Below are 56,711 nucleotides of genomic sequence, written 5' to 3' on the forward strand. Positions count from 1 at the left end.
ACGGGATTTCCGGCAACCAGGTCGTCCACGCGTCGATGTCCGTGAGGATCCGCCACACGGTCTCCGCGGACGCGGTCACCGCGACGCTGTGGCGGCTGACCACCGGCGCCGACAGGTCAATGCCGACCTCGTCGGCGTCCGTCATGTTCTCCATCGTGAAGCCCCTCCGCGGTCACTGACGATCGGAACGCCGGGCGTGCGCGAGCCGCTAGATCCACACCCGGCACAAGCGATCGTGCCAAGACGGCAGCCGCCGCACATCGGCAAGATTTGCCTAGTTCGCGCTGCGTGGGGACCCGAACGCGTAACCAGGGGAGCGGATCAGCGCCGACGTGCTGCGGCGTCGCCCCCGCGTCTCGACGGTGCCTGCGTGAGAACTGCGCAGCCCTCCATCCGGCTCACGGCCGGCGTGGCGGTCGGATCCCCTTCGACCATGCCCATCTGACGGACCGGTGCCCCATGGCCTTGATTGTCCCTGGCCGCCAGCTCGGCAGGGACGAGCTCCCACCTCCTGGCCAACGGACCGCCACACGACGAGGTCGCGCACGGCCGGGTCCGTCGTGGTACGACTACGCGTCATGAACGCGAACACTCCTTCGGATCTCGCCGACCTTCGAGCCGCCTTCCTGGTGGACGACGCCGGTGAGTCCGCACTGGGCTGGCCAGGCGTGTACGCCTTCGAAGCTGAGCATGGGATCGTGCTGCCGGAGCCGTACCGGACCTTCGTCGCGGAGATCACCGACGGGTCGTTGTCCGGGCCACCGGACTTCGGCCTTCTCGGGGTGGCCGAGATGCCCGACGACTGGGGTGACGACCGTCCGGTGCGCGACGTGGCGGCTCCGTTCCCGTTGACGGAGGCGTGGCTGTGGGAGGAGGACTCCCGGCCGTCGGAGGAGATCGAGCCGTTGCTCGATGCCGTCTTCGACCATGGTTCGATCGTGCTCGGAACGGACGGCTGCGGGATGTACTGGCATCTCGTCGTGACCGGCCCGCATCGCGGGCACATCTGGAACATCAGCGGTGAGGGGGCGATGCCCTTCGGGGCGGAGTTCGGCCACACCACCGCAGCGTCGGGTTTCGTCGGGTGGGTTCGGCACTGGGCGGCCGGCAAGCCCTGGTTCGACGTTGCCTGATCTCTGGCCGAGCGTCACGGCCGCCGGGTGACCCGATGACGCCCGACCACACCCGGACGTCCACGTTCTCCCTGGTGGGTCGCTGCCAGTCGCGGTAGGTCCGGGTGGGCGGGCGTCGTGTGCAGCGGCGTCCAGGCCGGATCACCGGCTGAGGCCAAGTAGGTTTTCAGGCGCTGGGACGTACCCGCGACACCGCACTGCCCCGCGCGCGGGCCGTGACGGCACTCGTCGATCGCTGCCTGCGGGAGGTCAACAGGCACGACTGTCCGAGCCAGCTCATCGAGCGGACGTGCGCCCACTCACCGACCGACGCGTCACGGAACTCGCGATCCGTCGACAGAGTCGGCCGGTCGAGCCGAGCCGTCGACGCCGCCTCGACAACACTGTGGGCGGGCGAGATGGATCTCGCCCGCCCACTACTGTGTCGCGTCTCCTCGGGTGGCTACGGCGCCCTGCGTACCGTCACCTTCTGGTGGTCGGCGGCGTGCGGCCGGTAGGTCGGGTTGCCGGAGTAGGCGACGTGGACCCGGTAGGCTCCCGGCCGCAGATCGGCCGTCTCCAACTCGACGACGGCCTTGCCGTGCGCCAGTGGCACGACGTGCGCGGTGCCGCCGAAGGTGACGGTGACCTCGCCGGTCGGGATCGGAGCGTGCTGCTTCGGCCCGCCGGCCGGCCCGACGGTCACGGTCAGTCTGGACGTCTGCCCGCGGACAACCGACGGCGGCGTGGCCTTCGCCTTGACCTTGACGGCGGCCGTTCCGGAGGGCACCTCGAACGACGCCGTACCCTCCGACGCCTTCAGGTAGTCGAAGCCGAGGTACTCGGCCGTGACCGTCCGGGCACCCGCGGGCAGACCCGTCGGCAGCGTGACGCTGGCCGCACCGTCGCTCAGGTGGGCGAGCTTCGACCACGAGCCGATGCTGACCCGTACCTGACCGCCGGTCTCGAACCCGTCGGCTGCCGTGACCGTCACGGTGGCCCTGGTCGTCTGAGCCACGCCCGCGTACGGCTCGACAGCCACCGTGGTGGTGGTCGTGACGTCGCTGTTCGGGATTCCGCGGATGTCGTTCCACTCGCGGACGGTCAGCGGGATCACGGTCCCGTGACGCGGACGGACGACACCCGCGTTGGTCATCGTGATCGCCTTGGCGTTCCACGTCGGCGCCTCGATGTTCTCGTGACACGCGGCCTGGTACCCGCCACCGTTCGTGTACCGGTCACCCCAGAGGTAGAACTGGCCGGGGCAGGCCGTGTCACCGGGGTTGGCCTTGAAGACGACCGGCCCCTCGTACCCCTGGTTGGCGACCCACGTCGTGCGCCCCAGGGCCGGCGCGACCAACGTCCAGTTGTCGATGTCGCTGTCCAGGAAGTCGGTGTGCTTCTCCGAGAAGATGTCCGACCCCTGGTTGCCGGCCTCGTTCTTGGTCACCCGGTAGTAGTGGTCACCGACCCGGATCGCTGTCGTGTCGATGCGCGACAACGGGGCCGGATCCTGCCAGACCTGGGGAGCGGAGAACGTCGTGAAGTCTCGCGTCGTGGCGTACCACATCTGGGCGTTCCCCTGACCGGTGCGGTTCACCGGGTCGTTCCACAGCGACTGGGCCCAGAACACCACGTACGCGCCGAGCTCCTCGACCCACAGCGACTCCGGTGCGAAGGCGTTGCCCGCGTTGTCGGGCGCGACCTTCACGTGCCGCTGCGGGGTCCAGTTCACCAGGTCGTGCGACTCGAACACCTCGATGTACTGGGTGTCGTTGATGGCGTACCCGCCCTGGTCGTACCAGTTCAGATCGGTGGCGATCATGTAGAACGTGTCGCCGTCGGGGGAGCGGACGATGTGCGGGTCACGAAGCCCCTGGTCGCCCAGTTGGGAGATGAGTGACGGTCGCCCTCCGGTCAGACCGGTCCAGTCCAGAGCGGTGTTGCCGTTGGACGTGGCGAACATGATCTGCTCGCCGTCGGCGATTCCCTCCCCCTTGAAGTACCCCATGAAGTACCGCTCGTACTCCTCCGAGCGCGGCATGGCGGTGATGGTCACCGGGAACGACTTCTTCTGCGACGCCTTACCCCTGGTGATGGTCGCCGTGAGGGTGGCGGTGACATCCGCGCGGCCGAAGGCCGGGCGGCTGACCTCTCCCGTCGGGGTGACGAGGCCGGTGCTCGACGTCCAGGTGATCGTGGATCCGAACTCGCCCCTGTCGGCGAGGTCGAGGTTGCCGCGTACGCCGCCGGTAGCGTCCAGGGCCAGGTCGAAGGCGTCCCGGTCGACAGCCTGCGCATCGTCGAACTCGGCCTTCACCACCACGGGGATCTCCCGGGTGACGACCTGCTGGGCGCCCTTGCGGACTGTCGCCGTGAGCGTGGCTGTCGCGTCGGGCTGTCCCTGGGCGGGCCGGGTGATCCTGCCGGTCACCGCGACCTTGCGTGCGCTGGGGACGGCCGGCGGGGTGTCGACCTCGACGACCGACGGGTCCGAACTCGTCCAGGTGACGGTCGAGCCGGCCACGGAGCCCACCTTGGGCAGGACGAGGTCGCGTACGACAGCGCTGGTCCGGCCGAGGTCGAGGGCCGCGGCGTCGGCGCGTACGCCGTCGGAGACCGTCTGCTCCGCCAGGGCGAGCGTCTCGTCGAGGCTCACCGCCCGGTCGTACACGCGGAAGTCCCGGATCGTGCCGCGGAACGAGTAGTGGCCCGATGTCTGCGAGCGACCGAGGAAGTTGCAGTTGGTCCCCGCGGCGTTCACCGACGGTGCTGTGGTCAGGTTCGTCGACGTCGCGTGCAGCACACCGTCGAGGTAGACCCGGCCGGTCCAGCTCGTTCCGTCCGAGTTCAACGACTGGGTGTAGGTGACATGGGTCCACGCTCCCTCGAGCATGCGGACCCGGTTCTGCTGGATGTTCGTCGGGCCCACCGCGACGCGGAACCGCTGGGTGTTCGACGCGAAGATGGCGCCCTCGGCGCCGGTGTCGACGTCACACGAGCCGGACTTACGGCCGAAACCCCACATCTGGTGCTCGCCGACGTTCGCCGGGTCGACCCACACGTCGTAGTCCACGGTCAGGTTGGACATGCCGGCGGTGATGTCCTTCGGCAGCGCCACGTATGCGCCGTCGAGGGCGCTCTCGTAGGAGCCGGGGTTGAACCTGACCCCCTTGCCGGTCAAGGTCGCCTTCCCGGGGTTCACGAGCGTGGCGTTCGCCGCCGCGCCCGCGCTACCCGAGTTGACCAACGTCGTCCCACTGGTCTCGTCGAGGGCGAAATGGTGCACCAGGCCGTCGGTGAGCTGGTCATCGGCGGCGTACGAGGGCATCGGCGCGATCGAGACCGAGAGAAGCGCACCCAGTGCCAGGACCGCGACACCTCTACCCTTCCGACGTGGTCTGGGACGTGGTCTTGGCTGTCGCAGTCGCAATTGATCCTCCTTGACCGGGACGGACGTCACTCCAAACTGGACGGGCGTGTTAACGCTAACTACGGGGTGCGGCGAGGTCAACGCGGTGTGTCGCGGCCCAGTGGTGTGGTGTCACGATGACGTGTGACGTGGTGTCACTGTTCGTTCGCCGATGAGCGCCGAATAGCCGACCGGCGAGCCGAGGGCGCGACCGATGACCAGGAAGGGCCCTCTCATGACCGCGCCGGCGATCGAGAAGCCCGATTTCACTGGTTTGCGCGCTATGTACATCAACTGCACCCTGAACCGGTCCCGGGCCTAGCCACACCCAGGGGGTCATCGATCGCAGTGTGGCGATCATGGAGGCGAACGGGGCCCGCAGGCGGACGCGGGTTGGCTCGGCGAGGTCGGCCCCGGGCCGTCCTACCTCGACGAGGGCTCCGGCGGGCCGGAGAACGACATCACCATGCCGCACCGGACCCCGACCGCGCGGTCGCCGAGTTCCTCCGCACCACCTACGAGGCCGCCGCCGGCCTCGGGAACTGGGACCGCTCCGCGCTGGAGGACGACCCCCTCCGGTGGCACCGTGCCAATACTCCGGGAGGCCGGCACTCGTGAAACAGGCGCGCTGAGTGGACGCCCGTCGAGGCGCTCACGGCATGGTGAAGTCGGCGAAATCGAAGCCCGGACTCACCGCGCCGAGGCGTGACCGCTCACGCCTCGGCTCGACGTCAGGTCGTCACGCGTCGGGTCCGGTCTCCGGTCCAGGCCGCGTCGAGGATCGCGGTCAGGCTGGCGGTGTCGGTCGGGCCCGGATGGTTCTGGATCAGGCGGGTGACGCCACTGGCCATCTCCGCGAAGCGCGGAAGGTCGGCGCGTGCCACGCCGATGTCCGCCAGGGTGGGAGGGATGCCGATGTCGGCGAGGAGCCCGTCGAGCCAGGTGAGGAACGTGTCCGCGGCCTCGGCATCCGAGGCGCCGGCCACGTCGAGCCCGCACGCCCCGGCAAGGACGGCCAACCGGTCGCCGATGGCGTCTCTGGCCGCGTCCAGCGCGTAGGGCAGGAGCAACCCGACGCCCAGGCCGTGCGGCGTGTGGGTGGCCGCGCCGATGGGGTACTGGAGAGCGTGCGGGGCCGCGTTGCCCGCATGGGAGAAGGCGAGCCCGGCGAGCATGGAGCCGTAGGACATGTCCGCCCGGGCGTCCGTGTCGCCTCCGTTCCGGACCGCACGACGCAGGCTGCGGGCGATCCGCTCCGCGGCCAGGAGCGCGTAGTGGTCGGTGATCGGGTTGCGGCCGAGGAACACCTGCTCCACCGGGTCGCGCGGGCCGTGCGGCCGGGCTCGCGCGGTGTAGCTCTCCACCGCGTGGCAGAACGCGTCGATGCCGGAGTGGGCGGTGACCGTCGCCGGGCAGGTGTACGTGAGTTCGGGGTCGACGATCGCGAAGTCCGGCACGATGTGGACGCTGGACACCCCCACCTTCAGCTCGCGGTCCGGGTCGGTCAACACCGACACAGGTGTGAGCTCGGAGCCGGTGCCGGACGTCGTCGGGACCGCGACCAGCGGAATCGTGGGCCCCGGCACCTTCGACTCGCCGTAGTAGTCGCGCGGTGTTCCGCCGTGCCGCCGGATGACACCGACGATCTTGGCGAGGTCGATCACCGTGCCACCCCCGACGGCGAGGATGACGTCGGCGTCCACCTCGGCGGCGGCCGAGACGGCCAGGCTGACATCGGTGAGCGGCACGTCCGAGGTCGCGTCGGAGAACACCTCGACGGCCTCGACCCTCTCCCGCACGGCGGCCACGATCTCGGCCACGCCCGGTTGCCCCAGGAGGACCCGGTCGGTCACGACGAGGACCCGCGAACCACTCTCGGCCACCACTCGCGGGATGTTCTGCGCGACCCCTTCGCCCACAATCAGCTGGCGTGGTCCGCGGACGGTCTCAAGCATGTCGGTGCCTCTTTCGGAACGTCGGCGGTGATGTGCTGGGCGGACGCCCGGAGCAGCAGGCCGGTCACGGCAGGTCGATCGCCGCGTAGGTGAGGTTGAGGTATTCGAGGATGCCCTCGTGCGAGCCCTCCTTACCGATGCCGGACTGCTTCACGCCTCCGAACGGGGCGGACGGGTCCGAGATGAGACCACGGTTGATGCCGACCATCCCCGTCTCGAGCCCTTCGGCGAACCGGAGCGCCCGCTGGAGGTCACGGGTGAAGACGTACCCGACCAGGCCGTGCTCGGTGTCGTTGGCCTTCGCGATCACCTCGTCGTCGGACGTGAACGAGATGATCGGCGCCACCGGCCCGAAGATCTCCGTCTCCAGCATCCGCGCGTCCTCGGGTACGTCGACGAGGACGGTCGGCGGGTAGAAGTGGCCCGGCCCCTCCGGACGCTCGCCCCCCACCAGGACCCGGGCGCCGCGATCGACAGCGTCGGCGACCAGCTCGGCGATCGCGGTGACCGAGGCGTCGTCGATCAACGCCCCGACCTCCACGCCGTCGTCGAGACCATGGCCCACCGACAGGGCGGCCATCCGCTCGGCGAACCGCGCCGTGAACTCCTCCCGCACCGGCTCCTCGACGTAGATCCGGTTGGCCGCGATGCAGGACTCCCCGATGTTGCGCATCTTGGCCACCATGGCGCCGTCGACAGCGACGTCCAGGTCGGCGTCCGCACACACGATCAGGGCCGCGTTGCCGCCCAGCTCCATCGAGGTACGCAGCACGTTGTCCGCGGCCTGTCGGAGCAGTACGCGCCCGACCTCGGTCGACCCGGTGAACGAGAGCTTGCGGGTCCGACTGTCGGCGAGCAGTGCGGAGACCACAGTGCCGGAACGCCTGGTGGTCACCACGTTGACGACGCCCGGGGGAACGCCGACCTCCTCCATGATGCGGGCCAGCAACAGCATGGTGAGTGGCGTCTGGCTCGCCGGCTTGGTGATCGTCGTGCAGCCGGCCGCCAGCGCGGGGGCGATCTTGCGGGCGCCCATGGCCAACGGAAAGTTCCAGGGCGTCACGAAGACGCACGGTCCGACCGGCTTCGGCACGGTGAGGATGCGGTATCCACCTGCGGGAGCGGCGCTGTAGCGTCCCTCGACGCGTACCGCCTCCTCGGCGAACCAGCGGAAGAACTCCGCGCCGTAGGCCACCTCCGCCCGCGCCTCGGCGAGCGGCTTGCCCATTTCGAGCGTGATCAGCCGGGCGATCTCCTCGGAGCGCTCGGTCAGGGCCCGGTACGTCGCGGTCAACAACTCCGACCGTTTCCGCGGCGGGGTGGCAGCCCACTCCGCCATTGCCGTGCTCGCCACGTCCAGAGCCGCGAGCCCGTCGACGACGTCGGCGTCCGCCACCTCGGCGATGGTCTTGCCGGTGGCCGGGTCCTCGACGGCGAAGGTGGCTCCGCTTGCGGCGTCGCGCCAGGCGTCGCCGATCCGGAGCCGCCGGTGCTCGGGGGCCAGGACGTCCATCGGGTCACTCATTGCGCCGCCTCCTGGTGATCTTCTTGATGGTGGGCAGGGCGACGTCCCGCCCACCGGCGCCCTTCTCGGGCCGCCGGCGGGCGCGCATCGTGCCGTCGCCGCCCGGCGCCGGTCAACGCCCGGTCGCCGACAGCGACAGCCCGGTGTCCGCGTCGAACAGGTGCGCGCGGTCCAGGTCGACGGTGACCTGCAGCCGCTCGCCGGGCGTACCGGTGACGGTGGGTCGTGCCTTCACCTTGAGGATCTCCGTCCCCACTCGGACGTCGACCACTGTGCGGTCACCGAGCGGCTCGAGCCCGTAGAGCTCGCCCGACAACGACGCGTCCCCACGCTGCTCGACGGACAGGTCCTCCGACCGCAGGCCCAGCAGCAGCGCACGACCGTCCTCCGCCGTGGTCCAGTGGGGCCGCGGCAGTGTCCAGCCACCCGCACCGACCAGACGATCTCCCTCGGCGTGGCAGGCCAGCAGACTGATCGGGGGACTCCCGACGAATCCGGCGACCCACTGGTTGGCGGGACGTTCGTACACCTCGGTCGGCGTACCGACCTGTTGCACGGTCCCGTCCTTGAGGACCGCGACCTGATCGGCCATGGACAGGGCCTCGACCTGGTCGTTGGTCACGTAGACGAAGGTCGCTCCGAGGCTGCGGTGGATGCGGGTGAGCTCGGTGCGCATCTCGACGCGGAGCTTGAGGTCGAGGTTCGTCAGCGGCTCGTCCATGAGAAACGCGCGCGGGCTACGGACCAGTGCCCGGGCCAGGGCGACCCGCTGCATCTCACCGCCCGACAGTTGCGCGGGACGACGTTGCAGCAGCCGCTCGATGTGCAGCAGGTTCGACATCCGCTCGACGGCGGTGGCGATCTCACCCGAGGAACAGCGGCGTGCCCGCAGCGGCGAGGCGATGTTCTCGTACACCGTGTGCCGCGGGTAGAGGGCGTAGTTCTGGAAGACCATGGCCAGGTCGCGTGCGGCCGGAGCGTCACCGGTCGCGTCCCTGCCGTCCAACCGCACCGACCCGGCGTCGAGCTTCTCCAGGCCGGCGATCGCGCGCAGGGTCGTCGTCTTACCTGCCCCGGAGGGCCCGAGCACCACGAAGAACGCACCGTCCGGCACGTCCAGCGTCACCCCGTCCAGGGCCTGGACCTTGCCGAAGGACTTGCGCAGCCCGTTCGCTGCCACGGTTCCCATCAGGCCACCAGTTCTTCCGTGCGCAGGTCGTAGACGGCCGGGGTTCCGCCGGTGTGTCGCAGCCCGACCGTCGCGTCAGCGTCGAAACGGACGGTCGGTGGCATCCGAACCCGTACGTCGCGCTGGCCGTTGTGGTCGACCACGTAGATGATCTCGTCGCCCAGCCATTCCGCCGAGACCACGCGGGCCGGGACCGACTGTTCCGCCCCCGGTGCGGTGACCTCAAGGGCCTCCGGTCGGACGCCGGCGACCAGGTCACGGTCGCGCGGCAGATCCGCCGGCGGCGTGAGGACCAGCCCGCCCTGACCGCGAAGCTTCCCGTCGGCCACTTCGACCTCGATCAGGTTCATCGGCGGGGAGCCGATGAAGGCGGCGCAGAACAGACTCGCCGGACGGTCGTACACCTCCAGCGGCGTGCCGATCTGCTCGACGCGGCCCTTGTTGAGGATGGCGATCCGGTGACCGAGCGACATCGCCTCGACCTGGTCGTGGGTGACGTAGACCATCGTCGCCCCCATCTCTCCCTGCAGGTGCTTGATCTCCGTGCGCATGTCCGCCCTCAGCTCCGCGTCCAGGTTGGTGAGGGGTTCGTCCATGAGGAACGCGCGCGGACGTCGCACCAGGGCGCGAGCGAGCGCTACGCGCTGCTGCTCCCCGCCGGACAGCTGGCGCGGTCGCCGGTCCAGGAGCGGACCGAGCCGCATCAACCGCGCGGCCTCGGCGACCCGCTCCTGCACCTCCGACTTGGGCAGTCCCTCGGCCCGCAGTGGGAACGCCAGGTTGTCGCGGGTCTTCAGGTGCGGGTAGAGCGCGTAGAACTGGAACACCATGGCGATGTCGCGCTCGGCCGGCGGCAGGTCGTTGACCAGCGTGTCGCCGATGCGGATGTCGCCGCTCGTCTGCCTCTCCAGGCCGGCGATGGCCCGCAACGTGGTCGTCTTGCCGCAGCCCGAGGGGCCGAGCATCACGAACAGCTCGCCGTCCTTGATGGACAGGTCGACGTGTTCCACCGCGACCGTGCCGTCCGGGTAGCGCTTGTGCAGGCTGGTCACCTCGATGCCCGCCATCAGCGTCGCACCGCCCCGAGCGTCACACCGGCGATGAGGTGCTTGCGCACCAGGTACGCGAAGACGAGCACCGGTAGGGCGAACACCACCGAGGCGGCGGCCACGAGACCCCAGTCGGTGGTGGTGCCGCCGATGAGGCCGGCGATGGCGGGTGGGGCTGTCTGCACACTTTCGCTGGAGGTGAGGAAGATGGCGAACACGAACTCGTTCCACGAGAAGATGAGTGCGAAGACCGCCGTCGCGGCGATGCCGGGCACGAGCAGGGGAAGGGTGAACTTTCGGAACGCCTGGAATCGGGTCCAGCCGTCGAGCATGGCGGCATCCTCGTACTCGGCGGGCACCTCGTCGACGAACCCCTTCATCATCCAGATCGTGAACGGGACGTTGAACGCGGTGTAGATGAGAATCAGGCCGATCTTGGTGTCGGTGAGGTCGACCTCCCGGTACATGAGGAAGATCGGAATCACGACCACGACGGGCGGCATGAAGCGGGTGGACAGGATGAAGAACAGTTGGTCCTTCTTGGCCTTCAGGGTGAGGCGTGAGTAGGCCCAGGCCGCCGGAACCCCCAGCACGGTGGCCAGCAGCGTGGAGACCCCGGCGACCACCACGGAGTTGAGGAACGAGACGGACACGGGCTGGCGGCCACTCTCGGAGGCGACGAACACGTCCCGGTAGTGGTCCAGGGTGACCTTGAAGTCGAAGAACTTCGCCGGGATCGCGTACACGTCCCGGTTGTCCTTGATGGACGTCTCGATCATCCACAGCACCGGGAAGAGCATCACGACGGCCAGCGCGGTCAGCAGCGCGACCTCCAGCACGGAGCGGCCCCGGCCCCGGCTGCCGCGGCGGCGGGTGGAGGGCGTGTGATCCGGGGCAGGACCTGTGGACACGGCCTCGTCGACGGAGACGGCCATCAGCCCTCCTTGAGCTTGTTCAGGTAGCGCAGGTACAACTGCGAGAGGACGATGACGACGAGGACCATGAGGATTCCGTACGCCGAGGCGGTTCCGGTGTTGAAGCCCAGGAACGCGACCTTGTAGACGTGGAACGACAACGTCTCGGTGGAGACGCCCGGCCCACCGTTGGTGAGGATGTAGACGAGGTCGAACAGCCGGAACGCTTCGATGCCCCGGAACATCACGGCAATGAGCAGCAGCGGCCACACCAGCGGAAGAGTGATGGTGCGGAACCGGAACCACTCGGACGCCCGGTCGATCGAGGCAGCCTCGTACAGGTACTTCGGCACCGCGCTGAGGCCGGCGAGCGCGATGAGCATGATGAACGGCGTCCACTGCCAGGTGTCGACCACGATCAGGGAGACCAGGGCCGTCCGCTGCCGGGTGAGCCACTCCACCTGACCCAGCCCGAGCGAGCCGAGCATGCTGTTCACCACGCCGAACTGCGCGTCGAGCATGAATCGCCAGAACAGCCCGACCACGACCGGTGACAGCATCATCGGAATGAGGAACACAGTGGTGAGCAGGCCCCGCCCGCGGGTACGCCGTGAGATCAGATAGGCGATGGTGAAGCCGAGCACGGTCTGCAGGCCGACGGCGCCGATCACGTAGATCAACGTCGTCAGGGCCCGCTGGTGGACCTGCGCCGACGTCAGGATGGCGGTGTAGTTCCCGAACCCGACGAAGTCGGCGGGCCCTCCGCGGGTGGCGGAGTAGTCGGTGAACGACAGGTACAACGCCCACAGCAGCGGGAACACCGACATGGCGAGCAACAGCAGGAGCGCGGGGGAGACGAAGGTGACGGCGAGCCAGCGGTCACTCAGCCGGCGGGACCGACCCGGTGCGGGTGACGTCGCAGACGCCACCCGCCCGAGGTCGTCGGTCTTCAGAGGTGCGGGGCCACTCACAGTCCGCCGCCGCCCTTACGGCTGCTCGAGTCGAGCACGCGCTGCTGCTCCTTGGCGATGTCGTCGAGCGCGTCCTTCGGCTTCTTCGCGCCGTTGAGAGCCGCGTTGACGTTCGTGTTCTCGATGTCGACGAGGCGTGCGTACTCGGGCACGTTCCACATGTCCCGCATCCGCGGCACCGAGTCGGCGTACACCTTGTTGAACGGCCCGGCGTTCAGGAACTCGGGTGACTGGATCGCGTCGGTACGCGATGGCACCCCACCGGCCGCCGCCCACTTCTTCTGGATGTCGGCCCGCTCGAACCACTTCATGAAGTTCAGGGCCTCCGCCTGGTTCGCCGCCGCGGAGTAGGCCGACACGTGCATCCCCATACCGCCGAGCGGGACGAGGTTCGTCTTCTGGCTCGGCAGGGTGGCAAAGCCCAGCTTGTCGAGGATCTGCTCCCGGGTGGTGCCGAGCGTCGACTGCTTCGGGTCGAGCAGGCCGCCGCTCGCGGCGATCCAGTTGAACGCGATGCACGCCTTGCCCTGCGCGACGGCGGCGTTCACCTCGTCGATGAACCAGTTGCCGGAGCCCTTGGCGGTCAGCGGCTTCATCTTGTTGACCAGGACGTCCATCGCCTCCTGGCCCGCGGCGTCGTTGAGGACGCCATCGATCTTCCGGGACTTGGCGTCCCAGAGGTTGCCGCCGTAGACGCCGTTGACCGTGTTGTAGGTGACGGCCGCGGCGTCGGAGCCGTTGGCCTGGTGGAACGCCAGCCCGCTGACGCCGGGGTTGTCCGCCTGGCACTTCTCGGCGACGGAGATCATCTCGTCCCAGGTCTGCGGCGGCTTGTCGCCGATCAGGTCCTTGCGGTAGATCATCGTCCAGGTGTCGCCGAGCAGCGGCAGTCCGTACAGGCTGGCGTTCTCGTCGCGCTTGCCGGTCTCCGCCTGGGGGAACTGGCCGTAGGCCGCCAGGAGGTACGGGTCGTAGGCGTTGACTTCGATGTTGTTCTTGACGAAGTCGGTGAGGTCGAGGATGTTGCCGTTCGTCACGGCCTCGCCGATGTGCTGCGAGTCCAGGATCGCGATGTCGAAGTCGGTCTTGCGCGCGGCGAACTGGGTGAACATCGCGTCGTGCCAGTTCGCGTTCGGCACGGTGTTGACCTTGACGGTCGCGTTCGGCCGCTCCTTCTTGTACTCCGCGTTGGCGAAGGCCTCCAGTGCCTGCGCGGGGGGCCATTCGAACCAGATGAAGCTGAGGGTCAGCGGATCCTTGGTGAGCTCCGGGATGGCCGCCGGCGCCTTGGGGGCGCTCGCCTTCGGGTCGCCGTCGTCCTTGCCATCGCCACAAGCCGCCACGGTCGTGGCCATCAGCAGCATGGCCGCCGCCGCCAGCTGCACCTTCCGGCCGGGGCCGGATGTCCGTCCTGTTCGCTTCAAACGCCGCATATTCCTGCCTGCTTTCTGGGTTCGGACTTCTAGGGCCTCGCTAGGTGCTTCGCCGAGCAGGTGCTGAGGTGTTGCAGCGTGTCACCGGGCTGTCGCGGGGTGATCCACGACCGGCGTCACGGGTGCCGTGATGTAACGGGTCTTCATGGCACCGAGAAGATCTTCGGCCCAGGTTTCCTATACGATCGAGTGGGGGCGTCAGCATGTCGCAGCGTTGTGACTGATGTCAACAGGTTCCCGAAGACGCAAGAAAGGGCCTCACGTCACGATGGACGACGAAGCGATCACCGCGCGGAGACGTAGGGCCGTGACGGGCGGGACGCCGCCGGGAAGAGCGGGCGGCCGGCTCGCCGACGAGGTGTACGACACGCTGCTCGGACAGCTGATGTCGCTCCGGATCGAGCCCGGCTCCCGGGTGACGATCGACGTCCTGGCCCGAGAGCTGGGGGTCTCGCAGACGCCCATCCGGGACGCCCTGAACCGCATGGAAGCCGAGGGCCTGGTCGTGCGTGTGCCCCATGCCGGCTACCGCATTCCCCCTCAGATCACCCGGCACCGCTTCGAGGACATGCTCGAGGTCCGCCTGCTCCTCGAACCGGCGGCGGCCCGCAGATCCGCCGAACGCGCATCCTCCGAGCAGGTGGCCGGTCTGCGACGGATGCTGGAGGAGATGGCGGAGCTGGAGGGGGGCGAGGGGTCCACGGCCTACGGTGCCTTCGGGCTGCGCGACGCCGCCTTCCACGACCTCGTCGCCCTGAGCGCGGAGAACCAGGTCATCCGTGAGGCGCTCGCTCGCCTGCACAGCCACGTACACCTCTTCCGGCTCCACCACGACACCCAGGTCACCCACCTGGCCATGGCCGAGCACGAGGATGTCGTGGCCGCGATCGCCGCACGTGACCCCGACGCCGCCGCCTACGCGATGCGTCGGCACATCCTGCGATCGGGTGATCGTTTCCGACGATTGTTCGCGGAAGTCACCGATGCGAATGGATTGACTGTGGAGGCTTGACGGGCGGGCAGGGTCAGGCGATGCTAACGCGATCGGATCAGATCGGATCGGATCCCTTCCACCCGTCCCAGACGCGAGGAGAAGCAGGTGCCCAGAGCGCTGCTCCTGACCGGCGACGCCGCCGAAGAACTCGACACCATGTATCCCTACTACCGCGTGCAGGAGGGCGGCTGGGACGTCGACGTCTCGTCACGGACGATGCGTGACGTGCAACTGGTCATCCACGAGTTCGACCCCAACTCCGACGCCTACGTGGAGAAGGACGGCCGGAAGCTGCCGGTCGACGTGCCCTGGGCCGACGTCGACGTCGAGCGCTACGACGCGCTCATCATCCCCGGGGGGCGCGCTCCCGAGTGGATCCGGGTCGACGCCGACGTCAGGCGCATCACCGAGCACTTCTTCGCGCGCAACCTCCCCATCGCACTGGTGTGCCACGGCGCGCAGGTGCCGGCGGTGTACGGGCTGCTGAAGGGGCGCAAGACGGCGTGCTTCCCGCCCATCACCGGTGACATGGAGAACGCGGGCGCGACGGTCATCGACGCCCCCGACGTCATCGACGGCAACCTCGTCTCCTGCCGGGGATGGCCCGACATGCCGCAGTTCGGCCGGGCGATGATGGAGGTCTTCTCGAAGTCCGTCAGCCCCGCAGCATGACCGCGACTGGCCTGCCCCGGTGACGACACATCGGACCGTCACGGTCGACGGTTCCCCCGTCCACGTCCTCGAGGGCGGCGCCGGGCCCGCGGTGCTGATGCTGCACGGCTCCGGACCCGGCACGACCGGGTCCGGAGCCTGGGCAACGACAGCGCAGGCACTCGGAGCGACCTGGCACCTGGTGGCTCCGGACCAGGCGGGGTTCGGCCGCACACCTGTCCCGGCGGGCTCCCGAGGCGGGCTCCGGCTGTGGACGGAGCAGGCCGCCGGCCTGATGGACGCTCTCGGTATCGAGCGCTACGCGGTGGTGGGCCACTCGATGGGCGGTGCCGTGGCACTGGCGTTGGCGGCCGCACGCCCCGAGCAGGTCACCCGTGTCGTGGCGGTCTCGACGATGGGCACCCCCGGGGCCCCGCTGTCGGCCGACCTCGATGCGATCTGGGGCGCCCCCGCAGGCCCGCTCGGCGCACGGGACATGCTGAGTCGCCTCGTCCTCGACCAGGCGCTCGTGACCGATGCCGCCGTCGACGCCCGGGCAGCCGCGATGCGGGAGGGAGCCGCAGCGTATGCGTCGCTGTTCCCTCCACCCAGAGCGCGATGGAATGACGACCTCACCCTCTCGGCGCAGACGCTGGCCTCGATCGGCGTCCCGGTGCTGCTCGTGCACGGCGCCGAGGATCGGGTCACCCCGCTCGAAACGACGGCCCGGCCCTTGCTCGACCACCTGGCCGACGTCCGTCTGCACGTGCTCGACCGATGCGGGCATGTGCCGGCGACCGAGCACCCGCAGGAGTTCCGGCAACTGCTGTCGGGCTTCCTCGGTCAGGACCGAGGTCACTAGACAGCTCTACCTGGAGGAGCCCACTCTGTCCTGCCGACGGCCGGTGACGCTGCGCAGAGCCAGATAGGCGGCTCCCGCGGCCAACGCCCAGGGCGCGGCGACGATGATCGGGTCGAGCAGATGATGGACGCGGTCCACGCGCCTGGCGTGGAGGCGCGACGCGATCCCGTTGTGGGTGAACTCGCTCAGGACACCGGTCTCGCTGATCGGGTTGTCGGGGTGGCGGGTCAGGAACGACCCGACGGTGCTCTCGACCGCGTCCACCCGGTCGGCGGCGAGCAGGAGCAGCCAGTGGGCGGCCCGCCCCTCGCTGTAGGTGCGGTAGGAGTACCGACGGATCACGCCGGAGAGACCCTTGGGCGGGCACGAGGTGCCGAAGACCGGGGTGAGGAACTTGTGCTCGATCGACCTCTCTCTCGGCGACTTTTCGGGCTGCCGCTCGGGAAACTCCCAGTGCGCGCCGTTGAGGGTCGGGTCGAATCGCTCCTGCGGCACCGATGGCCGGTCCTTCGGGTCGAGGTCGACGCCCCAGCCGGGGATTCGCGCACGTAGCTCGTCACTGGATTCGGCACGTTTCGGCTTGTCGGCGGTGTAGGCCATGTCGGCTCCCGGTCGGGTCAGGCGGCATTCGGGATGATCAGCGGCTTGATGCAGCCGTCGAGCTTGGCCGAGAAGAGGTGGTACGCCTCGGCGATGTGTTCCAGCGGAATCCGGTGGGTCACGATGTCACTGGGCTTCAGGTAGCCGTTGCGGATGTGCTCGAACAGACGCGGCCACTGCCGCTTCACCGGGCACTGGTTCATCCGCAGGGTCAGGCCCTTGTTCAGCGCGTCACCGAACTTCACCGCGCTGAACATCGGCCCGTACGCGCCCATCACCGAGACGTTGCCGCCCTTGCGCACCGAGTCGATCGCCCAGTTCAGGGCGACCGGGGAGCCACCCTGCAGCTTCAGCTTCGCGGCGGTGACGTGCTGGAGGAGATTACCGTCGGCCTCCGCGCCGACCGCGTCGATCGCCACGTCGGCGCCCAGGTGGTCGGTGATCTTCTTCAGGTGGACGACGATGTCGTCGTACTCGGCGAAGTTGTAGGCCTCGGCGTGGGCGAACGACGCCGCCTTCTCCAACCGGTAGTCGAGGTGGTCGATGACGACGACCCGACCAGCGCCCATCAACCAGGCCGACTTCGCGGCGAACAGGCCCACCGGCCCGGCACCGAAGACGACGACCACGTCACCCTCGACGATGTCGCCGAGCTGTGCCCCGAAGTAACCGGTCGCCAACGCGTCGGTGAGCAGGACGGCGTCGTCGTCGTCCATCCACTCCGGAATCGGACTCGGACCGACGTCGGCGAACGGCACCCGCACGTACTCGGCCTGGCCTCCGTCGTAACCGCCGCAGGTGTGCGAGTAGCCGTAGATGCCGCCCACGGCGGTGGCGTTCGGGTTGACGTTGTGGCAGTTGCTGAACAGCCCTCGGGCGCAGAAGTAGCACGACCCGCAGTAGACGTTGAAGGGCACCATCACCCGGTCACCGGGCTGGAGGTTCCGCACCGACGGGCCCACCTCGTCGACCACGCCGACGAACTCGTGACCGAAGGTCATCCCGACCCGGGTGTCGGGCATCATGCCGTGGTAGAGGTGCAGATCGGACCCACAGATCGCCGCGCGCGTCACCTTGACGATCGCGTCGTTGGGATGCTCGATCGCGGGCCGGTCCTTCTCCTGCACCCGCAGGCGGTACGGACCGCGGTAGACCATCGCTCGCATCGGCTGCCTCCTGGAGCACAAGGGCTGGTGGATGTGTCGCCCCGGGGCCGGTCCGAAGCACCGTGAAGCTCGTACCCCTGGCTTTCTCTGACAAACCGGCGCGGGATGAGCCGCGACTCAGCCGGCCGCGCCGGTCCAATGCCGGCCTGTGCGGGGTGGCGGGGTCCGGGGCTGGGCCGAATTGAGTTCGATCCGGTGTGTCGGCTCGGGCAGGATGGCGGGGTGATCTGGGGGATACGGGGCGGCGGGGTTCAGCGGTCGGCGCACGCGGAGGCGGGGCCGCTCGCGATGTCGGCACGAGCGGCGGCGGCACTCGGCGAGGTCACCAGCCGGATGCTCACCACCTGGCTGGCGGATGCCCGCCCCGGCGCATGAGCGCACGCCGACGGTCACCGGCGCAGGACCTCCGGATCCGACCAGGTGGTCGTACCCGAACGGTCTAGGTGGTTCGCGGGTCAGCTGCCGGAGGTGCTTCGTCGGGTGGTGACGCACGGCGGATGACCAGCAGGGCGATGTCGTCGTCGGGGTGTTCCGGAGCGGTGCTGGTCATGATGTGGTCGCACAGCGCCTCGGCCGGCTCGGACCGCACAACGGTGGCGAGGCGGTCGATGCCGGTGTCGATCAGTTCGGTGCGGCGTTCGATGAGCCCGTCGGTGTAGAAGACGAGCGCCGCGCCGGGCGTGAGGTCGAAGACCGTGGTGCGGCGGCCGGTCACCGGGCCGCCCACACCGAGTGGCCGGTCCACACTCACGTCGACGAGCTGGGCGGGTTGGCCGGGGGCAACCAGGAGCGGCGGCAGGTGACCCGCGCAGGAGAGGTGGACCGTCGTACGGTCGGGTGCGATGAGGGCGTAGACGGCGGTGGTCAGGGTGCCGGCCTCGAAGTGGTGAATCTTGCGGTCGAGGGACGTCAGTGCCTCGGCGGGGTCGTCGGCGTCGAGCGCGTAGGCGCGTAGCGCGCTGCGGATGCGTCCCATGACGACGGCGGACGGCAGGCCGTGGCCGGAGACGTCGCCGATGACGGCGCCCAGCCAGCCCGAGGGCAACACGAACACGTCGTACCAGTCGCCGCCGATGCCCAGGTCGTGGCCGGGTGCGTACCGGGCGGCCAGGTCCAGACCGGGAATGTCGGGTAGCCGGGCGGGCAGGAGGCTGCGTTGCAGGGCAAGCGCAGCCTGCCTGTCGAGGACCCGCGCTCGGGCCTGACCTGCCGAGCTGGCACGATCGGCGACGAGTTGCAGCAGCCGCACATCGTCGGGACCGAACCGGCGCAGGGTCAACGAGCCGACGTGCAACACGCCGACGAGGTTGCCGTTGGAGAGCATCGGCACGCCCAGCAGGGCACGGATGCCCTTGGCGAGCAGGATGGGATTGACCACGTCGTCGGGTGTGACGTCGTAGATCGTGACCGGCGCACGTGTCGCCGCCACCCGGCCGGCGAATCCGCGCCCGACCCGGATGCGGAAGCCCCGGCGCACCTCCTCCTCCAGGCCCTTGGCCGCCGTCGCGACGAGTTCGCCGGTGTGGCCCTCCAGCAGCAGGATGGTGGCGGTATCGACAGTGAGCAGGTCCCGGACCCGTTCGAGCAGCTCGTCGAGCAACTCGGCGATGTCCAGCCCCGACAACGCGGCGTCCGTGATCGCGTCGATACGGCGCAGCCGCTCCTCGTTCGTCACCATCTCGGCACCGCCCACCCCGGCAGCCTAGACGCCGGCGCGCCGCCGACGGCGCGCCAGGAACGGGATCGACGGTGTCGCGCCCTCGACCGGGGTACCTTCCCCTGTCACATTGATGCCTTCGTCGTTCGGTGAACCCGTCGGGGAGGGCACACTCCGAGACGCGACCGGCAGGCTGCCGGAGTTCACGTCCGGACAGGGAGGGGGAGTGGTGGCGGTCCCATCTCGTGACCACCATGCGCCGACCGCTGGGAGGCCCCTGTTCTCGACGTCGTTCGCCCTCACGGACCTCGCCCGCGTCCGCAACGAGGTCGAGGTTGTCAGTCGGCGGTATGGGCTCGACCAGGACGAGATCGAGGACTGGGTGACAGCGGTCAACGAATTGTTGATCAACGTGATCCGACACGGGGGCGGCAGGGGTGCCATACGCCTGCTCCTGGACGACCAGCTCACCTGTGAAGTGACCGACCAGGGGCCGGGGTTCGACGCCGCTCACTACGTCGCGCGCGTCGAGCGGCCGCCTCTGTCCGGCGCCGGGGGGATGGGCCTGTGGGTCGTCGGGCAGATGACCGACTACCTGTTCGTCGGCAGCGGACCCCAGGGCACCACCATCCGCATCGCGGCACGCGCCCGCGGCTAGCCCGCTGCCCCTCCCCGCCCAGCCCACGGTGTCGTGGGCGTCACCTGGTACCGGACTCCCGAGTCCGGTACTGTCGGCGATATCCGGACTCGAGGGTCCGGATAATCGAAGGGACAATCCGATGACACCGGTACGCATCAGCGACGCCATCCGCGACGTGGCCTTCGAGCCGCGCCTCACCGTGGAGGAGGCTGTGGACAAGTACTACGCCCCCGGCCTCGTCCACGTCGCCGACGGTCGGACGCGCGACCGTGCCGCGTTCACGGCGATGGTCGCCGGCATTCGCGGCAACGTCGTCGAGGGCACGGTGACCGTGCTCGACGAGCTGTACGACGGTCCGAACTACGCCGAGCGGCACCGCTACCGGATGACCACGGCCGACGGAACGGTCGTGCACCGGGAGGTGTACTACTTCGCCACGCTCGCCGAGGACGGTCGATTCCAGCACGTCCACGAGAGCGGCTTCGACGTCGACCAGGAGCCCGGGCTGCCGCAGCCCCAAGCAGACCGGCAGTGACCGCGCACCGGCGTGCGGACGCGCTGCGCAACCACGAGCGGGTGGTGGTGGCGGCCCGTGAGCTGTTCGCCGAGCGCGGTCTGGACGTGACGGTGCCCGAGGTGGCGGCGCGCGCCGGAGTCGGACGGGCGACGGTCTACCGGAGCTACCCGAGCAAGGACGACCTGGTGCTGGCGGTCGCACAGGAGAGCTTCCGTGCGCTGCGGGCGCGTACGCTGGCCGCCCTTGCCGCCGACGACGCCTACCGCGCGTTACGCGACTACGTGCCGGACCTGCTCGAACATCTCGCCCGCGACCGCGGCCTCGCGGCGGTGTTCTTCGAGGGTCGTCTGCTGCCCGCCGCGGAACTCGTCGACCTGATCGGCCGACTCCTTGAGGCGGCGAAGGCATCCGGACCGGTCCGGCCGGACGTCGGCGCCCTCGACGTCCGCGTCGTGCTGTGCGGCGTGGTCCGCCAACTGATCGCGCTGGACGAACGCGACCCGGCCGTGTGGCGTCGCTACGCGAGCTTGATCCTGGCCGCCTTCCGCCTCTGACCAGGGTCCTGGGTGTTCTGCTCCGGCCTCGGCGGGACACCGTCTGCTGGGCTGCTGGGCGAGCGCCCCGGCGTCGGTCAGCCCGCACGTTCTCGTCAGCTGGGGCTGATCGCACCGGGTGCGGCATCGCCGCCGTTGGTGGCCGGCGGGGCGTTGACGAGGACCTCCATCAGTTCGTGTAGTTGTCGCGTAAGAGCGCCCTCGTCGATCCCCGCGAGGGCCGGAGTCGCGATGACCTTCCGCATCAGCCACACTCCGGCGATCAGGGCGAGAAGCAGTTCCGCGCGGGGGGCGGCGTCAGGCCCGGGCAGCATGTCGGTCAGATGCCGACCCACGTGCTTCTCGATGCCCGCACGGATGATCTCGGCGGCCCGTGGGTTGGCCGCCGATCGCAGCATCAGCACGAACGGGTCCAGGCTGTCCGCCTCGGGTGCGGTCCGCGCGGCCAACCTGGCCGCCGTCCGTTCGCTCAGTACGCCCAGGTCGTTGCTGACGACGGTTCGTGGAGCGAACAAGCGGTCGACCGCCTCGGTGAACAGCTGTTCCTTCGAGCCGAAGTAACGGTTCACCAGCATGGCGGTCACGCCTGCGCCTCCGGCGACCTCGCGTACGCCGGCTCCGTCGTAGCCCAGGCGGGTGAACGCCTCTATCGCTGAGTTGAGGATCGCCTCGCGGGTGGCGCTGGCGTCGCGCCGTCGCGGGCTGTCGCCGGATCCGCTTGTGTCTGCCGTCACATCTACGAGTGTAGACTACTTCGTTCAGCCAAGTCTACAGTCGTAGACATAGCGGCCTGAGGTATAGAGACTAGGGGAATGTGATGGACCTACAACTGACCGGCAAGCGTGCCCTGGTGACCGGCTCGAGCTCCGGCCTCGGTGAGGCGATGGCGCGACTGCTCGCCGCCGAAGGCGCCCGGGTGGTCGTGCACGGCCGGAGCGAGAAGCGCGCCGCGGCGGTGGCCGAAGCGATTCGCGCAGTCGGCGGGAAGGCCGACATCGCGCTCGGTGATCTCACCACGGACGAGGGCGCGGACGCGGTAGCCACCGCGGCTCTGGCCGGCGGCCCGGTCGACATCCTGGTCAACAACGCCGGTGCCTACAAGCATCTGTCGTGGGCTGACGCCACGCCGGACTCCTGGCGTGAGACCTACGAGGGCAACGTCATCTCCGGCGTACGGATGATCCAGCGACTTGTGCCATCGATGCGTGAGCGTGGCTGGGGGCGCGTCATCACCATCGGTGGCGGCCTCGCGACGCAGCCGTTGTTCCAGCACCCGCAGTACAACGCCACCCTCGCCGCCCGACACAACCTGGCGGTATCGCTCGCCCGGGAACTGAGGGGCACCGGTGTGACGTCCAATATCGTCGCGCCCGGAGCGATCCTCGTCGAGGCCGTCAAGGACCTGCTGATCGAGATCGCCCCCGAGCGGGGATGGGGCGAGACCTGGGAGCAGATCGAGCAGGACGCGACGAACGAGTTGGTGCCCAACGACATCGGACGACTCGGTCGGCCCGATGAGATCGCCGCCGCGGTCGCCTTTCTCGCCAGCCCGTTGGCCGGATACATCAGTGGCGCCAACATCCGCGTCGACGGTGGCCACATCCGCAACGTCACCTGACCCCCGCACGCCGGTGGGCGCACGAGGCGTCCACGCGGCAGTTGTCGACGCTGTGGGTCCGGGCTGACAGCGGCCTATCCCACAGCGGCCCCTCGGGTCGGTGCGGGGGTTCTGTGTGCTCCCGGGCGTCCGGTAGTGGACACACTCCGGCCCGCACCGACCTGGCACAGAGCAGACCTTAAGGAAAAGACGATGAGCGACGATGTTCGAGTGATCGCCGACAAGGCGTACGACGCCCTGATCGCAGGGTTCCAGACCGGTTCGTGGGAAGGCTTCTTCGGTCTCTTCGACGATGAGGTTGACGTGATCCTCCCGGCCCCGCAGACCGGCCACTTCACCGGGGCCGAGGGGCGCGAGAAGCTGGTCGGGTTCTTCGGTGTGTTCGCACCTGGTGCCAGCCGGTTCGACCAGGTCGAGGTCATTTCCAGGACCGTTGGTGAGGACCGGGTCGTCTTCGAGGACTGGGCTCGGGGTGTCTTCTTCGGCGAGCCGTACGCGGCCCGGCACTGCATCCACATCATGGTCCGCAACGGCAAGGTCGTCGGATTCCACGAATACAACCGACCGCTCGACTGAGCGCGGCCAGCGGCTGCGTGTGGTCCGGTCGGACCCGTAACCCGCTGGCGCCGGTTGAGCAGCCGTCGGTTCTGGTGGCGGTGGCCCGGCGGGGAGTTCCCGGCCGGGCCACCCCCGGCCGGGCCACCCGTCGACACCGGCCGGCCGGCGGCCTTGCCCCAATCATCTTAGTCATTAAGATAATCGCATGGCCGTATCGACGGACTTCTCAGTGGCAATCGCCGGCGCCGGCCTCTCCGGCCTCTGCCTCGCCCAGTACCTGATGCGCGCCGGCATCGACGTGCACGTCTACGAGCGGGACCCGGGCCCGTTCGTCCGGCGGCAGGGCTACCGGATCATCCTCGACCGGTACGGGCTGGAGGCGCTGCGCGAGAGCCTGCCCCGCCAGCTGTACAACCTGGCGCTGACCACCGGCGACGAGCCCGGCGGGCACCTACGCTTCACCGACAGCCGGCTGCGGGACGCGTTCACCATCACCTTCAAGGACGAGCCGCACGCCACCCGCCAGGTCGACCGGCTGACCCTGCGGTCGATCCTGCAGTCCGGGCTGAACGGGCGCATCCACTACGGCAAGGACGCCGTCGCGGTGGAGAGCGGCGGCCCGGCAGGGCTGCGGATGCGGTTCTCCGACGGCGGGGCCGCCGCGGCAACCGTCGTCGTGGGCGCGGACGGTGTCGGCTCGGCCCTGCGCGCGCAGCTCATGCCGGACGCGGACCCGACGAACACCCCGATGGCGGGCATCTACGGTCGCTCACCCCTGCTGCGCAACGGCGAGAGCGTCATCCCGGACGCGTTGCGGACCAGCGGGGTCCTGGCCATCGCCGACCAGCCGGGCCGTGCCTTCTTCTTCACCCCCATGCGGTTCGGCGAGAGCCCGCCGGAGGCGTTCGCGCGCCTGGCCCCGGGCAGCTATGCGCCCACCGGCTACGACTACGTCATGTGGGGCCTGCTGCTCCGCCAGGAGGAGGTGCCCCTCGGGGTACGCGGGGACCTGCTGGCGCTGTGGAGACTCGCCTCGCGGACGAGTGCGGACTTCCACCCGGTCATCCGGCGGCTGGTCGCCACGGCCGAGCTCGACGCCACGGTGCTCAACCTCTTCGCCACCGGCCGGCGTCCGCGACGGTGGGCGGTGCCCCGGGCCACGATGATGGGCGACGCCGTACACGTCATGCCGCCGTTCGGCGCTCACGGTGGCAACACGGCACTCCGCGACGCCGCCCTGCTCGGTCGCAGGCTGGTCCAGGCTCGCACGAACGGCACCCCGGTGGAGGAGGCGATCGCCCGCTATCAGGACGAGATGGTGCCCTACGCCTTCCGCGCCGTCGACACCGCCGCCGGGCTCATGCGCCGCCTGACCGGGGGCGCGACCGCACCGCACTGGGTGCTGACCCGCGTGTTACCTCGGCTGCACCGGGTCACCGTACCGGAGGCATGATTGCGGGCATGCCCCACAAACCGGCCCGTGCGTCCGCGATCGCCGACCTCATGCGCGCCGGCCGGGAGACGTCGCGGCTGTCCATGGTGTTCCGGTACGCCATCGCGGAGCGGCTGGGCCTCACCGTCAGCGACCTGGAGTGCCTGGACTACCTGGCGGACGCCAGATCTGCCACCGCCGGGCAGGTCGCCGAACGGACCAACCTCACCACCGGGGCGGTGACCAGCATGCTCCGCCGGCTCCAGCAGGCGGGCTACGTGACGGCCGAGCGCGATCCAACGGACCGACGGCGGTTGATCGTCACCCTGCGGCCGGAGCGGATCGCCGAGTTGAAGCGACCGTACGAGCCGTTCGCCGAGCGGGCGGAGCGCCTCATCGAGGGCTACAGCGTCGAGGAGGTCACGCTGCTCGTCCGCCACAATGAGCGCCTACAGGCGATGTACCTCGCCGAGTTGGACCGCCTCCGCGGCGGCGACACCGCACAGCGGTCCGCCTGAGGGGCGCCGAACGGGCTCGCTAGTGGTTACGTCGGCGCACGGAGCGGCCACCGTAAAGGTGGACACGGTGGCCGGCCCACCTGCCCGTGCGCGAGGGTGAACAAGCGGGTCGATGCTCCCGCGCGGGGAAACGCCGCCCTGCCGGGCAGGCGCTCGACGGTCACCGCCGAGCCCTCGACGGCGAGCCACAGACCCAGGCTGCGGGCGATGCTCACGCCACCGGTCAGCACGTCGGTGCGGAGCGAGTAGTTGTCGGCCTCGTCGGCCAGGACGTCGTGAACCACGACATCGCCTGCTGGCTGCGGCGCAGGAAGCTCGATCGGGCGGTTGAGTCCGCGACGGGCGTTGGCCTGGCGAGCGCCGCGGCTGGACGCGCTCCATCGCACACGTACCCGCTGGATGACGATCACCCCCAGACCATGGCCCACTGCCACAGGTCGCGCCAGCCGATATCAGCCCGTGCCACCTCAGGAGTGCCGTCGGCGTCGGGACGGGAAACCGTGGTGCGGTCCTCCCGAGGGCTGTGGATGATGGCCAGCGTGACTGAGGATGGCGGCGGGTGTGCGGAGCAGCGATTGTACGACGTTGTGGCACTGTGGGACGCCGAGACCGGATGCGGCTCGGAGGTTCTGATCCAGGCTGCCTGCCAGGCGTTGGTCGACGGGCTGGACTCTCCGACGTTGCGCGAACTCGCCGGTGCTTCGGCGAACGACTCTTCCTGGGACATTCGCGAACTCGTGACCACGTCGCTTCAGGAGCTGGAGATCCCATTCCCGGGCACTGTCCCTCCCGGTTTCGCCCTTGCGTCGGGCGGGGGAGTCGCCCGCCGGCCCGGCGTCGACTCTCTCCGCCTGGAGGTGTCGCCGACGCCCCGCGCACGCGGCGATTTCCACGTGCAGGTCTACGTCAACGGTACGGAGATGACAGCTGCCGGAGCAGGCCTCGGGATGGATCCGTACCAGATCCTGGTGCCGACCAATCGTCTGGTGGCCGTCTCCCAGCCACGCACCGTTCCGATCGCGCGCTGCGAGTGCGGTGTGTACGGCTGTGGATCCACAGACGTCACCATCACGCGTGACGGCGATCGGGTCCACTGGGACTGGTCGCTCGAGGTGCCCATGATGCGGGGCGTCTCCTTCGCCGCCGCCGAGTACGACGCAGAAGTCGCACGGGTGGCCGCGGACCATTCGTGGGAAACGCCCGAGAGGTCGGTCGGACGACGTGTTCTGACAGACGTGGACCGGGAACTGTTGCTCACCTACAACCTCCGACCCAGCTGGGTAGCCAACGACTACCGCGACAAGGAGCTGTTCCGGGTCGCCCTCGAGTTCAACGGCGACTACCAGGTCTTCGTCGACACCCCGTGGCGTGGCCGCAGCCCCGAGGAGTTGGCGGGCGAGGTGTGCGCCACCTTGGCGCGTCCTCCCAGCACCTGGCACGCCATCTGGCACGCCATGGTCCCGTCGCTGACCGCACCGCCGGAGATCGCAGGACCGTCCTGGCGACCCGCGCGGTTCTAGGGACGGCGACGGCGTCGCGCCCCTTGCCGGGCGCGACGCCGTCCGGCACGGTGCCCGACGTGACTCTGCTCCAGACCGCCTGCTCCCTCATATTCTCGGATGTCGTCGCCTGGACCGGATGCCACAACGTCCTGGTGGCCGATACCGGACCTCGACCGTCGGCCTCGCACGGCCGAGCACTCGGTGTCGCACGTCAGGTCGTCAATCACGATGGCTCGGGTCCTCGCCCGAAGGCTGAGTAGGCGGTAGCGGAGACAGGTCCTGTTGGGCTCCAGTGAGCCCAGCTGTCTGCTCCCGCGCAAGGTTCAGGTGTGCGTCGGCCTCCCGTCGGGCGGCGGCCACGAGCCTCTCGGATTCGAGCCGCGCGTGTTCGACGATGGTGCTGGCCTGTTCCTCGGCAAGTCTGAGGATCTGTTCCACGTGAGGGCCGAGGTGGGCGAAGGTTGCTCGCTGTCGGTTGCGCGGTCGTCGCTCCACGGCGGTGGCCGCACCGTCGTCGGGCACCTCGGCTTCCTCGTCGTCGATCCCGCCGTCTCCGACGAGATCGGACTCCCGCGTGCCCACCAGGAAGAGCGCGACCCCGAGCGCGCCGACAGCGATACCAGACCAGGCTGCGGCCGGTCCGAGGGACGGACCGGCGGCGACGCCGACGCCGAGTCCGACGAGAAGGGCGGCTGTCTTGGCTGGTTTGCGCACGAGTCCCCCTCGTGTGGTGCCGGCCTGGGGCTTCCGGCTCCAGCATGGCTGACAGCCCCAAACGTCGGGTACGGCAGGCGAGGCGGTCGACCGACCCAGGGGCTTCGACGAAGCGTGCCGCTACCACGGGGGCGCCGTCGGAAAATTCGTGTCGAAAGACGGTAACCAAACCGGCCCGCCAACCCGTCAGGTAGGAGACGGGTTGCCACAGGGTGCGCCCGGCCGGGGAGGGGTACGGGACATGGGTGACGTCCGTGGACGTTTCAGGGACGATCTGGCCCAACACCCCGCACCACCGTTGGGTGACCTGATCGAGCGGTCAGTGGCGCAGGGCCGCCGACTGCGCCGCCGGCGTCGCCTGGCGCAGTTCGGCACTGGCGGATCGGCGATGGTGATGCTGGTCGTGATCGGTCTGGTCGCCGGGCCCCTCGGCGTCGGTGCGGATGACGCCGGTCAGCCCGGCGGGATGAACGTGGGTTCGCCGGGTGGGGTGGTCGACTCGGCCTCGCCGTCTCCGCCCGGGGTGCCGGGCGACGTCCCGGGCGGGTTCGTGGACGGCAGTGGAGGCAATCCGAGAGGGGCGCCAGATGGGCCCGTGTCGGCGACTCCCTCGACCAGGGTCATCGACACCGTGAGGATCGAGGCGGGGCCCGGCGGCGATCTGCTGACCACCACCCCGCAGGGCGCGTTGGAACTGTTGACCCGGCTGCTGCCCGAAGGGAAGACCGGCGGGTATGCGAATCTGCGGAGCAGCGGCGCAGGTGACGGCATGCCGTACATCCAGCTCTATCTCGACCGAGGCGAAGGGCCGGGCATGCTGCGGCTCTCCATCTACCAGGACCGCCTCGGCGACAACCCGGCGCCGGGGACGGTGGAGCTGACCGAGATTCCCGACAACTGCGTGCAGAACGAGATGGTCACCGTCTACCACCGCGACGGCCTGCAGATCGATCTGATGATCTCCACCTGTCTGTCCTGGGAGGGCAAGGGAACCTCTCCGGCACCGTCCGCCCTCTCCGTGGACGAGGCGATCGCGATCGCCGCGAACCCGACGTGGGGGACGAGACTGCCGGCCGAGCTCGTCAGAAGCGGTGCCAAGAGGTTCGCGTCGCTGGCCCGGTCGAATGGCTGACGAGGACTTCGTGGAGTTCGCGCAGGCGGCCGCCGGCCGCCTGCGCGACGCCGCGTTTCTGATGTGCCGCGACTGGCATTTCGCCCAGGACCTCACCCAGACGACGCTGGCCAAGGTGTACGCCAACTGGAGCCGGGTCCGCCGGGCCGACGACCCGCACGCGTACGCCCGCAAGGTGCTGCTGCGCTGCATGATCGACCAGCAGCGGCGTCGTTCCAGCCGCGAGCTGGCGATGTCGGCGCCGCCGGATCGGGGCGAGGAACATCCGGCCGAGCTGCGGATGACGTTGCTGGACGCGGTGGCCACCCTGCCGTTACGGGATCGGGCGATCATCGTCCTGCGCTACTGGGACGACCTGAGCGTGGAGGCGACTGCCGAGGTGGTGGGCGTCTCCACCGCCGTCGTCAAGAGCCAGAGCATGCGCTCCCTCGACCGCCTGCGCCAGTTGCTCGGCGAGACCCGTTCCGAGTTGTTCGCCGAGGAACGCCATTGACCGGCCCTGTCTGCGGTCGGGGTGCGACAGCTCCGAGGGCTCTGGGGGCGAACGGCACCCGCCGCGTCGACGAATCGGCGGCGAGCATGCCAGTCGTTGCCGCCCGAGGCGTGATCCGCGGTGGCAACCATCTGTGTGGGGGAGGTTACGTGTCCGTACCGAGCAGCGGGGCGTGCCGGGGCCGGAGTCGCGGTTCGATTGCTGTCGTACCGGTGGTCCTGTCGGCGTTGATGGTGATGGCCACCGGGTGTCACCGGTCGGAGCCCGGCGTCGGCACCGAGAAGCGGCACACCACGAGCGTTGAGCCGGGCGGTCCGGGCATGCTGCTGGGGGCGGGGGACCTGGGTGCGAACTGGCACGGGGGCGACGTTCGTACCGAGTTGCCGCCCTGGCCGTGGGAGCAGAACGACTGCCCCGCCTATCAGAGCAGCGACTACGCGGCGAAGTCGCACCGGCTTGCCGCCTCGGAGCGCTACTACCGGCCGTCGGACGGCTCGTCGTTGGCCCACCACGTGGTGGAGACGTACGAGCCGGGGTGGGCCGAGCGGAATGTCGATGACGTTCGTCGGGTCCTGCAACGGTGCGCGAGCTACCTGGTCCAGGGCGCGCGCGTGTCCTTCGAGGTCGTCGACCCACGATATCTGGGGGACGCCGGCATCCTCGTCCGGGGCCGCATCGGGCGGGACGACAGGCCGGCCACCGTCACGTACGTCGTGATACTGAGACGAGGCGAGACGGTCTCGACGGTCCGGGTGCCCGAGCTGGGGAGCCAGGCTGCGCTGGATTCGATCGCCGCGAAGGCGGTGGCCCGTCTTGGCTGAGCGGGGAGGTCGGCAGCTGCCACGCCGTTGGGTCGTCTCCGCGGTCACCATGTCTCTGGCGGGTGTGGCGACGGCTGCCTTCGGTGCCACACGCGCTCGCGACGGCGGGGGAGCCGGCCCGTCGCACGGTCCTTCGCCAGCCGGTCCGATCCCCACGACACCGGCCATCGACCGGGTCGCCGAGGCGCGGACGCGTATCGAGGCGTACGTCGAGCGGTACGACGGTCACCTGGCGGTGGCGGCACTGGATCGACAGGGCACGGCCGCGGTGGCGGTCGGCGACAATCGGTTCGAGACGGCCAGCATCGTGAAGGTCGACATCCTCGCGGCCCTGCTGCTGCGCCAGAAGCCGGCGGGCAAGGCCCTGAGCTCCGGCACCAGGCGGTTGGCCGAAGACATGATCATGTCCAGTGACAACGCTGCGGCGGTGGCGCTGTGGCAGCGGATCGACGGCTCGCGCGGACTCACCGCCGCGAACCGCGCACTCGGTCTGCGGGAGACCAAGCCCAACTCGCACTGGGGCCTCACCACGACCACGGCGGCCGACCAGCTCCGTCTGCTGACCGCGTTGACATCGCCCACGGGACCGTTGACCCCGCAGGACCGTACCTTCGTCATGGGCCTCATGAAGAAGGTGATCCCCGAGCAGCGATGGGGAGTCACCGCCGCGCGGCAGTCGGGCGGTTCCTCCGTGTACGTCAAGAACGGCTGGGACACCGCTGACGTCGACGGTGGTCGGTGGCTCGTCAACAGCATCGGACGGATCGTCGAGGATCGTCACGACTGGCTGATCGCCGTCCTCTCCGACCACCATGTCAGTCAGAAGGAGGGCATCCGCGTCGTCGAGCAGGCCGCCACCTACGTGCTCACGGAGATGCGCGCCGCCACCGCCGGCGACGGTTCGTCGCAGGGGTAGGTCTCCGCCTCTGGGTGGCCGCCCGCCGAGCGGCTTTCGGGTTTCGCTGACAGGGGCCTCATCAGTGCTGGATATTGGTGCTGTACCGTCCTCCGAGGCCCGGATCCCGTGCCGGCACGGGCGGCGAGTGAGACACCCCGTCGAACGTTCCCGCCGCCTGCACAGGTGTGGTGACGTCAGCGGCAGGGGGACTCCCGAAAGGTGATGCCGAATGACCGCTGCACCTGACTCGCCCGGCCAGAAGGCAGGGCTGCCCACTGTTGTGTTCGTCCACGGGGCGTTCGCCGATTCGTCGAGCTGGAACGGGGTCATCGCCAACCTCAAGCGTCGAGGCTATCCGGCCATTGCCGTCGCCAATCCGCTGCGTGACGTGCAGGGCGACGCCGCCTATGTTCGTTCAATCGTGGACAGCATCGATGGTCCGGTCGTCATGGTCGCTCATTCCTACGGCGGAATCGTGATAACCGAGGCTGCGGATGGCGCCGCGAACGTGAAGGCGCTGGTGTACGTCGCCAGCGTCAGCCCGGACGTCGGCGAAAGCGTGCTCGACCTGGTCTCGAAGTATCCGGGGAGTGAACTCGGTACCTCCATCAAAATGGTGCCGTTCCGTCTCCCCGACGGGTCGACGTCCATGGAGCAGTACATCGATCAGGACAAGTTCCCTGCGGTGTTCGCCGCCGACGTCGACCCCGATCTCGCCGCGCTGATGGCGGTCACGCAGCGGCCCGCCGCGCAGAGCGCCCAGACGGGATCCGTGACCAAGACCGCCTGGAAGTCCATCCCGTCGTGGACGCTGATCAGCAAGCAGGACAAGGGCATTCCGCCGGACCTGCAACGCTTCATGGCCGACCGGGCCGGTTCCACCACCGTCGAGGTCGACGGGTCCCACGCCGTGGCGGTCTCCCAACCAGGCCCGGTCGCCGACTTCATCGACACCGCCGCCCGCGCGACCGCCGGCTAGGACCACCTCGTCGATCGCAGGGAGGGCGGACGGCCCAGACGACGCCGCGCTTGATCAGACGACCGGAACGGCCGGAGGCTGGAGCAGCGTGCGGTCACCGTCGAAGCCGTGGCTCAGGGCGGCGGCGACGTCCTCGTGCGGGGTTCCCAGCTTGATCGCGCTGACCTCGTTGAGCTGTCGGTAGTGCTGGTCAGCCGGCCCTGGTCACCGAGCCGGTACTTGCCGGTGGGCAGGCCTCCGGCCAGCGGGGAGTACAGGACAACACCCAGACCGTGTTCGCCTGGTGCCGCTGTACTTGGTGATGATCAGAAAGTCGTCCCGTTGATGCCCGAGCAGCCCGCCCAGCACCGTCTCGGCCTGTCCGTCCTGGTAGAGGTTGGACGTGTCGATGGTGGTCCCGCCGGCTGCGGCGAAGGCCTTGAAAGAGCGCGAACAACCTGCGCCCGACAGCTTCCGAGTCCTACGCGACCCGGCCGACCACCCCTTCTGCCTGCGAGGCTGACCGGCGTCACCGGCACCGCCGGCTGGCAACGCGCCACCGGCCCCGACCGGCGGAACCGTGTCGGCGGGGAGGCTGGGCATCTCTTGAGCTGAGAGGACAGCCTCGGCGCGGCGACCGGAGTCGCGTCGACCAGGCCGGTTGAGCGGGCGGACCCGGCGTCCACGCCGAGCCCGCCCGCCCATGTCAGTCCGCTTGTTCAGGTGCTCTCGTCCTCGACTGCGCCGACCCGCGCGCGCTCGACATGGTGTTCGGCGAGCGCGTGGTGGTCGTCAGGCGATGGGCGTGAGCCGGAATTGCTGGTTGGTCTGCCCGTGGCAGTCGTAGAGCTGGATCTGGGCGCCGTTGGCGGTGCTCCAGACGTCCAGGCATCGTCCGGACTGCACGCCGCTGATGGTGCCGTTGGAGTTGACGTTCCACTGCTGGTTGGTCTGACTGTGGCAGCTGTAGATCTGCACGGCGGCGCCGTTGCCGGAGCCTGCCGCGTCGAGGCACATGTTGCCGTACACCTGGAGTTGTTTGTTCGAGGTGTAGGTCCACTGCTGGTTGGTCTGCTTGTTGCAGCCGTAGAGCTGGACCCGGGTGCCGTTGGTGCGTGAGGCGTTGGGGACGTCGACGCACCGGCCGGACTGCGTGCCGACGATCTCGCTGGCGGTGCCGGGCGGGACGGTCGGCGTGGGCGTCGGCGTCGGCGGGTCGGTGGGGGTCGGCGTCGGCGTGGTCGGTGTCGAGGGCAGCAACGGGCACGTGCTGCGGTAGGTGACCACACCACTGTTGTCCAACAGCGGGCAGAGGAACTGGCTGTACCGGGCGTCGTTGTCGACGAACATCTTGACGAACGGCAGCATCGTCCGGACCATCACCGGGTTCGATCGCCCGACCATGAATCCGTGGTCCGCCCCCGCGACCTCCAGGTAGACGCTCTCGGTCGTGGACGGGAGGCTGTTGTACAGACCGGTGGCGTAGGACGGGGTGACCACCGTGTCCGCCTGGCCGGAGATGACCATCGTGGGCACCCGGTCGTTGGCCAGGTTCGACGACGGCGAGTACGGCGCGATCCCGACCACCGCCTTCAGCGACGAGCGTCGGATGGCAGCGCTCAGCGCGCCACCACCGCCCATGGAGTGACCGGCGACGGCCAACCGGGTGGGGTCGACCCGGTCGCGTACCGGGCTCTGCTGGGTGAGGTAGTCCAGTGCGGCGAGCAACTGGGTGCCTCGGGCCGTGTCGAAGTCGTTGCGGCTGTTGGTCTCGATGCCGATCACGACAAAGCCGTGCGAGGCCAGCCACGGGCCCATCCAGGCCAGCTCGGCGGAGAACAACGCCGTGTACCCCGGCGAGATCGCGATGGCCCCGAAGGTGCCCTGGCTGGTGTCGGTCGGGTAGTAGATCCGGCCGCCGTTGAAGCCGTACCCGGTCGGGACACTGACCGACGTGTTGGCGAAGGGGCCGTTCACGGCGGTGACGCTGGTCCGGGTGGGGTCCGGGCCCCGCTGGTAGGGGTTGTCGGCGGCCGAGGCGGACCCGGTCGTCATCGTCATGGTGAGCAGCCCGACCGCGGCGGCGAGCCCGACCGCGGCGAGCTTGAACAGTCGTCCCCGTCGGTCCGGCCGCACCGGCTCGGTAGCGGTAGGCCCAGAGGGCGGGGGGTGGTGCGCGTCGTTACGCACTGTCGGTACCTCCTGGTGGTGGGGGAGCGAGGGGCGAGCGCGCTCGGCAGATGCCGGGCCCGCTCGCCCCTGGGTGCTCTCCGGTGGTCAGCGTTGCAGGGTCAGCAGACCCGGCCGGTACGGCAGCAGCCCGTAGTCGCCGCCGGAGCTGGGGGAACGGCCCTGGTAGAGCAGTTGCAGGTTGCAGGCGTTGACGGTCATCGTCTGGTCGGCGTTGGTGCGTAGCAGCTCACCGTGGCTGATGTCGTTGGTCCAGGTGGCGCCGCTGTTGGCCTTGCCCGCGAACGGGTTGCTCTCGGACGTGGCCTGCGGCGTCCACGTGCCACCCAGGCTGGTGGCCGTGAACGAGCGGAAGTAGCGCCCGTTCGAGCCGATCGCCTCGACGATCATGAGGTACTTGTTCAGGCCCTGGAGCTTGTAGACCTGCACCGCCTCGAACAGGTTGTTCGTCGAGTCGGTCATGATGGTCGTGTAGTTGGAGCCGAAGCTGCCCGGGAAGTTCCCGATCGGCATGCTCGCCCGGTAGATCCGGCCGTTGTCACCGGCGAAGAACAGGTACATGTTCTGGTCGTCACCGATGAGCGCCTGGTCGATCGGGCCGGTGTTGGAGTTGGAGATGCTGCCGGTGAACAGCGTCTGCGCCGACGACCACCCGTTCGGGTTGGTCGGGTCACTCGAGGTCCGGTACGAGAACGCCGGGCCGCCCCACTGGTACGCGAGCACCCAGATGTTGCGCGGCGCGAAGTAGAACAGCGACGGCGCGACGGTCGCCGAGTTCATCGCGTTCTGACTGGCCGAGCCCATCTGGTTGTAGTTGCTGAAGAGGCCGAAGTTCATCGAGCCCCACGTGGTGCCGGTGTCGTGGGTGGTGGCGTAGACGAGCTGCTGCCCGTTGTACGGCGCGACGGTGAAGTCCTTCAGCGACACCCAACCCGACCTCGGCTGCGCCAGCGCGCCCGTCGACGACCACCGGTACGACGAGGGAAGGTCGCACGTGGTGGTGGGCGGCGGAGTCGTCGGGTTCGGGGTCGGCGTCGGGGTGGAGCCGCCGCCCAGGGCGGCGAGCCGGAATTGCTGGTTGGTCTGGCCGTGGCAGTCGTAGAGCTGGATCTGGGCGCCGTTGGCGGTGCTCCAGACGTCCAGGCATCGTCCGGACTGCACGCCGCTGATGGTGCCGTTGGAGTTGACGTTCCACTGCTGGTTGGTCTGACTGTGGCAGCTGTAGATCTGCACGGCGGCGCCGTTGCCGGAGCCTGCCGCGTCGAGGCACATGTTGCCGTACACCTGGAGTTGTTTGTTCGAGGTGTAGGTCCAGGCCTGGTTGGTCTGCTTGTTGCAGTCGTAGAGCTGGACCCGGGTGCCGTTGCTCGTCGAGGCGTTGGGGACGTCGACGCAGCGGCCGGACTGTGTGCCGACGATCTCGTTCGCGGAGCCCCCCGGCGGGTTGGTGGGCGGGTTGGTCGGCGGGTTGGTCGGCGGGTCGGTAGGCGGGTTGGTGGGGGTGGCGCTGTTCAGCGCGTCCAGGGTGGCCGTGTACGCGGCCTTCTTGTTGCCGTTGCACTCGAAGAGCAGCGGGGTGCCGCCGGAGCGCCACGAGTCACAGTCCCGCACACCCCACACGGTGATCCCGTTGCAGCGGGTCACGGCGAGACAGTCGTTGACGACGTTGCGGTAGGTGTTGGCCTGCGTGGTGCCGGAGCCCTCGATGTCCAGCTCGGTGATCTGCACGTCCACCCCGAGGGCGGCAAAGCTGGAGAGCGTGGTGCGGTAGTTGCTGTTGTACGGCGAGTTGGCGTTGAAGTGCGACTGGAAACCGACGCAGTCGATCGGCACGCCACGGGACTTGAAGTCGCGCACCATGTTGTACACCGCCTGGGTCTTGGCCCAGGTCCAGTTGTCGGTGTTGTAGTCGTTGTAGCAGAGCTTCGCGTCCGGGTCCGCCGCGTCGGCGGCGCGGAACGCGGCCTCGATCCAGTCGTTGCCGGTGCGCTGGAGGTTCGAGTTACGACGGGCACCGCTGTTGCCGTCCTCGAACGCCTCGTTCACCACGTCCCACGAGTAGATCTTGCCTTTGTAGTAGCCGGCCACGCGGCTGACGTGGTTGAGCATGGCGCTGCGCAGCGCGGAGCCCTCCATGCTCTGCATCCAGCCGGGCTGCTGCGAATACCAGGCCAGGGTGTGGCCGCGGACCTTCCAGCCCCGGGAGAGGGCGTGGTTCACGATCCGGTCCGCGTTGCCGAAGGTGAAGTTGTTCTGCTGCGGCTCGGTCGCGTCGATCTTCATCTCGTTCTCGGGAGTGATGCTGTTGAACTCCCGATTCAGGATCGTCGTGTAGGCGCTGTCGTTGAGCTTGTTCGCGGCGACAGCGGCACCGAAGTACCGGCCGGACTGGGCCGCGGCGGCGCCGAGGGTGGTCTCGGCGGCCTGGGCGAGGTTGGGCAGCAGCGATACGACGAGGGCCGCAACTATCGCTGCAATTCCGGAAAGTTTGAGTGCTCTTAGTCGGATACGTCGATCGGGACGGGTCCGGGGAACCATGGTGATCCTCCAGTGCTGGGATGGGGGACCTCTGTCGCTGGTGGGGTGGCGGGCCGCTCGGGCGGTGGCGGTACCGATGTCGATTCGGGCCGGCCAGGCCGGACATGACATCGGACGGTTGCCTCAGCTGAGTCGGCTTGAGCTACGTGACCAGCGGATAGAGGGTTGCGATGAGTAGGCCCGGTCGCCTGGGGGGAATCGGGGCGGACGCTGGGCGTGGCTGGACGGCGGGTGGTTCGGTGGTTGGTGTGGCACCTCCAGCGCGAAAACGATCATGTTAACGTTCACACTCATCGATGGCCTTCAGGCTGGCAGAAAATTCCAGGGATATCAACCGGTAGTTTCGGGCCTGTTGCGATCAGGCGGCTGGGCTGCGGGTCGCTGGTCACGCAACGACAGGGACGCCTGACCTCGGGACGTGGTCAGGCGTCTGCCCTGCGCGGCGCCGCGACGCCGGATGCGCTCCGGCCCAGGACGCCGAACGCCCTGGGCCGGAGTGGTGCCGCGTCGCTGATCAGGCGATTCTGATGTCGCTGCACCACATGTAGGTCTGGTCCATGTGGGACGCCTTCCAGATCACGAACAGGATGTGGTTCCCGCTGCGTCCGGACGCCGAGACGTTGAACGAGATGTTCTGCGCCGGCGCGTACCGCCCGGTCGTCGCGACCAGGTCGAGGTTGCCCCAGCCGAGCTGCTGCGTGGCCGGGTTGAAGCCCTGCTTGGTGACGTAGACCTGGAAGTAGTCAGCACCGTGGCTGGCCTGGTCGTACAGCTGGACCGTGAAGTTGCTGCTGACGGTCGTCGCCTTCCAGGCTCCCAGCTGGTTGAGGGAGTTGTTCCGGGAGAGGCCGTTGCTGCACAGCTGCCCGTTCGGGGTGCGGGCCTGGAACTGGCCGGCGAGGCCGTCGCGCAGCTGGCTCATCCAGTTCCACATGGTGTCGGGGTTGGACTGGAAGGCCTGGTAACACATCGGGTCCTGCTGCTGCATGGCCGGGTTCATGTGCTGGTTGCCCCAGGTCTTCCAGCACTGATAGGCCCGACTCGCCGGGTTGATGATGGTGCCGTGAGCCTGGGCGGCTCCGGTGAACGGCAGCGTGCCGACCACCATCGCGAACAGCAGGACGAGCGCTTGGAGCGACCGGCGGATGGTGGACCGGGACGGTCCGCCGGATTGACCTAACTGGTGTGAACGCACTGTTCATCCTCCGTTCGTTGGTGCGGGGGGTGGGAACGCTCCCAAGGCCACTGTTGCATTAACAGATGTAAATATCAATGTTGATCTGTCTATAGTCGGATGTGGATCGAGCTGTCCGTAATCGTCGGATCAATGACGGGTCTGCGCGCGGTGGTCCGCAGGTGCGGCGTCGCCCGCGCAGGCATCACCGCAGCGTCCGGACGGTCGGCCCGCCGTCTGGTGCTCCACGTCCGGTGGCCGGTCGTGTGCGGGAGCGACGCCCTGCGCGGCGTGGTCAGAGTCCGGCTGCCGCGTCATACCGGCGACGCTGGTCGGCCATCTCTGCGGCCGTCAGGGCCTCCTCCTGCGCCACCGTCGCGTACTTGGGCGGGAACATCTGCCGCAGCCGGTCGATGAACCTGACGTCCTCGGTCGCCTCGACCACCTGAATGCCCGGAGGGTCGGAGGACATGTCCATGATCACCGGACCGGCCAGCTTGACGGCCACGTCCCACGGGCGCTTCCGCTCGGCGACCCCGCAGAGGTGGAAGCCGTAGACCGTCTGCACGTCGGCGAGCGTGGTCACGTCGGCCGGCTCGTAACCGTAGACGCGGACGCCGCAGATCACCGGCGGCTTCTCCTCCCCGGCGGCCACCTGCTGGGCGCCGTGCCCGGCATGGTTGTGCTGCCCTGGGTCCGCCCGTTCGAGTGTCGTACGCATCCGGGCCACGATCTGCGCCTGTAGATCCGCCGGCTCCGCCTTCGAGTCGGAGCGGTTGAGTAGCACGGCCGCGCCGGCCGACGTCGCCAGCAGGATCACCGCCACCCACACCAGGCGGTGTCGGTACCACCCCGCGAAGCTCTCTCGGGAAATCATGACTGCTTCTCACCTCGTCGCCGGTTCTGATGCGCTGGCAGGCCGAATCGGACGCGGCCGGCGGGTGGGACATCGAGCGCGTCGGCCGCCGGGGACACGTGCCGGGGGTGCGAGCGGCGGCGGGCGAGGTTGCCTGCCGGCAGGACGCCCGTCGTCGTGGAGATGGCCCGGCGGCGCGGCAGGCGAGCGCCTGCCCAAGCGGCGCACTGCCGGCACTGCGATGCTCCCGTTGCATGCCGTTCCCAGCGCGGTTGCCCCCGCGCTGCGGCGATATGAGCCATTCCACCACGTCTGAAGGCGTTCTCGCAACATCGACCAGCGTCAGTGTTGGCGCAGCCGGACCTCCCTCGCCGAGGGCGGTCCGCGCGACACCGGCTCGGGGAAGGCCCCGGTCGGTGGTGACGGCCACAGCCTCGATAACTGGTTGGCCGAATCCGTCATGCAATATATTGCACGACGGAGCTGTTCAGCTGGTGAGGGAGGCCGGCCCGAGGGAGAGGGAGCGGACGGCGGCCCGGACGGGTGCGCCGCATGTGATCCGCGCCATGAACGGCCCGTTCAGCCCAGGGTTACGCCTTTCGAATGTGTCACGCCGAACGGCGGGCTGGGCGCGCCCAGCCGAGATCGACACCAGCCGTCGGTGTGCCGGGTGGCCCGGAAGATCGCACGACAGTTCCCAGGTGGACGGACGTAGAAAGGTGGGCATCGTGACCGTCACCCACGACGAGACACCACTGCTCTTCGGCGTGCTCGGGCCCGTGCGGGTGTGGCGCCAGGGCGACGAGGTGGATCTTGGCCCTCGCCAACAACGTCTGATCCTGGGTCTGCTGCTGGCCAACGCCGGGCAACCCGTCAGTGTCGGCGAGATCATCGAAGTGGTGTGGGGGCAGCGTCCGCCGCAGAGCGCCATGAACGTCGTGCACCGGTACGTGGGCGCACTGCGGCGTCTGTTCGAGCCCGGTCTTCCGGCGAGATCCGGCGGGCGATGGCTGCTGGGCGACGCCGCCGGATATCGGATGCAGGTCGACGCCGGCAACCTGGACCTGCTGAGACTGCGCTCCCTTGCCGACCAGGCCAGGTCGGACGAGGGCGCCGGACGGTTCGCCGAGGCGATGTCGGTCTACGAGGAGGCGCTCGGCCTGTGGCGTGGTCCGTGCGGCGGGGCGTCGAAGCTCGGCGCCAACGATCACCTCGCGTTCAGCGTCGTCGACCATGAGTGCGCGGACCTGGCCCGCGAGGCCACCTCGCTGGCACTGCGGCTGGACCGCGCCCGGTCAGTCCTTCCCGTGTTGCGCTGCGTGGCGGACCACCGTCCGTGGGACGAGGCACTACAGGCTCAGCTCCTCCTCGCGTTGTCCGCCGACGGGCAGCAGGCCGAGGCCATCGCGCTGTTCCAGAATGTCCGCCGTCGACTCGCCGAGGAGCTGGGCGTGGATCCGGGGGAGGAGTTCCGCGAGGCGTATCAGGTGGTGCTGCGGCAGAACGCCGCCGGAACCACCGCGCCGGTCACCGACGAGCCCTCGTCTCCGAGCCCACACGCGGGCCGGATGCAGGTCGCCCGTGCACCGTCGCTCACCGAGGTGCTGCCCGCCCAGTTGCCGGCCGACCTTCCGCACTTCACCGGCCGGGACGACGCGCAGCGCCGCACCCTCAGCCTGGTCAACGGTCACGTGTTGACGCAGACGTCGATGCCGGTGCTCGCCATCGACGGAATCCCCGGCATCGGGAAGACCTCCCTCGCCATCCACCTCGCCCACCAGTTGGCCGACGCGTACCCGGACGGGCAGTTGTACGTCGATCTTCAGGGCTTCGACCCCGACCAGTCCCTGCTGCATCCCACCGAAGCCCTTCAGGGCTTCCTCAATGCGCTCGGCGTCGCGGACGCCGACATGCCGGCGAGCCAGCACGCCCGCTCCGGCCTGTATCGCAGTGTCCTGGCCAGCCGCCGGATCCTCGTCGTGCTGGACAACGCCCACAGCGTCGAGCAGGTACGTTCCCTGCTGCCGGGCGCTCCCGGCTGCCTGGTGCTGGTGACCAGCCGCAAGCGCCTCACCGGGCTGGCCACGGCGCACGGCGCCCACCTGATGACGCTCGACGTCCTGTCGCAGGAGGACGCGCGAAGCTTCCTGACCGCACGGATCGGGACGGCCCGAACATCAGCGGACCTGCCGGCCCTGGACGAGATCATCGAACGCTGCGGGGGGCTCCCGCTGGCGCTCGCCGTGGTCGCCGGCCGGGCCCTGTCCCATCCGGATCACGCGCTGAGCGCCATCGCCCGGGAACTGCGAGACGCCCAGGGCAGCCTGGACGGCTTCTCCGACATGAGCAACGACATCCGGGCGATCTTCTCGTGGTCGTACCGAATGCTCGGTGCCCGTGCGGCCCGTATGTTCCGGCTGCTGTCGCTCCAGCCCGTTCCGGACGTCACGGTTCCCGCGATGGCCAGCCTCGCCGGTGTGCCAGTGGCCGAGGCGCGGCTGCTCGTCGGCGAACTGGTGGGCACCGGGCTGATCGTCGAACACACACCGGGCCGCTTCACCACGCACGACCTCGTCTGGGCATACGCGCGAGAGTTGGTCCACCTGCAGGAGGACGACGAGGCCAGGGAGCAGGCATCGCGCCGGATCGTCCAGCACTACCAGCAGACGGCGTATGCCGCCAGCCGGCTACTGGCCCCCGGGCAGGCGCTGGACCCGCCGAAGGCGATGGACACGGTGGCCGTCGGACAGGTGGACGACGCCACGGAGGCGGTCGCGTGGCTGAACGCCGAACGACACGTCCTCAAGGCAGTGGTCCACCGCCAGATCGAAGACGGGGACGCGGCGTCGGCCTGGCAGTTGGCGACGAGCCTGCGGATCTTCTACCAGCGCGAGGGCTGGTGGCAGGACTGGGCCACTGTCGCACGGGCATGTCTGCGGGCGGTCACCACCGCCGGGGACGCCATCGGCCGTGCGCGGATGGTGCACAGTCTTGCCGGCGCCGAACGTGCGCTGGGTGACGACGACACCGCCGCGCGTCTCCTGCGGCAGGCTCTGGACCTCTACAGCGGGCTGGACCGCCGGTCGGAGCAGGCGTTGGTGTACCGCGATCTCGGTCAGGTCAGCTCGACGCAGGAGAACTACCGTGATGCCGTGGCCTACCACGAGCGGGCTCTGCGCCTCGTCGAGTCGTTGGACGATCTGCCCAACCAGGTGTCCGTCCTGTGCGGTCTCGCCACCGCGTACTCCGGTCTCGGCCGGCACGACGCGAGCACGGACCTGGTCGGGCGGGCCCTGTCGATCGCCGAGGCGCTCGGTGACCTCGACGGCCAGGGGCTGTGTCACGAGACCCTGGCCCACTGTCGCCGCGCCGCTGGTGACCTTCCCGCCGCACTGGTGGGCATGAAGCGCGCGGCTGCCGTCTACCGGCAGGTCGGGTCGCGCATGGACAGGGTCGCGTGTCTGGTGCGCCTCGGCGACATCGCGGTGGTGGTGGACGACCGGGTCGGCGCCCGTGAGGCGTGGCAGGAGGCACGTGATCTGGTTCGTCATCTCAGCGTGCCGCAGGCGGCCGACATCCGCGATCGCCTGGAACGCCTCGATGCGGATACGGCGGCCCGCGCCCCGGTCGGGCGCTGAACTTCACGGCTGCGCTTCCGTCGTTCGAGGTATGGATGGAAGGGGTGACGCTCCCGTCGCTCTGGAACGGAACGGCACCGGGCGCGACCCGGACGGTCGTGCCGATGGCGGACATCCTGACCTTCCAGTTCGACGCCGCCCGGCGAAGGGGCCGGAGTCTTGCCGGCGCTTTCGGCCGTTTTTCCGTCGAGGGAGTGGCCGGTCACACGGTCTGAGCTTCCTTGTTGCCATACGTTGCATGCAATATACTGCACATCGGCCGGCGGTCGCCGGTTCGCACAGGACCCCGCCCGGGCTGAGCCGGTGCGGCGACGGAAGGGGAAACCCCATGAGCACCAACGGTCGAGGAATCGAGAACGTCGTGCTCGTACATGGCGCGTTCGCCGACGGTTCGGCCTGGCGTGGCGTGTACGACAAGCTGACGACCCTGGGCTACCGGGTCACGATCGTGCAGAACCCGCTCACCTCGCTGGAGGACGACGTCGCGGCGACCACGCGGGTGCTCGACCGGCAGAACGGCCCGACGATCCTCGTCGGCCACTCCTGGGGCGGCACGGTCATCACCGAGGCGGGAGTTCACCCGACCGTCGCCGGACTGGTCTACGTGTCCGCGCTGGCACCGGACGCGGGCGAGACCACCGCCCAGCAGTACGAGGGATTCGGCCCGACACCCGACTTCGTCATCGACGTCGCCGAGGACGGATACGGGTTCCTCAACCCCGACACGTTCAAGGCCGGGTTCGCCGCGGATGCCAGCGACGCCGACGCCGCCTTCCTGCGTGACTCGCAGGTGCCGGTCAACATGGCGGCCTTCTCGACGCCGGTGAAGAACGCCGCCTGGCGCGACAAGCCGAGCTGGGCTGTCATCGCGACCGACGACCGGGCCTTCGACCAGGCGATGCTGCAGCACATGGCCACGCGCATCAACGCGAAGATCACCAACGTCGCCGCCAGTCACGCCCTCTTCGCGACGCAGCCCGGCGTCGTCTCCGACGTGATCGTCACCGCCGCGCAGAGCGCCGGCGGCGCTCGCTGACGCACCACCATCCCCGATCCAGGGCCGGCCCGCACCTGCCTAGCAGCGCGAGCCGGCCCCGAGCTACCCGGAGCGTGACGCCGCATGTCCAGCACGACGTTCCAGGTGGCACTGTGGATCGAACTCCTCGCCGCTGGACTCGGCGGCCTTCAGGGCGCCCTGTTCGCGGCGGGGGAGAGGCATCGCCGCATCGACCTGCTCGGCGTCATCGTCATCGGGCTCGCCGTGGCGCTCGGAGGAAGCCTCCTGCGTGACGTCGTGCTCAACCAGCCGCCCGTCGTGATCTGGAAGAACTGGTACCTGCTGGTGGCCGGCGCCTCGGCGGTCCTGGGCATGCTGCTGCAGCCGGCGCTGGCGCGAGCCGGCTGGCTGATCACCGTGCTGGACGCGGTCGTCATGGGGCTGTTCGGCGCGATCGGGGCGTCGAAGGCGTTGTCTCTCGGCGTCGGCGAAGCCGGGGCGTTGGTCGTGGGAGTCATCGGAGCCATCGGGGGCGGCATGCTGCGCGACGTCATCCTCAGCCTGCCGATCTCCTTTCTCCAGGTCGGCACGCTCTATGCCGTCGCCGCCGGGGCCGGGGCCGGTGCACTCGTTCTGCTCACCGCGTTCGGCACCCCGATCCTGATCGCTGGTCTCGTCTGCGTGGCCGTGACCATGTCCGTCCGTCTGGGCGCCGTCCGCTTCGGCTGGACGTTCCCCGAGCAGCGCGCGGTACGCCCACGACGCCCTCAACCCGTGAAGACACCAGCTGAGTGACCGACTCACCGGGCACCGACCAGGAGACCGATCTGCCGTGACCAACCAAGACCACGTCGACGTCCTGCGCGAAACCGCACACCGGCTCCAACCCGAGCTGGTCCGTCTGCGACGGGACCTGCACGCGTTCCCCGAGACGGGTCTGCACCTGCCGCGTACGCAGGCGGCCGTCATCGAGTCGATCGACAGCCTGGGGCTGGAGGTGTCCCGCGGCGCCGGACTGACATCGGTGACGGCGGTCCTGCGCGGCGGCCGACCCGGCCCGGCGGTCCTGCTGCGCGCGGACATGGACGCGCTGCCGCAGACCGAGGCCACCGGCCTGGAGTACGCGAGCCGCACACCCGGCGCAATGCACGCGTGCGGGCACGACCTGCACACCGCCGCCCTGGTCGGTGCGGCCCGCACCCTCGCTGAGCACCGCGACCTGCTGGCCGGTGACGTGGTGTTCATGTTCCAGCCGGGCGAGGAGGGGTGGGACGGCGCCGGCCGCATGATCGACGAGGGGGTGCTCGACGCCGCCGGTTCGCGGGTGCGGGCGGCGTACGGCCTGCACGTGCGCTCCTACGGGACCTCGCGGGGAGTCTTCCGCAGCAGGCCGGGGGCGCTCATGGGCGGCGTCGACTCGCTCACCGTGACGGTGAACGGGAAGGGCGGCCACGCGTCGATGCCGCACCTGGCCAACGATCCGATCCCGGTGGCGGCGCAGATCATCACGTCCATCCCCGCGATGCTCACCCGCACCTTCGACCCGTTCGATCCGGTCGTCGTCACGATCACGACGATGCAGGCGAGTGCCGGATCGAACATCATTCCCGAGCAGGCCGAGCTCACCGGCACGATCCGCACGTTCTCGGAAGCGAACCGCGCGCGGGTCAGAGCCGAACTCGACCGGTTGTGCGAGTCGGTGGCCCAGGCGTACGGGACGACGGCGGAGGTCGCCTACGAGGACGGGTACCCGGTGACGGTGAACGACGCCGACGAGTACGAGTTCGCCGCCGCGGTGGTGCGGGACGCGCTGGGCGCGGACCGGTTCGCGCCGATGCCCGCGCCGATCGCCGCAGCGGAGGATTTCTCCCGCGTGCTGAACGAGGTGCCGGGGTGCTACCTGCACCTCGGGGCGAGCGCCGCCGCCGACCCGACGACCGCAGCGACCAACCACAGCCCGCACGCCGTCTTCGACGACTCGGTCCTGGCCGACGCGTCGTTCGTCCTCGCCGAACTCGCCCGACGCGCTCTCGATCGTCTCGCCGCGACCTGACCGCAGGTCCAGTGGTGCTACGGATGAGGCGTGCCGAAATTCAATCCGACATCGGTAATTTTCTGTCGATCTGATCACGGCACCGAATGGTTGTTTCCCCACCCTGTCAAGAGTGAGGCTGTCGGTGGAGCGAGGAACGGGCTGTTCGGCCCCGTCCCTCCGCAGGAACTCGACTCGGGAGGGTGCCACCATGGGCAGAAGGATTCGCGCCACGGCGGGTTTGACCGTGGCCAGTGTCGCGGCGATGGTCGGATTGCAAGCCCAGCCGGCACTGGCCGTCGACGTCCCGGAAACGGGGCTGAGCATTTTCGAAGGCACCTTCGCTCGCCCGGTCCTCCACGTGGCCGAACCCGACGGTAGTTGCCTGGCGATGCCGCCGACGGCGGACTCACTCACCGGCGAGCGCACCATCGAACAGGTCAGCGCGTTCACCGGTCCCAATTGCACGGGTGACCAGTGGAATCTCGGCACGTTCCGCACCTTCAAGGCCGGGAAGTACCAGTCGTTTCGCGCATACGTGTTCGACCGCCCCCAGGGCTGAACCACCCTGGTGGTCCGCCGGCTCGTCCGGGTGCCCGCACCCTGGCGAGCCGGCTCACTCGTCGATGAGGGCGTTGCGCAGGTACTGCGTTGCGTAGTGCGCGCGGGACTTGACGGTGCCGACCGGGACGCGTAGCCGAGCGGCGGTCTCATCGAGGGTGTGCCCCTTGACGTACAACTCCGTCAGCACGGACCGGTGGTCGGTGCTGAGTCGACCGATGGCGCGTCGCATCGTGACCGTGGCGATGGCCGTGTTCGCCGCCTCGCTCCCGAAGCCTGCGGGTTCGGTGTCGAGAAGGCTCACCTCGGCGGGTCGGGCCTGTCGCTTGCGGTGCGCGTCGATGGCCAGCCGCCGGGCCGCAGCGAACAACCAGCGCCGCTGCGACTCGGGCTCGGTCGGCACGGTGTCGAGCTTGCGCCAGGCACGCAGCATCGTCTCCTGGAGCAGATCCTCGGCGGTGTGGCCGACGCCGGGGGACACGAATCCGCGCAGAAAATAGAGCAGGGCGCTTCCGTTGTTCCGGTGAATGTCGCGCATGCGTTCCTCGGCGCGGCAGGTCGGAGGTGGTGTGGCGGATTCGTCGTGCGCGCGAGGCTCGGGCCCAATGGTGCTCGCCGCTCTGGTCATGATTCTTCCCTGTAAAAATCCGGCAGGTCAGATCAGAGCGTATAGAGAGGGAGTGGAAATCTACTTCAATGCTAGTTACGTCGACGTGGAAGAATTGCGCACCGACGCTATCCGTGGTGGGTGAAGAATGCGGCGCAAAGATATCCTGGCGGTGGGCTGATGCCTTCACCGCCCGGTGGCGAGGAGAGTCGACCGGGCAGGCCCAGCGGCAGCACCTACCCTCACTACATGATCGGACGTCGTCGTGAGCTCGCCGCCGTCCGACGACTGCTGGACGGCGCGGTCGCCGGCAGGGGCGGTTGCCTGATCGTCGTCGGACCGCCCGGATCGGGAAAGACCGCGCTCGGCGACGCGGCGGCGGACCTCGCCCGGCAGCGTGGCCTGCCGGTGGATCGGTCGACGGCAGCCGACGGAGCCGGCCCCCGGCTGGTGATCCTGGACGACCTCGACCAGGCCACGACGGAGGCCGACCTCGACCAGTTGGTACGTGGTGGGGCGGCGGTCCTGGCCACCACGGTCGAGGCGAGGCACCCCTGCCAGCACCTGTATCTGGCCCCACTGACCGAAGCGGAACTCGCTGCCGCCCTGCCGGGGATGCCGAACGGCACTGTGCACGCGGTATGGCTGCTCACCGCCGGCTGGCCCGGGCCGGCTCTCGACCTCGCGGCGGCCGTGCCGCCCGGCGCCGGCGAGGATGCCGTCGTCGAGTTTGCCCTCACCTCGCCTTCGCGAGGCCAGTTCCTCACCCTCGACACCGGTCTGGTCCGGCTGCTGGAGGACGCCGCGTCGCGGGCGTTGCCGCCGGCCACCCGGGCTCGTGTGCTGGTGCGGCTTGCCGGAGAGATGCTCGGCGACCCGTCCGCCCCGGCCCGACGGCGGGAACTCGTCGACGAGGCGGTTCGGCTCGCCAGGGACTCCGACGAACCGGGGACCCTCGCCGAGGTGTTGGACGGGCGGTTGCACGCGTTGTGGGACCCGGCTGCCGCCGACGAGCGTCTGTCCACGGCGTCCCAGATCATCGACCTGTCCCGCCGGGCCGGAGATGCCGTCCTCGAACGGCGAGGGTTGTTCTGGCGTTTCGTCGCGCTGGCCGAACTCGGTGACCTGGACGCGGCCGAAGCCGCTTTGGTGGCGTACGCCCGGGCGGGGGAGCGGGACGGCGACCCCGAGGCCGCGGTCATCGCCCTGTCCCGGCACGCCGTTCTGGCGCTGGTCCGGGGCCGCTTCGAGCTCGCGGAGGCGCTTGCCGTCGAGGTGACCGAGGCGGGTCGGCGGGTCGGCCTGGCAGACGCCTACCGGCTGACCGCGTCGGTGCGGGGTCGACTGGCTCTGCTGCGCGGCGACGCGGCAGGGGAGGTCGCGACGTTGCGCGCGCTCGCGCGGCGACTGCCCGGACACTTCTTCGAGGTCACCGCCGCCCGTGCTCTGGCAGAGTCGGGCCAGATCACCGAGGCCCTACTGGAGGTGGATCGCCTGCTGCCGTCGGTGCTGGCCGGCGCGGGTCCCCGCTGGCTCGGCGCGGTGGCCGACCTGGCCTTCGTCGCCTCGTTCGGCGCAGCGCCGACCGCCGCCGCGGCCCTCTACGATGCTCTCCTTCCCTACGCCGGTCGCCTGGTGGTCTGGGGTGGTGCGAACACCATCGCGGGGCCGGTCGAGGACTATCTGGGGCGTCTGGCCGCCCGGCTGGGGCGATCCGACGAAGCGCGGGCGCACTTCGACAGGGCTGTCGCCCAGGAGAAGCGGCTCGGTGCCCTGCCATGGCTGGCGGCCACCCTCGCGGCCCGTGGGGATCGGGCGCAGGCGGCCTCGATAGCCGAAGGGCTCGGCCTGCCGGTACCCGCCGGCCTGCCGGTGTCGTCCGACGAGACATCGCCACCGACGGCGTCGGACAACCCGTCGGCGGCCCACACCGAGCCAGGAGCCGACGTGTGGAGACTGGGACGCGACGGCGACGACTGGATCATCGACGCTGGTACGGAGCATGCCCGTCTTCGTGACGTCAGAGGTTTCCACTTCCTGCGTACCCTTCTTGCCGCACCCGGCCAGGAGATCGCCGCGCTGGATCTGGCCGCCGGAGGCGCCGGCCTCGTGGGGTCCGCGCCCGGACCGGTGCTCGACACCGAAGCCCGTGCGGCGTACCGCAAACGGCTCGACGACCTCGCGCGTCAGATGGACGTGGCAGACCGCACCGGCGACGTCGAACTCGCCGCGACGTTCGCGGCCGAGCGGAGCGCGCTGCTGGCTGAACTGCGGCGGGCCGCCGGCCTGGGGGGTCGGACCCGCTCGCACAGCGCCGAAGCGGAACGGGCCCGGGTCAACGCGACACGTGCCCTGCGGGCGGTGCTCACCAGGCTGGAGCCGGTCGCTCCCATCGTGGCGGCGCACCTGCGGGCGTCGGTGCACACCGGCAGCTACTTCCGCTATCAGCCCGCAGCCGGTGGGCCGACGCGCTGGCAGCTGTGACCGGGGCCACGTACGGTTCGTTCACTGCCTGGTTACGCCGAACGGGTATGTCATCTCCCATCGTTCTGCTCCACGGACTCACCTTCGATCGGCGGCACTGGGACCCTCTGCGTCGCGAACTCGCGGTCCTGCAACCGGACCGCAGGGTCCTCGCCCTGGACCTGCCGGGCCATGGCGACGCTCCACCCCGTGCGTCGTACGACCTGCGCGAGGTTGCCGAGATCGTGCACGGTCAGATCACCGCGGCGGGTCTGACCGGGCCGCCGACGGTGGTGGGTCACTCTCTGGGCGGGGTGATCGCCACGATCTACGCCGCTCGCCATCCCACGAGCGCCGTCGTCAACCTGGACCAGTTCCTGCTGCCGGGCCCCTTCGGCGACGTCGTGCGGGCGGCGGAGCCGGAGCTGCGTGGCCCCGGGTGGCGCGCGGTCTGGGATCGCATGCTGGCCGGCATGGGGATCGAGTCGCTACGAGGCGAGGCACGCCACCTCGCGGAGACCGCCACCGCACCGAGTCGCGATCTGCTGCTGGGTTACTGGAGCGAGCTTCTGCACGGCGACGACGGGCAGATCGCCGTCGATCGCGAGGCGGATCTGCGGACGATCGCCGCCCGGGGCGTCGGTTACCGGTGGGTGACCGGCGCGCAGCCGCCAGTTCCCTACGTCGAGTGGTTGACCGCCGCCCTACCCACGACCGTCGTCACCGTGCTGCCTGGTGGTCACCTGCCACACCTGGAACACCCGGCCCAGGTCGCCCAACTGCTGTACCAGGACGATCGGTCCTGAGCACTCAGTCGAGGACCGCTTCCCGCAGGGATCGGACGGCGTAGTGAAGCCGCGAGCGGACCGTTCCCACTGGTATCCCGAGGCGCGCGGCGACCTCCGGGGCGGGACGGTTCTCGAGGAGAACCTCGATGAGTACTTCGTGGTGCTCCCGGCTGAGATTCCGCACGGCCTCGCTCAGCGCGACGTTCGCGAGGGCCTCGGCGGCGGTCGAGTCGTCCGCGGTCGCGCAGTCGGCTGACGGCATCGCTTCGAGGGGTAGTGCGCGCTGGCGGCGGTAGTGGTCGATGACCAGGTGCCGGGCCACCGTGAACAACCATCGTCGGCCGGTCTGTTCGTTCGCCGTGAGGACGGTCGGATTGCTCCGCCAGGCCCGGATCATCGTCTCCTGGACCAGATCTTCGGTGCTCTGGTCGACGTCGCGGGTCATCCTCGACACGAAACGCGTCAGCGGCGCGCAGTGCGTGGCCACCAGGTGCCGCATCTGCGCGTCGCTGTCGCCGGCAGGCGCCGTGGGCGACATGGAACAGCGCTCTCCCTCGTCGGTGACGAACCACTCGCGCGGCTCGTCACCGAACCTAGGTAGAGCTGACTGACAAATATGTGCTGCGCGAGTGACACGGGTGCGATCGCGCTCGGTCGGGTATGGCGTGTGACGCGTTGACAGCGAGTTCGACGCGGTGTGTAATATGTTGCATGCCGATCCCCGAACGTCAGGGTGTCATCCCGCGAGCCCTGCTGAGGGAAAACGCATACCTCTCGATCCGTGACGCGATTGTCGACGGCACTCTGGCACCTGGGGAACGACTCAACGACGCGGATCTGGCGCAGTGGCTGGGTGTGAGCCGCACCCCGGTGCGCGAGGCGTTGGCCCGGCTCGAGGAGGCCGGCCTCGTCCAGACCAAGCCCGGCCGCTACACCATGGTCACCCCGTTGGACGTCCAGGCCGCGAGGGCGGCCCAGTCGGTCACCGCGGCGATGCACGAGCTGGCCGTACGCCAGGCGGTGCCCCGTCTGTCCGCCGACGAGATCGAAGCCATGCGGGCGGCCAACGGGCGGTTCGCGGCAGCTCTACAGGCCGGCGACGTCGACGCCGCTATCGCCTCGGACGACGAATTCCACGGCGTCGCGGTAACGGCCGCCGCCAATTCGGCCATCCGTTCGGTACTGGAGCAGTTCACGCCGATGCTGCGACGGCTCGAACGCCTCCGCTTCGCGTCACTGCACGGGCGCGATTCCGTGGCACAGCACCAACGCATCATCGATCTGTGCGCGGCCCACGACGTGGAGCGAGCCGCGGTGGCCGCCCGGGACAACTGGCTGACCCTGGATCCGCTCTTCGACTTCGAGGCGCCCCCGCAGTAGGGCGCCTCCGCTCCGCCACCACCGCCTCCGCTCCGCCACCACCGCCTCCGCTCCGCCACCACCGCCTCCGCTCCGCCACAGCCGTCACGTCCGCCACAGCCGTCACGTCGGCCCCACGGCTGCGCCCTCTCCCGTGACAGGCCCCGGCCCGGTGTGACCTGCGCCGCGGCCTCGAACACGGGGTGCGGGACGACGTTGTACCTGATGAGCGGAGGTATACGCGCGCGGCCACCCGCACGATCGGAGACGCCCGGTGAAGATTTGGCTCCCACACAAGCTCGGTCTGCCCTACCTGCACGACCTGCCGGCGGCGGTCGACATCGAGGTGGCGGACGACCCGGCGACCCTGCCGTCGGACCCCGAAACGGTCACCTTCTTCGTTCCGACAGTGCTGGACCAGCCGCAGTTCCACGACGTCGTGCCAAGGATGCGCGCACTGGCGGGCTCACCGACCGCGTGTACCGGCTGGTGCGCGACCAGGTCCACAGGTACCTCGCCGGGGAACCCCTCGCCAACCGTGTCGACCGCTGAACCGGACGCGTCCGGCGCGGCGACTGGCCCAACCTGACCACGGCCCACCCAGTTGGGCGACGGGAGTGTGAACCTGTGCCACAGGACGTTCGAGCGGGTGGCGAGCGCGGGACGGCGCGGCGGCGCGCCCTCACCGCGACGCTGACACTGGAACTGGTGCTCGTCGCGCTCGGTTGCGGCCTGGCCTGGCAGAGCGAGGCCGGCGGTGGAAGGCGACCGACGACAGCCACCAACCTCGTCGACATGAACCTCGTCCCGCCCGGCCCCGCCGCCGCACCGGGCGCGGCAACCGGCACCTACACCTGGGACTGTGGCCGAAACGAGAACGGCCACCGCAACACCGCCAACATCGTGGTGGCACCCGGCTTTCCCGGGCAGCCGCATCACGTGCACGACTACGTCGGCAACCTCTCCACCGCCGTCGGCTCCACGCCGCAGACCCTCGCGGCGGCGCCGTCGACCTGCCGCAACGGTGACCTGTCGACGTACTTCTGGCCGGTGCTGCGCACCGTCGACCCGGCCACCACCGACCACACCGGCCACGACGGCCCGATCCAGGTGCCGGCCGAGGTGACCCTCACCTTCTCCGGCAACCCCCGGGGAACCGTCGTGCCGATGCCGCGGCAGCTCGCCGGCACGGTCGGGGACGCCGTGGCCGTCACCAACGGCGGCCGGAACGTGGCGGCGACCTGGACCTGCTCAGGCGCCGCGGAGCGGCGCACCACGGCGTACCCCCGATGCCCGGCCGGCGACCGGGTGCAGCGGGTGTACGACTTTCCGAGCTGTTGGGACGGCCGGCGGACGGACAGCGAGAGCCACCGTGCGCACCTCGTCTTTCCGTCCCCGGACGGCGCGTGCCCGCGCAACACCTTCCCGGTGCCCCGGCTCCGACTGACCCTCGGGTACGACATCCCGCCGGCTGCCGCGTTCCGGATCGACGCCTTCGACGGCCAGCGCAACAGCCCGCTGACCGATCACGCGTTCTTCGTCAACCTGATGCCGGAGCCGCTGATGGCGACTGTCGTCGACTGCCTCAACAGTGGACGGACCTGCCGGGGCTGACCCGGGCACACCTCACAGCGGCCGGCCGACCTCGAACCGGCCGTCGGAGGACAGCACCGTGACGGTGACGGTCTTCGGCACGCCGGCCACCTGGGCGGAGCAGGAGAAGCGGCTGCCCGCCTCCACGGACCGACCCGGTGGGCAGGCGACGAGGTCCGCGTCGAGCTGGTAGTCGTCGCGCAGCACCGACAGCACCCCCTGCTGCAGGGCCGCCGTGTCGAAGACTCTCTTGACGAGGAAGCCGGGCCGGACCAGTCCGAGTACCGCGACCAGCGCCACCACCGCCATCACCGGGCCGACGACGGCGATCAGGAGTTTCCGGGAGACCCGCCGCCGACGTTCGACGGGTGGGCGTGACCCGGTGGAGTCCGGCCCCCACTGCGCCGGAGGCGCCGGCGCCCACCGAGGGGCGGGAGTCGGAAAGTCGCCGTCGGCGCCCGCGTACGGGTTCGTCATCGTCGTCTCCTCCGGGCTCAGCTGGCGGCCGTGGTGGGGGTACCGGGCAGCGGCCTGGTGCGCTCGCCGGTCGGGCTGATCGCGAACCAGGTGTCCCCGACTCCCTGACCGTTGACGTCACCCGGCGCGGCGTCGTTCGCGAACAGGTAGACCGGCCAGCCACCGATGGTCACCTGGCAGGTGCCGTCGGCCCGCTCCACGTAACCGACACGCTTCGGGTTGATTCCGCTCGGGTAGATCTGCCCCGGCGACTTGACGAGCAGCGGAGGCCACATCGTCGCGCACTCACCGTTGCAGTTCGACGTCGACGGCTTGGCCCTGTCCTTGTCGAACCGGTACAGCGTCCGACCCTGCCCGTCGGCGACGTACGTGCCGATGTCAGGCGACGCGGTCCCGTTGAGTTGGATGACGGTGCTGCCCCGTCCCGTGTCCGGCGCGGGTGAGAGCGCGACGTCGGACGGGCCGCTGTAGATCCGTACGCGACCCTGGGTCCTCGCCACCGTCGGCGCCGTCGGAGCCTCGATCACCTCCGGCGGGGTGCCGGCCTCGGCTGTCGAACTCGGCGTCGGCTGCGCGGCCGTGGCGGCCGCCGTGGCCGGCGTGGCCGGCCCGGTCACCTCGTGGCCGCACGCGCCCAGGGCCGCCAGGCTGGCCAGTGCGATCGCGCTCAGCGCGACCCGGCTGTGCACAAGCATCTCTGCTCCACCTCGTGTTCGGGGAGGACCACGCCCATCCGCGCGGTCCGGCATCCACACGAAGCGGTCGGCGACCTGGTTCACCGTCGAGGTCGGACGAGTCCCCGGTCACGACGTCGAACCTCGCGCTGAACCGTTTCGGGCAACCGTCCGTGTGGGTGGCGGCGACGGCGGAAGGCGACCCAGGAGGGGCCGCCCCACGGAGCCGGAAGACCGACGACCTGAAGGAGCGGAACGTGGCCACCTACCACATCGTCAGCGAGGACATGCAGGAGTCTTCGACCTGGCTGAAGCAGAACATGCAGACGCTGCTGGACGGAATGAACCAGGCCAAGAGCAAGATCGACACTCTGATCCAGGGTGGCTACAACACCCCGGCGGCCCAGCAGAAGTTCGGCCCGTACTTCGACGAGTACAAGGGCAGCGTCGACCAGACCCTGAACGGCATGGAGGGCATCAGCCAGTACCTCTCGCAGGTCAGCGACGCGTTCTCCGAGACGGACAACCAGACCGGGGCCAGCCTCGGCCGCTGAACGACCGGACCGGCCCGGGGCCGCGTGGTGAGCGAATCACCACGCGGCCCCGCCCGTCTTTCCCCCATGGACCACCGACCAGGAGGCCCTCGTGCGCCTGCAGCTCACCGTTGCGGATCCGTCCACCGCCGTCATCGAATACCAGGTCGAGGCGGCCCCCGAGAACACCGTGGGGGAACTCGCCGAGGCGCTCGCCGCGCGCCGGCCGGAGCCCACCGGCACACCACCGGCGATCTTCGTCGCCGGTGCGCCACTGGACCCACTGCTCACCCTCGCCGAGGCACCACTGCGCCAGGGCACGGTGCTCGGGCTGGATCGGCCCGTGCCCGAGCCCCCGACGCAGCCGCCGGGACTGGTGCAGGTGCGGGTGGTCAGCGGCACCGACGCCGGCGCGACCTATCAGCTCGACCTCGGTGAACACACCATCGGCACCGCGAGCGCCAGCCGGGTCGGCCTCACGGACCCCACACTCGCGCCGGTGATGGCGTCGGTCCGGGTCCTTCCGGACGGCAGGTGCCGGTTGCGACCGGAGCAACCCGGCCTCCTGCTCGACCGGGTCGAGCTCGACGGGGAACAGGCGTGGCCCCCCGGCGGACAACTCGCGGTCGGCTCGTCCCTGCTGGAACTCCGCGTTCCGGTCCGTGCCGAGGCCGCGCTGCAGATCTCCGAGGACCGCACCGGGCTGGACTACAACCGTCCGCCACGGCTGCTGCCGGAGGTGCGCCCGACCCAGTTCACCCTGCCGTCACCGCCGTCCCCGCCGGAGCGACGACCGCTCGTACTGATCACCGTGCTGGCCCCGCTGGTCGTCTCCGGAGCCGCGTTCCTCATCACCGGCAATCCGCTGACCCTGCTCTTCGCCATCCTGTCGCCGGTCGCGCTGATCGCCGGTCAGATCAGCTCCCGACGGCTGGGCAAGGCCAGCCATCGCACCCGCCTCGCCGAGTACGAGGCGAAACGGACGCGGATCAGCGCCGAGGCGCAGGCGGCGCTGACCGCCGAGCGGCTGGCCCGACGGGACAACTTCCCGGACCCCGCCGCCGTACGGCTGATCGCCGTCGGGCCGGAGCGCCGCCTCTGGGAGCGTCGCCGCACCGACCCCGACTTCCTCGAACTGCGGGCCGGCAGCGCCGACCTTCCGTCCGAGGTGGTGCTCCGGGACCCGAGCCAGGACGAGCATCGACGGGAGGTCCGGTGGAGTGCCCTCGACGTGCCGGCGACCGTGTCGGTGCGTAAGCACGGAGTGGTCGGCATCGCCGGCGCCGCCGTCGCCCGGGTGACCGCCCGGTGGATGGTCGCGCAGGCCGCCACCCTGCACAGCCCCGAGGACCTGCAGATCTACCTGCTCGCCGGTGCGGGCGACGAGGAGGGCTGGTCGTGGGTCGGCTGGCTGCCGCACGCGGCGCCGCGCGACGGCCAGGACACCGTCGCCACCGTCGGCGCCGACACCCAGACCATGGCCCGACGCGTGGCCGAACTGAGTGCCGTGATCGCGGCCCGCTCCGCCGAGCGGGCCGACGGGACGTTCCGCGACATCCTCGTGGTGCTCGACGGGGCACGCCGGCTGCGCTCCCTGCCCGGGGTGACGCAGATCCTGCGGGAAGGACCCGCCGTCGGGGTGTACGCGATCTGCGTCGACGCCGAGGAGAAGCTGCTGCCGGAGGAGTGCCAGGCCGTCGTCGCCGAGCAGACCGACGGGTCGCTGCTGGTGACCCGGACGCTCGCCGCGCCGATCCCCGCCGTGCACCCGGACCTGCTCTCAACGCCGTGGCTGCGGACGGTGGCGCGTGCGCTTGCGCCGCTGCGCGACACCGGCGGCGCGGACGACGGCGCCGCCCTGCCGGACGCGAGTCGGCTGCTCGACGTGCTGGGCATGGAACCGCCGGAGCCGGACGCGGTCGCGGCCAGGTGGACCACCGGAGGCCGGACCACCGAGGCGGTGCTCGGCGTCTCGCTGGACGGACCGTTCGCCCTGGACCTCAAGCGGGACGGTCCGCACGCGCTGGTCGCCGGCACCACCGGATCGGGCAAGTCGGAGCTGTTGCAGACCCTCGTCGCTTCGCTCGCCGTCGCCAACCGGCCGGACGCGATGACGTTCGTGCTGGTGGACTACAAGGGTGGCAGCGCGTTCAAGGACTGCGTCCGGCTGCCGCACACCGTCGGCATGGTCACCGACCTCGACACCCACCTGGTGGGTCGGGCGCTGACCTCGCTCACGGCCGAGCTGAAGCGGCGCGAGCACATCCTCGCCGCGGCGGGCGCGAAGGACATCGACGACTACGTCGACCTGCTGCGCCGCGAGCCGACCCGGACCTCGATGCCACGACTGCTGATCGTGATCGACGAGTTCGCGTCGATGATCCGG

55 protein-coding genes (2 of these 55 running past the window's edge) are annotated in these 56,711 nt (G+C 69.6%); 31 read left to right on the plus strand and 24 right to left on the minus strand.

Translation table 11 applies throughout. The features are described 5' to 3' along the window. A protein-coding gene (locus GA0070612_RS17055; RefSeq protein WP_088988791.1) for an SRPBCC family protein crosses the window boundary here: on the minus strand, positions 1-154 show its start. Its footprint begins 332 nt before the window's first position; the window shows 154 of its 486 coding nt (coding positions 1-154); it begins with the start codon at positions 152-154; the stop codon falls past the left edge of the window. Between the two features lie 424 nt (positions 155-578). Between GA0070612_RS17055 and GA0070612_RS17060 the strand changes: the two genes are divergently transcribed. Further along, the gene (locus GA0070612_RS17060; RefSeq protein ID WP_088988792.1) at positions 579-1,133 is read left to right on the plus strand and encodes an SMI1/KNR4 family protein; all 555 of its coding nucleotides are present in this window, start codon (positions 579-581) and stop codon (positions 1,131-1,133) included. Positions 1,134-1,575: 442 nt separating this feature from the next. Here the strand turns inward: GA0070612_RS17060 and GA0070612_RS17065 are convergent, their stop codons facing one another. Continuing rightward, complete coding sequence (locus tag GA0070612_RS17065; protein WP_088988793.1) at positions 1,576-4,443, minus strand: immunoglobulin-like domain-containing protein; 2,868 nt, start codon at positions 4,441-4,443, stop codon at positions 1,576-1,578. A 429-nt stretch (positions 4,444-4,872) separates the two neighbouring features. Here GA0070612_RS17065 and GA0070612_RS32515 point away from each other — a divergent pair, with 429 nt between their 5' ends. After that, the gene (locus GA0070612_RS32515; protein ID WP_231924211.1) at positions 4,873-5,142 is read left to right on the plus strand and encodes a DUF5996 family protein; all 270 of its coding nucleotides are present in this window, start codon (positions 4,873-4,875) and stop codon (positions 5,140-5,142) included. Between the two features lie 113 nt (positions 5,143-5,255). On the opposite strand, the gene GA0070612_RS17075 is transcribed toward GA0070612_RS32515, so the two are convergent. From GA0070612_RS17075 to GA0070612_RS17105, 7 genes are all read right to left on the minus strand, one after another. Continuing rightward, positions 5,256-6,479, minus strand: coding sequence for an iron-containing alcohol dehydrogenase (locus GA0070612_RS17075; RefSeq protein ID WP_088988794.1), 1,224 nt, complete (start codon positions 6,477-6,479; stop codon positions 5,256-5,258). 64 nt (positions 6,480-6,543) lie between these two features. Continuing rightward, positions 6,544-8,004 (minus strand): NAD-dependent succinate-semialdehyde dehydrogenase, encoded by a 1,461-nt coding sequence (locus GA0070612_RS17080; protein WP_088988795.1) that lies wholly within the window; start codon positions 8,002-8,004, stop codon positions 6,544-6,546. Between the two features lie 112 nt (positions 8,005-8,116). Beyond that, positions 8,117-9,193, minus strand: coding sequence for an ABC transporter ATP-binding protein (locus tag GA0070612_RS17085; RefSeq protein WP_088988796.1), 1,077 nt, complete (start codon positions 9,191-9,193; stop codon positions 8,117-8,119). Continuing rightward, the gene (locus tag GA0070612_RS17090; RefSeq protein WP_088988797.1) at positions 9,193-10,260 is read right to left on the minus strand and encodes an ABC transporter ATP-binding protein; all 1,068 of its coding nucleotides are present in this window, start codon (positions 10,258-10,260) and stop codon (positions 9,193-9,195) included. Before GA0070612_RS17090 ends, GA0070612_RS17085 begins: the two co-directional genes overlap by 1 nt. After that, positions 10,260-11,177, minus strand: coding sequence for a carbohydrate ABC transporter permease (locus GA0070612_RS17095; protein ID WP_088988798.1), 918 nt, complete (start codon positions 11,175-11,177; stop codon positions 10,260-10,262). The genes GA0070612_RS17090 and GA0070612_RS17095 overlap by 1 nt, the downstream gene beginning before the upstream one ends. Beyond that, the gene (locus tag GA0070612_RS17100) at positions 11,177-12,085 is read right to left on the minus strand and encodes a carbohydrate ABC transporter permease (protein ID WP_231924212.1); all 909 of its coding nucleotides are present in this window, start codon (positions 12,083-12,085) and stop codon (positions 11,177-11,179) included. Before GA0070612_RS17100 ends, GA0070612_RS17095 begins: the two co-directional genes overlap by 1 nt. A gap of 38 nt (positions 12,086-12,123) precedes the next feature. Further along, positions 12,124-13,482: an extracellular solute-binding protein gene (locus tag GA0070612_RS17105; protein WP_231924213.1), complete on the minus strand. Its 1,359-nt coding sequence runs from the start codon at positions 13,480-13,482 to the stop codon at positions 12,124-12,126. Between the two features lie 436 nt (positions 13,483-13,918). Here GA0070612_RS17105 and GA0070612_RS17110 point away from each other — a divergent pair, with 436 nt between their 5' ends. The 3 genes from GA0070612_RS17110 (at position 13,919) to GA0070612_RS17120 (ending at position 16,067) form a co-directional block, all read left to right on the plus strand. Beyond that, positions 13,919-14,572, plus strand: a complete 654-nt coding sequence (locus GA0070612_RS17110) for a GntR family transcriptional regulator (protein WP_231924214.1) — start codon at positions 13,919-13,921, stop codon at positions 14,570-14,572. An 87-nt stretch (positions 14,573-14,659) separates the two neighbouring features. Beyond that, complete coding sequence (locus GA0070612_RS17115; protein ID WP_088988802.1) at positions 14,660-15,226, plus strand: DJ-1/PfpI family protein; 567 nt, start codon at positions 14,660-14,662, stop codon at positions 15,224-15,226. 19 nt (positions 15,227-15,245) lie between these two features. Continuing rightward, complete coding sequence (locus GA0070612_RS17120) at positions 15,246-16,067, plus strand: alpha/beta fold hydrolase (RefSeq protein ID WP_088988803.1); 822 nt, start codon at positions 15,246-15,248, stop codon at positions 16,065-16,067. A 6-nt stretch (positions 16,068-16,073) separates the two neighbouring features. Here GA0070612_RS17120 and GA0070612_RS17125 read toward each other — a convergent pair whose 3' ends face one another. Together GA0070612_RS17125 and GA0070612_RS17130 are read right to left on the minus strand one after the other, a co-directional pair. Then, positions 16,074-16,667 carry a hypothetical protein gene (locus tag GA0070612_RS17125; protein WP_088988804.1) on the minus strand — a complete coding sequence of 198 codons (594 nt, stop codon included), beginning with the start codon at positions 16,665-16,667 and terminating at the stop codon, positions 16,074-16,076. 17 nt (positions 16,668-16,684) lie between these two features. Further along, positions 16,685-17,833, minus strand: a complete 1,149-nt coding sequence (locus GA0070612_RS17130) for a zinc-dependent alcohol dehydrogenase (protein ID WP_088988805.1) — start codon at positions 17,831-17,833, stop codon at positions 16,685-16,687. A gap of 222 nt (positions 17,834-18,055) precedes the next feature. On the opposite strand from GA0070612_RS17130, the gene GA0070612_RS31500 reads away from it, so the two are divergent. Then, entirely contained in the window at positions 18,056-18,208 is a 153-nt protein-coding gene (locus GA0070612_RS31500; protein WP_157742517.1) for a hypothetical protein, read from the plus strand. Between the two features lie 64 nt (positions 18,209-18,272). On the opposite strand, the gene GA0070612_RS17135 is transcribed toward GA0070612_RS31500, so the two are convergent. Continuing rightward, on the minus strand, positions 18,273-19,526 hold the full coding sequence (locus GA0070612_RS17135; protein WP_088988806.1) for a PP2C family protein-serine/threonine phosphatase: 1,254 nt from the start codon (positions 19,524-19,526) through the stop codon (positions 18,273-18,275). 190 nt (positions 19,527-19,716) lie between these two features. On the opposite strand from GA0070612_RS17135, the gene GA0070612_RS17140 reads away from it, so the two are divergent. The 3 genes from GA0070612_RS17140 (at position 19,717) to GA0070612_RS17150 (ending at position 21,201) form a co-directional block, all read left to right on the plus strand. Continuing rightward, a complete protein-coding gene (locus GA0070612_RS17140) occupies positions 19,717-20,148 on the plus strand; it encodes an ATP-binding protein (protein WP_157742518.1) in 432 nt (143 codons plus the stop codon). A 121-nt stretch (positions 20,149-20,269) separates the two neighbouring features. Beyond that, entirely contained in the window at positions 20,270-20,665 is a 396-nt protein-coding gene (locus GA0070612_RS17145; protein ID WP_088988808.1) for a hypothetical protein, read from the plus strand. Beyond that, positions 20,662-21,201: a TetR/AcrR family transcriptional regulator gene (locus GA0070612_RS17150; protein ID WP_088988809.1), complete on the plus strand. Its 540-nt coding sequence runs from the start codon at positions 20,662-20,664 to the stop codon at positions 21,199-21,201. The genes GA0070612_RS17145 and GA0070612_RS17150 overlap by 4 nt, the downstream gene beginning before the upstream one ends. A 95-nt stretch (positions 21,202-21,296) precedes the next feature. Here GA0070612_RS17150 and GA0070612_RS17155 read toward each other — a convergent pair whose 3' ends face one another. After that, positions 21,297-21,935, minus strand: a complete 639-nt coding sequence (locus tag GA0070612_RS17155) for a TetR/AcrR family transcriptional regulator (RefSeq protein ID WP_197699162.1) — start codon at positions 21,933-21,935, stop codon at positions 21,297-21,299. An 83-nt stretch (positions 21,936-22,018) separates the two neighbouring features. On the opposite strand from GA0070612_RS17155, the gene GA0070612_RS17160 reads away from it, so the two are divergent. The 4 genes from GA0070612_RS17160 (at position 22,019) to GA0070612_RS17175 (ending at position 25,327) form a co-directional block, all read left to right on the plus strand. Next, entirely contained in the window at positions 22,019-22,819 is an 801-nt protein-coding gene (locus GA0070612_RS17160) for an SDR family NAD(P)-dependent oxidoreductase (RefSeq protein ID WP_088988810.1), read from the plus strand. A 192-nt stretch (positions 22,820-23,011) separates the two neighbouring features. Beyond that, complete coding sequence (locus GA0070612_RS17165) at positions 23,012-23,395, plus strand: nuclear transport factor 2 family protein (protein ID WP_157742519.1); 384 nt, start codon at positions 23,012-23,014, stop codon at positions 23,393-23,395. Positions 23,396-23,582: 187 nt separating this feature from the next. Continuing rightward, positions 23,583-24,830 (plus strand): FAD-dependent oxidoreductase, encoded by a 1,248-nt coding sequence (locus GA0070612_RS17170; RefSeq protein WP_088988812.1) that lies wholly within the window; start codon positions 23,583-23,585, stop codon positions 24,828-24,830. 8 nt (positions 24,831-24,838) lie between these two features. Continuing rightward, positions 24,839-25,327 carry a MarR family transcriptional regulator gene (locus GA0070612_RS17175; protein WP_231924215.1) on the plus strand — a complete coding sequence of 163 codons (489 nt, stop codon included), beginning with the start codon at positions 24,839-24,841 and terminating at the stop codon, positions 25,325-25,327. Positions 25,328-25,353: 26 nt separating this feature from the next. On the opposite strand, the gene GA0070612_RS17180 is transcribed toward GA0070612_RS17175, so the two are convergent. Next, complete coding sequence (locus tag GA0070612_RS17180; protein WP_088988814.1) at positions 25,354-25,611, minus strand: hypothetical protein; 258 nt, start codon at positions 25,609-25,611, stop codon at positions 25,354-25,356. On the opposite strand from GA0070612_RS17180, the gene GA0070612_RS17185 reads away from it, so the two are divergent. Next, positions 25,603-26,847, plus strand: a complete 1,245-nt coding sequence (locus GA0070612_RS17185) for a hypothetical protein (protein WP_231924216.1) — start codon at positions 25,603-25,605, stop codon at positions 26,845-26,847. The genes GA0070612_RS17180 and GA0070612_RS17185 overlap by 9 nt on opposite strands. Positions 26,848-27,048: 201 nt before the next feature. Here GA0070612_RS17185 and GA0070612_RS17190 read toward each other — a convergent pair whose 3' ends face one another. Then, on the minus strand, positions 27,049-27,543 hold the full coding sequence (locus GA0070612_RS17190) for a hypothetical protein (protein WP_088988816.1): 495 nt from the start codon (positions 27,541-27,543) through the stop codon (positions 27,049-27,051). A 241-nt stretch (positions 27,544-27,784) separates the two neighbouring features. Between GA0070612_RS17190 and GA0070612_RS17195 the strand changes: the two genes are divergently transcribed. The 5 genes from GA0070612_RS17195 to GA0070612_RS17215 all read left to right on the plus strand — a co-directional run bounded on the left by GA0070612_RS17195 (position 27,785) and on the right by GA0070612_RS17215 (position 31,866). Then, positions 27,785-28,675, plus strand: coding sequence for a hypothetical protein (locus GA0070612_RS17195; RefSeq protein ID WP_157742520.1), 891 nt, complete (start codon positions 27,785-27,787; stop codon positions 28,673-28,675). Continuing rightward, the gene (locus GA0070612_RS17200) at positions 28,668-29,168 is read left to right on the plus strand and encodes a SigE family RNA polymerase sigma factor (protein ID WP_088988818.1); all 501 of its coding nucleotides are present in this window, start codon (positions 28,668-28,670) and stop codon (positions 29,166-29,168) included. Before GA0070612_RS17195 ends, GA0070612_RS17200 begins: the two co-directional genes overlap by 8 nt. Positions 29,169-29,317: 149 nt before the next feature. Next, a complete protein-coding gene (locus GA0070612_RS17205) occupies positions 29,318-29,989 on the plus strand; it encodes a hypothetical protein (protein WP_157742521.1) in 672 nt (223 codons plus the stop codon). After that, positions 29,982-30,905 carry a serine hydrolase gene (locus GA0070612_RS17210; protein WP_157742522.1) on the plus strand — a complete coding sequence of 308 codons (924 nt, stop codon included), beginning with the start codon at positions 29,982-29,984 and terminating at the stop codon, positions 30,903-30,905. The genes GA0070612_RS17205 and GA0070612_RS17210 overlap by 8 nt, the downstream gene beginning before the upstream one ends. Positions 30,906-31,116: 211 nt before the next feature. After that, positions 31,117-31,866, plus strand: coding sequence for an alpha/beta hydrolase (locus GA0070612_RS17215; protein ID WP_088988821.1), 750 nt, complete (start codon positions 31,117-31,119; stop codon positions 31,864-31,866). 204 nt (positions 31,867-32,070) lie between these two features. Here GA0070612_RS17215 and GA0070612_RS17220 read toward each other — a convergent pair whose 3' ends face one another. The 5 genes from GA0070612_RS17220 to GA0070612_RS17240 all read right to left on the minus strand — a co-directional run bounded on the left by GA0070612_RS17220 (position 32,071) and on the right by GA0070612_RS17240 (position 38,624). Next, positions 32,071-32,550 carry an aldo/keto reductase gene (locus tag GA0070612_RS17220; RefSeq protein WP_331716373.1) on the minus strand — a complete coding sequence of 160 codons (480 nt, stop codon included), beginning with the start codon at positions 32,548-32,550 and terminating at the stop codon, positions 32,071-32,073. 87 nt (positions 32,551-32,637) lie between these two features. After that, on the minus strand, positions 32,638-34,035 hold the full coding sequence (locus GA0070612_RS17225) for a poly(ethylene terephthalate) hydrolase family protein (protein WP_088988822.1): 1,398 nt from the start codon (positions 34,033-34,035) through the stop codon (positions 32,638-32,640). A gap of 87 nt (positions 34,036-34,122) precedes the next feature. Further along, positions 34,123-36,573 (minus strand): non-reducing end alpha-L-arabinofuranosidase family hydrolase, encoded by a 2,451-nt coding sequence (locus tag GA0070612_RS17230; RefSeq protein ID WP_088988823.1) that lies wholly within the window; start codon positions 36,571-36,573, stop codon positions 34,123-34,125. Positions 36,574-37,087: 514 nt separating this feature from the next. Further along, positions 37,088-37,768, minus strand: a complete 681-nt coding sequence (locus GA0070612_RS17235; RefSeq protein ID WP_197699164.1) for a lytic polysaccharide monooxygenase auxiliary activity family 9 protein — start codon at positions 37,766-37,768, stop codon at positions 37,088-37,090. A gap of 274 nt (positions 37,769-38,042) precedes the next feature. Then, on the minus strand, positions 38,043-38,624 hold the full coding sequence (locus tag GA0070612_RS17240) for a hypothetical protein (RefSeq protein ID WP_088988824.1): 582 nt from the start codon (positions 38,622-38,624) through the stop codon (positions 38,043-38,045). A gap of 680 nt (positions 38,625-39,304) precedes the next feature. Between GA0070612_RS17240 and GA0070612_RS17245 the strand changes: the two genes are divergently transcribed. The 5 genes from GA0070612_RS17245 to GA0070612_RS17265 all read left to right on the plus strand — a co-directional run bounded on the left by GA0070612_RS17245 (position 39,305) and on the right by GA0070612_RS17265 (position 45,832). Continuing rightward, positions 39,305-42,241 (plus strand): AfsR/SARP family transcriptional regulator, encoded by a 2,937-nt coding sequence (locus GA0070612_RS17245; RefSeq protein ID WP_167393640.1) that lies wholly within the window; start codon positions 39,305-39,307, stop codon positions 42,239-42,241. Positions 42,242-42,569: 328 nt separating this feature from the next. Further along, on the plus strand, positions 42,570-43,277 hold the full coding sequence (locus GA0070612_RS17250; protein ID WP_088988826.1) for an alpha/beta fold hydrolase: 708 nt from the start codon (positions 42,570-42,572) through the stop codon (positions 43,275-43,277). An 84-nt stretch (positions 43,278-43,361) separates the two neighbouring features. Continuing rightward, positions 43,362-44,033: a trimeric intracellular cation channel family protein gene (locus GA0070612_RS17255; protein WP_088988827.1), complete on the plus strand. Its 672-nt coding sequence runs from the start codon at positions 43,362-43,364 to the stop codon at positions 44,031-44,033. Between the two features lie 37 nt (positions 44,034-44,070). Beyond that, positions 44,071-45,291, plus strand: coding sequence for a M20 metallopeptidase family protein (locus GA0070612_RS17260; RefSeq protein WP_231924217.1), 1,221 nt, complete (start codon positions 44,071-44,073; stop codon positions 45,289-45,291). 190 nt (positions 45,292-45,481) lie between these two features. Next, complete coding sequence (locus GA0070612_RS17265; RefSeq protein ID WP_157742523.1) at positions 45,482-45,832, plus strand: hypothetical protein; 351 nt, start codon at positions 45,482-45,484, stop codon at positions 45,830-45,832. Between the two features lie 54 nt (positions 45,833-45,886). Here GA0070612_RS17265 and GA0070612_RS17270 read toward each other — a convergent pair whose 3' ends face one another. Continuing rightward, positions 45,887-46,369, minus strand: a complete 483-nt coding sequence (locus tag GA0070612_RS17270) for a sigma-70 family RNA polymerase sigma factor (RefSeq protein ID WP_157742524.1) — start codon at positions 46,367-46,369, stop codon at positions 45,887-45,889. A 318-nt stretch (positions 46,370-46,687) separates the two neighbouring features. On the opposite strand from GA0070612_RS17270, the gene GA0070612_RS17275 reads away from it, so the two are divergent. Both GA0070612_RS17275 and GA0070612_RS17280 read left to right on the plus strand, forming a co-directional pair. Next, positions 46,688-48,922: an ATP-binding protein gene (locus tag GA0070612_RS17275; RefSeq protein ID WP_167393641.1), complete on the plus strand. Its 2,235-nt coding sequence runs from the start codon at positions 46,688-46,690 to the stop codon at positions 48,920-48,922. Between the two features lie 47 nt (positions 48,923-48,969). Continuing rightward, positions 48,970-49,707 carry an alpha/beta fold hydrolase gene (locus GA0070612_RS17280; protein ID WP_088988831.1) on the plus strand — a complete coding sequence of 246 codons (738 nt, stop codon included), beginning with the start codon at positions 48,970-48,972 and terminating at the stop codon, positions 49,705-49,707. A gap of 4 nt (positions 49,708-49,711) precedes the next feature. Here the strand turns inward: GA0070612_RS17280 and GA0070612_RS17285 are convergent, their stop codons facing one another. Then, entirely contained in the window at positions 49,712-50,227 is a 516-nt protein-coding gene (locus tag GA0070612_RS17285) for a sigma-70 family RNA polymerase sigma factor (RefSeq protein ID WP_088988832.1), read from the minus strand. A 173-nt stretch (positions 50,228-50,400) separates the two neighbouring features. On the opposite strand from GA0070612_RS17285, the gene GA0070612_RS17290 reads away from it, so the two are divergent. From GA0070612_RS17290 to GA0070612_RS17300, 3 genes are all read left to right on the plus strand, one after another. After that, complete coding sequence (locus GA0070612_RS17290; RefSeq protein WP_088988833.1) at positions 50,401-51,069, plus strand: GntR family transcriptional regulator; 669 nt, start codon at positions 50,401-50,403, stop codon at positions 51,067-51,069. A gap of 253 nt (positions 51,070-51,322) precedes the next feature. After that, positions 51,323-51,637, plus strand: a complete 315-nt coding sequence (locus GA0070612_RS17295; RefSeq protein ID WP_088988834.1) for a Rossmann-fold NAD(P)-binding domain-containing protein — start codon at positions 51,323-51,325, stop codon at positions 51,635-51,637. Positions 51,638-51,675: 38 nt separating this feature from the next. Then, on the plus strand, positions 51,676-52,662 hold the full coding sequence (locus GA0070612_RS17300; RefSeq protein WP_088988835.1) for a DUF1996 domain-containing protein: 987 nt from the start codon (positions 51,676-51,678) through the stop codon (positions 52,660-52,662). A 12-nt stretch (positions 52,663-52,674) separates the two neighbouring features. Here the strand turns inward: GA0070612_RS17300 and GA0070612_RS17305 are convergent, their stop codons facing one another. Both GA0070612_RS17305 and GA0070612_RS17310 read right to left on the minus strand, forming a co-directional pair. Continuing rightward, positions 52,675-53,118: a DUF4333 domain-containing protein gene (locus GA0070612_RS17305; protein WP_088988836.1), complete on the minus strand. Its 444-nt coding sequence runs from the start codon at positions 53,116-53,118 to the stop codon at positions 52,675-52,677. A gap of 17 nt (positions 53,119-53,135) precedes the next feature. Beyond that, on the minus strand, positions 53,136-53,813 hold the full coding sequence (locus GA0070612_RS17310) for a COG4315 family predicted lipoprotein (protein ID WP_088988837.1): 678 nt from the start codon (positions 53,811-53,813) through the stop codon (positions 53,136-53,138). Positions 53,814-54,049: 236 nt separating this feature from the next. Between GA0070612_RS17310 and GA0070612_RS17315 the strand changes: the two genes are divergently transcribed. Together GA0070612_RS17315 and GA0070612_RS17320 are read left to right on the plus strand one after the other, a co-directional pair. After that, positions 54,050-54,346 (plus strand): WXG100 family type VII secretion target, encoded by a 297-nt coding sequence (locus tag GA0070612_RS17315; protein ID WP_145780117.1) that lies wholly within the window; start codon positions 54,050-54,052, stop codon positions 54,344-54,346. Between the two features lie 91 nt (positions 54,347-54,437). Beyond that, positions 54,438-56,711 carry the 5' portion of an FtsK/SpoIIIE domain-containing protein gene (locus GA0070612_RS17320; protein WP_088988839.1) on the plus strand. Its footprint extends 2,103 nt past the window's final position, so the window shows 2,274 of its 4,377 coding nt (coding positions 1-2,274); it begins with the start codon at positions 54,438-54,440; the stop codon falls past the right edge of the window.

Origin of the sequence: Micromonospora chokoriensis (assembly GCF_900091505.1) — a bacterium.
In the GTDB taxonomy this organism is placed as follows: domain Bacteria; phylum Actinomycetota; class Actinomycetes; order Mycobacteriales; family Micromonosporaceae; genus Micromonospora; species Micromonospora chokoriensis.

Bases quoted from the DNA above. Each gene is read 5' to 3' on its own strand.
- GA0070612_RS17060 (WP_088988792.1), top strand. From the start codon at position 579: ATGAACGCGAACACTCCTTCGGATCTCGCCGACCTTCGAGCCGCCTTC.
- GA0070612_RS17065 (WP_088988793.1), bottom strand. From the start codon at position 4,443: ATGCCCTCGTACGCCGCCGATGACCAGCTCACCGACGGCCTGGTGCAC.
- GA0070612_RS17075 (WP_088988794.1), bottom strand. From the start codon at position 6,479: ATGCTTGAGACCGTCCGCGGACCACGCCAGCTGATTGTGGGCGAAGGG.
- GA0070612_RS17080 (WP_088988795.1), bottom strand. From the start codon at position 8,004: ATGAGTGACCCGATGGACGTCCTGGCCCCCGAGCACCGGCGGCTCCGG.
- GA0070612_RS17085 (WP_088988796.1), bottom strand. From the start codon at position 9,193: ATGGGAACCGTGGCAGCGAACGGGCTGCGCAAGTCCTTCGGCAAGGTC.
- GA0070612_RS17090 (WP_088988797.1), bottom strand. From the start codon at position 10,260: ATGGCGGGCATCGAGGTGACCAGCCTGCACAAGCGCTACCCGGACGGC.
- GA0070612_RS17095 (WP_088988798.1), bottom strand. From the start codon at position 11,177: ATGGCCGTCTCCGTCGACGAGGCCGTGTCCACAGGTCCTGCCCCGGAT.
- GA0070612_RS17105 (WP_231924213.1), bottom strand. From the start codon at position 13,482: ATGGCCACGACCGTGGCGGCTTGTGGCGATGGCAAGGACGACGGCGAC.
- GA0070612_RS17125 (WP_088988804.1), bottom strand. From the start codon at position 16,667: ATGGCCTACACCGCCGACAAGCCGAAACGTGCCGAATCCAGTGACGAG.
- GA0070612_RS17130 (WP_088988805.1), bottom strand. From the start codon at position 17,833: ATGCGAGCGATGGTCTACCGCGGTCCGTACCGCCTGCGGGTGCAGGAG.
- GA0070612_RS17145 (WP_088988808.1), top strand. From the start codon at position 20,270: ATGACACCGGTACGCATCAGCGACGCCATCCGCGACGTGGCCTTCGAG.
- GA0070612_RS17160 (WP_088988810.1), top strand. From the start codon at position 22,019: ATGGACCTACAACTGACCGGCAAGCGTGCCCTGGTGACCGGCTCGAGC.
- GA0070612_RS17165 (WP_157742519.1), top strand. From the start codon at position 23,012: ATGAGCGACGATGTTCGAGTGATCGCCGACAAGGCGTACGACGCCCTG.
- GA0070612_RS17170 (WP_088988812.1), top strand. From the start codon at position 23,583: ATGGCCGTATCGACGGACTTCTCAGTGGCAATCGCCGGCGCCGGCCTC.
- GA0070612_RS17175 (WP_231924215.1), top strand. From the start codon at position 24,839: ATGCCCCACAAACCGGCCCGTGCGTCCGCGATCGCCGACCTCATGCGC.
- GA0070612_RS17195 (WP_157742520.1), top strand. From the start codon at position 27,785: ATGGGTGACGTCCGTGGACGTTTCAGGGACGATCTGGCCCAACACCCC.
- GA0070612_RS17200 (WP_088988818.1), top strand. From the start codon at position 28,668: ATGGCTGACGAGGACTTCGTGGAGTTCGCGCAGGCGGCCGCCGGCCGC.
- GA0070612_RS17215 (WP_088988821.1), top strand. From the start codon at position 31,117: ATGACCGCTGCACCTGACTCGCCCGGCCAGAAGGCAGGGCTGCCCACT.
- GA0070612_RS17220 (WP_331716373.1), bottom strand. From the start codon at position 32,550: ATGGGCGGGCGGGCTCGGCGTGGACGCCGGGTCCGCCCGCTCAACCGG.
- GA0070612_RS17230 (WP_088988823.1), bottom strand. From the start codon at position 36,573: ATGGTTCCCCGGACCCGTCCCGATCGACGTATCCGACTAAGAGCACTC.
- GA0070612_RS17240 (WP_088988824.1), bottom strand. From the start codon at position 38,624: ATGATTTCCCGAGAGAGCTTCGCGGGGTGGTACCGACACCGCCTGGTG.
- GA0070612_RS17250 (WP_088988826.1), top strand. From the start codon at position 42,570: ATGAGCACCAACGGTCGAGGAATCGAGAACGTCGTGCTCGTACATGGC.
- GA0070612_RS17255 (WP_088988827.1), top strand. From the start codon at position 43,362: ATGTCCAGCACGACGTTCCAGGTGGCACTGTGGATCGAACTCCTCGCC.
- GA0070612_RS17265 (WP_157742523.1), top strand. From the start codon at position 45,482: ATGGGCAGAAGGATTCGCGCCACGGCGGGTTTGACCGTGGCCAGTGTC.
- GA0070612_RS17270 (WP_157742524.1), bottom strand. From the start codon at position 46,369: ATGCGCGACATTCACCGGAACAACGGAAGCGCCCTGCTCTATTTTCTG.
- GA0070612_RS17275 (WP_167393641.1), top strand. From the start codon at position 46,688: ATGATCGGACGTCGTCGTGAGCTCGCCGCCGTCCGACGACTGCTGGAC.
- GA0070612_RS17280 (WP_088988831.1), top strand. From the start codon at position 48,970: ATGTCATCTCCCATCGTTCTGCTCCACGGACTCACCTTCGATCGGCGG.
- GA0070612_RS17285 (WP_088988832.1), bottom strand. From the start codon at position 50,227: ATGTCGCCCACGGCGCCTGCCGGCGACAGCGACGCGCAGATGCGGCAC.
- GA0070612_RS17290 (WP_088988833.1), top strand. From the start codon at position 50,401: ATGCCGATCCCCGAACGTCAGGGTGTCATCCCGCGAGCCCTGCTGAGG.
- GA0070612_RS17305 (WP_088988836.1), bottom strand. From the start codon at position 53,118: ATGACGAACCCGTACGCGGGCGCCGACGGCGACTTTCCGACTCCCGCC.
- GA0070612_RS17310 (WP_088988837.1), bottom strand. From the start codon at position 53,813: ATGCTTGTGCACAGCCGGGTCGCGCTGAGCGCGATCGCACTGGCCAGC.